Genomic DNA, 56,879 nt, shown 5'->3' with positions numbered 1-56,879 from the left:
ACGACCCGGCCGCGACTAGGTTGTTGTCGGTGAAGAACGTGCCCTTGAAGTTCTGCAACGCCGAGGTGATCGGCATCTTGTCGCCGTCCTGGATCAGCACCAACGCCCACAGGAAGTCGTTGTAGATCCAGGTGAACTCCAGCGTGGCCAGTGCGGCCAGCACCGGCCGGCACAGCGGCAACGTCAGCTGCCAGTACTGCCGGAACACCGACGCGCCGTCCACCCGCGCGGCCTCGGTCAGCTCGTACGGGATCGTCTTCATGTAGTTCGACAGCACGAACGTGCAGAAGCCCATCTGGAACGCGATGTGGATCAGCACGACGCCGAGCGCGGAGTCGATCAACGACCCGCTGCCGCTGATCCACTCCGGCACCTCGATCAGCCGGTACAGCCGCCACAGCGGCGTCACGATCACCTGCTGCGGCAGCAGGTTGCCCGCCGTGAAGACCATCAGCAGCAACAGGTTGAACTTGAAGCTGAACCGGGACACGCCGAACGCCACCATCGAGCTGAGCAGCAGCGTGACCACCAGCGCCGGGATGGTGATCAGGAACGTGTTCCAGTAGAAGTGCGGCAGGTCGCCGACGTCCCACGCCTTGATGAAGTTGTCGAACGTCAGCGACTTCGCGATGGAGAAGTAGCCGTTGACCGAGGTGTCGTCGTACGTGCGCAGTGACGCGTAGACCGCCCACAGCAACGGCGCCAGAGTCATCAGGCACGTGAGGATCAGGAACACGTGCAGCGCGACCCGTGCCGGGGTCACCGTCCGCTTCTTCACAGCCGGCACCGAAGGCCGTTCCAGCGTGGCCGTCACGTCCGGTTCTCCTTGCTGAACACCTGGTACAGGTACGGGATGATGACGCCGAGCGAGATCGTCAGCAGGATCACCGCGACCGCGGAACCACGGCCGATGCGCGAAGCCTCACCGATGATGTTGTCGGTCACCAGCACCGACAGCAGCTCGAGTCCGTTGCGCCCCTTGTTGATGACGTAGACGATGTCGAACGCGCGGAGCGCCTCGATCACCGTCACCACGGCCACCACGATGTTCACCGGCTTCATGACCGGGAAGGTGACGCGGAAGAACGTCTGCGCCGCCGAGGCGCCGTCCAGCGCGGCGGCTTCCTTCAGTGCCGGGTCCACCGACTTCAGCCCGGCCAGGTACAGCAGCATGATGTAGCCGGTGTGCCGCCACGCGGCCGCGATGAGCACCGCGTAGAGGTTGATGTCGGAGTCGCCGATCCAGTCGACCGGGTTGTCGCTGAGTCCCAGCAGCGAGTTCAGCAGACCGCCGTCCGGTGTGTAGATCAGCTGCCAGATGAACCCGACGAGCGCGAGCGACAGCACCATCGGCATGTACAGCGCGCTCTGGTAGACCCGGCTGAACCTGATCTCGCGGTCCAGCACCACGGCGAGCAGCAGACCCGCGGACGTCGGCACGATGAGCAGGAACAGCAACCAGATCAGGTTGTGCTGCACCGCCGGCCAGAACCGCGGGTACTCGGTGAAGATCTCGACGTAGTTGCTGACACCGATCCACTCGATGTCCTCGAACCCGCCGATGCCGTTCCACTTGCTGAACGACAACGCGACCGAGCCCAGCGTCGGGATCCACACGAACAGCAGGTGCACGATCGTGGGGATGCCGAGCATGAGCCCGAGCACCAGTTTGTCCGTGCCCGCGAGGGCGGTGGCACGCTTGCTCGTACGCCGACGAGGCGGCGGCCCGTCGGGGGCCACCGCCTGCGGCTTCTCCTGCAACGCGGTCACTTGAAGATGTTCTTCGCCTGATCAGCCATGCCCTTGAGCACGGAGTCGACGCTGTTGGGGTCCTTGATGAACGCGATGAGCCCGTTCGTCGCCGCCTCGCTCGCGAAGCCGGGGTCGGTGTCGCGGTCGAGGAACTGCGTGATGTGCTTGGCGTTCTTGATGGTGTCGGCCACCTTCTTCTGCAGCGCGCTGTAGCCCGACTGGTCCGCCTTCTGGTTGGTCGCGACCGCGGTCGGGTCGGCCTTCAGGTAGGCGAGCTGCGGCTCGGCAGAGGACAGGTACTCCAGCAGCTTCAGGCCACCGTCCGAATTGGACGGCTTCTTCGCCATCATGTAGCCGTCGATCGGCGCCTCGACCGTGTCGGTGCCGTGCGTCGGGTTGATCTCCGGGAACGGGAAGAAGTCCAGGTCGTCCTTCTCCGCGTCCGGGAACTGCTGGCCGACGAACGCGCCGAGCAGGTACATGCCGGACTTCTTCTGCTGCAACGACTGCGCGGCTTCCTGCCACTCGCGGCCGAGCGCGTTCTCCTGGTGGAACGGCAGCAGCCGCTTCCAGGTGTCGAACACGTCCTTGACCCGCTTGTCCTGCCAGTCTTCCTTGCCCGCCAGCAGGTCCACGTGGAACTGGTAGCCGTTGGTGCGGAAGTTCAACTGGTCGAACGTGCCCATGCCGGGCCAGCCCTGCTTCTGCGCGAAGGCGATCGGGATCAGGCCGTCGGCCTTCATCTTCGTCGCGAGCGCGACCAGTTCGTCGAGCGTCTTCGGGACCGCGTAGCCGCGTTCCTGCCACACGCTCTTGCGGTAGAACATGCCCCACGCGTACTGGGTGAACGGCACGAAGTACTGCTTGCCGTCCGTGCCCGTGGACGCCTGCTTGAGCGCGTCGGAGTAGTTGCCGCCGATCTTGCCCCACAGGCTGCTGAGGTCACCGGTGAGGCCCTGGTCGGCGAAGAACCGCATGCGGTAGCCGGCGAACCACGCGAGCACGTCGTCCGGCTTGCCCTGCAGGTAGTTGTTGATCTGCTCCTGGTACTGCTCGTGCTGCTTGGTGTTGATCGTGACGGTCAGGCCGCCCGAGTTGGCCTCGAAGGCCTTCACCGCGGCCGTGATCGCGTCCTTCGGCACCTGGTCTGACAGGTTGTTGCCGAAGGTGACGACCTTCGAGTCACCGCCGGAGCTCGAACCACCGCCGCACGCCGCGAGGCCACCGGTCGCGGCCACGCCGGCACCGGCCAGCATGATCCGCAACAGGGTCCGCCGGTCGAGTTGCGGTAACGGAGAGGAACCGGACGTGTACCGAACCATCATCGCTCCTACAGGTGACACTCGCTCGTGCGAACCGAACAAGACTCAAACAAAGTTGCGCACAATGTGGTCCCAGTCATACATCCTGTCAAGTCCCGTTACGGAGCTGTTAAACCCGTGCACAGCCGGTATCCCGGCTGATCCCGGTACCTGTCCCGGTCAACCGCCGAACAGACCCAAACGCGCAGTTGTGTTTGCTTGTGTTGACGTTGGGGGTTGTTGTCGGCCACGCTTGCCTCCGTGACGACTTGGCCCACGGGCATGCCAGGCCTCGGCTGGGGGGCGGATTACAACCCCGAGCAGTGGCCGGAACACGTCTGGGCCGAGGACGTCGAGCTGATGCGCAGGGCCGGGGTGAACTTGGTCAGCGTCGGGATCTTCAGCTGGGCGAAGATCGAGGTCAGCAAGGGTGAGTACCGGTTCGAGTGGCTCGACCGGGTGCTCGACCTGCTGCACGCCGGCGGCATCCGCGTCGATCTTGCGACCGCGACCGCCGCGCCGCCTCCGTGGCTCACCGCCCAGTACCCCGAGATGCTGCCCGTCCGCGCGGACGGTGTGCGGCTCTCGCACGGCTCACGGCAGGCCTACTGCCCGTCGTCGCCGATCTACCGCGACCGGGCGACCGCGCTGGCCGCCGAGATGGCCTCGCACTACCGCGACCATCCCGCGCTGGCCGCGTGGCACGTCGGCAACGAGTACGCCTGCCACGTGAAGCGCTGCTACTGCGACACGTGCGCGGCGTCGTTCCGCGAGTGGCTGGCGGCCCGCTACACGCTCGACCAGCTCAACGACGCGTGGTCCACCGCGTTCTGGAGCCAGGGCTACACGGACTTCGCCCAGATCCTGCCGCCGCGGGTCACGCCGACGTTCTCGAACCCGGCGCACCTGCTCGACTACGACCGGTTCTCCGACGAAGCGATCCTCGAGCTGTACAAGGCCGAGCGGGACGCTCTGCGGATGATCACGCCGGACGTGCCGATCACCACGAACTTCATGGTCAACTGGACCTTCGGCGCGCTGGACTACTGGAAGTGGGCGCGCGAGGTCGACTTCGTGTCCAACGACCACTACACCGAGGCCGAGTCTCCCGACCGGCACATCGAGCTCGCGATGTCCGCGGACGTGACGCGTGGCCTGGCCGGCGGCAAGCCGTGGCTGCTGATGGAGCACTCGACGTCCGCGGTGAACTGGCAGCGGCGCAACATCGCCAAGCTGCCGAACGAGATGCGGCGGCACTCGTTCCAGCACGTCGCGCGCGGCGCGGACGGCACCCTGTTCTTCCAGTGGCGGCAGTCGCGCGGTGGTGGCGAGCGCTACCACTCGGCGATGGTGCCGCACGCCGGCACCGACACGAAGGTGTACCGCGAGGTGTGCCAGGTCGGGGCCGAGTTCGCGAAGCTCGAGGACGTCGTCGGCTCCACTGTGGACGCTCCGGTCGCGATCCTGTTCGACTACCAGTCGTGGTGGGCGCTCAAGCAGAACGCGCACCCGACCGCGGACTTCGACTACCGCAAGCACGTCTTCGGCTACTACAAGGCGCTGTGGCAGGCCGGGGTGACGGTCGACTTCGTCGCGCCGGGCACCAACCTCTCGGCGTACTCGATGGTCGTCGTGCCGGCCTTCTACACGGTGTCCGATGCGCACGCCGCCGTGGTCGCGGATTACGTGGCCGGCGGCGGTCATGTCGTGGTCACGTACTTGTCCGGCGTTGCCGACGAGCACACGCGTGTGCGGCTCGGCGGTTACCCCGGCGCGTTCCGCGACGTGCTCGGCGTGTGGTCAGAGGAGTTCTTCCCGCTGCGCCAAGACGAAACGGTGTCGTTGACAGACGGGTCAACTGCCTCGCTGTGGACCGAGCACCTGCACGTGCGCAACGCTGACATCGTTGCCTCGTATGCCGATGGACCGTTGCCGGGTGTGCCTGCGGTGACACGCAACGCGTTCGGCAACGGTGTCGCCTGGTACGTGGCGTGCGATCTTGACGAGGGCGGTCTCGGCCGAACGGTGGAAAACGCGCTTTCCAGTGCGGGCGTTGAGGTGTCACGAGCTCAGATTGAGCTTGTCCGGCGCAAGGGCGACGTATCGTGGCTCTTCGCCGTCAACCACACAGACACCGACGCGGAGATCGAGGCGTCCGGTGTCGACGTGTTGTCCGGCACGCAGGTCTCCGGGCGCCTCACCGTGCGAGCCGGGGACGTCATCGTCCTCAGGGAAGAGGTGTGAGGTGCTCGCACGTCAACGGCAAGCGGTGATTCTCGAGGAGGTCCGGCGGACCGGCGCGGTGCGCGTGAGCGACCTGGTCGTCCGGCTCGGCGTCTCGGACATGACCGTCCGCCGTGACCTCGACGTGCTCGCCTCACGTGGACTGGTGGAGAAGGTCTACGGCGGAGCGACCACGGTGGTCGGTCGTTCCACCGACGAGCCGGGGTTCGAGGCCAAGTCGGTGCGTCAGCTGCCCGAGAAGGAAGCCATCGCGGCGCTGGCCGCCGGCCTGGTGCGGCCCGGCACGGCGATCGGGCTCTCGGCGGGCACGACGACGTGGACGCTGGCGCGCTTCCTGGACGACATCCCGGACCTGACCGTCGTCACGAACTCGATCCGCGTCGCGGACGTGCTGCAGCAGAGCGGGCGTACCGACCGCACGGTCGTGCTGACCGGTGGCGTGCGCACGCCGTCCGACGCGTTGGTGGGCCCCGTCGCGGTCCAGGCGTTGCGGTCGCTGCACCTCGACGTGGTGTTCCTCGGCGTGCACGGCATGGCCGAGCGCTCCGGCTTCACGACGCCGAACCTCAACGAGAGCGAGACGGACCGCGCGCTCGTCGACGCCGCCGGGCGGGTCGTCGTGGTCGCGGACCACACGAAGTGGGGCACCGTGGGCATTTCCACGATCGCCGACCTCGACGAGGCACACGTTCTGGTGACCGACGAGGGTCTGCCGGACGACGCACGCACATCCCTCGCCGAGCAGGTGGGCGAGTTGGTGTTGGCTCATGTACCAGGAAGCGGCGAGGAGTTCGCGTGAGGCGTACCGCGGGAAAACTGGCGGACGGCCGGGAGATCATCTACTTCGACGACAGCGCTGAGGCGCCACCGCGGGTCGCGGTGGACACTCGGGATCTGCCCGAGACGCAGCCGATGTCCGAAGTCCGGCTGGACCCGTTGACCCGCGAGTGGGTCGCCATGGCGGCTCATCGCCAGACACGCACCTACAAGCCACCGGCGGACCTCTGTCCGCTGTGCCCGTCGACGCCGGGCCGGCCGACGGAGATCCCCGAGTCCGAGTACGACGTCGTCGTGTTCGAGAACCGCTTCCCCTCGCTGGCGCAGAACGTTCCGGACGTGCCGTCCACTGTGGATGGTGAGGAGCTGTTCGTGCGCGCGCCGGGACGCGGGCGCTGCGAGGTCGTCTGCTTCACGTCGGACCACAACAAGTCTTTTGGCGAGCTTTCGGTCTCGCGCGTGCGCACCGTTGTCGACGCGTGGGCGGACCGCGTGGCGTACTTGTCAACGTTGCCAGGTGTGGAACAGGTCTTCCCGTTCGAGAACCGCGGCGAAGAGATCGGCGTGACCCTGTCGCACCCGCACGGGCAGATCTACGCGTACCCGTTCGTGACGCCACGCACCGAGCGGATGCTCGAGGCGGCGCTGGAGCACTACGCGGCGCACGGCCGGCCGTTGTTCGGCGACGTGCTGGAGGCAGAGCTACGCGCGGGCGCGCGTGTGGTGGAAGAGTCCGCGCACTGGGCAGCGTTCGTACCGGCTGCCGCGCGCTGGCCCGTCGAGGTCGTGCTGGCGCCACGCCGTCAGGTCGCGGACCTCGCCGGTCTGTCCTCTGTGGAGCGTGACGACTTCGCTTCGCTGTACCTGAAGGTGTTGCACCGCCTGGACGCGTTGTACGACCGGCCGTTGCCCTACATCGCAGCGTGGCACCAGGCACCGGTGAACGTCGGCCGTGAAGAGATGTGGCTGCACCTCCAGGTCTTCTCGGTGCTGCGGACCGCGGACAAGCTGAAGTACCTCGCGGGCTCCGAGTCCGGTGAGGCCGTGTGGATCAACGACGTCACTCCGGAGCAGATCGCGGAGAAGCTCCGAACCCTCACGTAGCTCCAAGGCTGGTCTAAGGGTTCTCTCAGGCCGGGCCGAGAGACTATGGCCATGACCGAGAGCAACCAGCCAGCGCAGCAGCCGGAACAGCCCCACTCCGTGCCGCCGACCGCCGGTCACAGCGACTCCGGCGCGCGGGAGCAGGGCCCGCAGCCGCCGGAACCCGGCCAGCCGGATCCTTTGCAGGGGGGATCCGGCCAGGCCGGGGCTCACGGGGCCCCCTCCGGCGAACCAGCCGGTCTAGGCAGCGTTCCTGCCTCCTTCACTTCGACCCAGCCGCAGGTGCCCTCACCTGACGCGGGTCAGGCGCAGCTCGGCGGGTCCGGACCCGGCCAGCAGCTACCACCTCCTACCGGGTCCGGCCAACTTCCCCCTGGCCATCCGCTGGGCCTGGGGAACACCACCGCGCAGTTCAGCACCGAACCTCCGTCCGGCCAGCCGCCGTCGACCGGCCAGTACTACCTCCCGCCCGGCTACCAGCCGCCGCCCGCACCGCCGCGCCCCAAGGGCCGCGGGAAGGTCGTGGCAGGCGTCGCCGCACTCGTGCTGGTGGTGGGCGGCCTCTCCGGTGGCCTCGGCGGCTACCTGGGCTACACGTTCGCGAACGACAGCTCCTCGGTGAGCTCACTCGACACGCCCCGGCCCGCCTCGCAGGCGAGCAACGCGGCGCCGGGCTCGGTCGAGGAGGTCGCGGCCAAGATGCTGCCCTCCGTCGTCCAGATCCAGGTCGTCACGCGGACCGGCGCCGGCGAGGGCTCGGGTTTCGTGATCTCCAGCAACGGCCAGATCGTGACGAACAACCACGTCATCGAGGGCGCGGCCGCCGGCGGCACCATCAAGGTCGTCTTCCAGGACGGCAAGACCGCGGACGCCAAGATCCTCGGCCGCGACCCGAGCTCGGACATCGCCGTCATCCAGGCGCAGGACGTCTCCGGCCTGCCGGTCGTCCAGCTGGGCAACTCAGGTGACATGAAGATCGGCCAGAGCGTGGTGGCCATCGGCTCGCCGTTCGAGCTCTCCGGCACCGTCACCTCCGGCATCGTCAGCTCGGTGAACCGGCCCGTGTCGGCCGGCGGCGACGCCCGCAACTCCCAGGCCACGGTGCTGAACGCCATCCAGACCGACGCCGCCATCAACCCCGGCAACTCCGGCGGCCCGCTGGTGAACATGCAGGGCCAGGTGGTCGGCATCAACTCCGCGATCTACAGCCCGAACTCCGCGAACGGCCAAGCAGGCTCGGTCGGCATCGGCTTCGCGATCCCGATCGACCAGGCCCGCCGCACGGTCGACGAGATCGTGAAGACCGGCAAGCCCAAGCAGACCGTGCTCGGCGTGAAGGTCGAATCGACCGAGCAGGGCGCCAAGATCTCCGAGATCACTCCCGGTGGTGCCGCGGAGAAAGCAGGTCTGAAGGCCGGCGACGTGATCACCAAGTTCGGTGACCGCCGCATCGACGAGTCGGACACGCTCGTCGCGGCCGTTCGCTCGAAGGCGCCCGGCGACAAGATCACGATCACGCTGTCCGACAACCGGACTGTGGAAGCCACCCTCGACGGTGTCGAGGTGGGATAGGTCGGGGGGAGACGCCTGGCTCCGGACGGCCGCCGCCCATCCGGAGCCAGGCGTGATGACCTCGATGAGGCCGTACCGCACACACCTGCCCCGTGTGCGGTACGGCCTTTTCTTACGGCCCCATGACGGCTGCGAGCCGAGTGCGCTCTGGTGGCTTAGCTTGTGAGTGTGGAGCGGGTGCTGGTCGTCGAGGACGACACGACGGTGCGGGACGTGGTGCGCCGGTATCTGGAGCACGCCGGGTACGAGGTCGAGCTCGCCGGTGACGGGGAGCAGGCGCTGAAGGCCGTCGCGGTCCGTGAGCCGGACATCGTGGTGCTCGACCTGATGCTGCCCGGCATCGACGGGCTCGAGGTGTGCCGGCGGATCCGGGAGCGCGGCAGCACGCCCGTGGTCATGCTGACGGCGCTCGGCGAGGAAGAGGACCGCATCGCCGGGTTGCAGATCGGGGCGGACGACTACGTCACGAAGCCCTTCAGCCCGCGTGAGCTGGCCTTGCGGGTCTCGTCGGTGCTGCGGCGGGCCAACCGGGCCTACGAACCGCGGATGGTGCAGGACGGCGATCTGGTGCTCGACGTCGCCGCGCACACCGCGACTCTGGCCGGCATGCCGTTGCAGCTGACCACCCGTGAGTTCGACCTGCTGGCGTTCTTCATCGGCAACGCCGGGCGGGCGTTCGGGCGGGCCGAGTTGCTGGAGCGGGTGTGGGGCTGGCAGTTCGGTGACCAGTCGACCGTGACCGTCCACGTGCGACGGTTGCGGGAGAAGATCGAGGAGGACCCCGCCAAACCACGTCGGCTGAACACCGTGTGGGGCGTGGGATACCGGTACGACCGATGTTCGATCGACTGAGCAAGGTGTCGCTCACCAGCGCGATGACCGTCATGGTGATCGTGCCGGTGGTGGCGACCATCGGTGGCGTGGTCGTGGTCAGCGGGTTCATGTTCACGCCGATGCTCAAGGCCGCCCTGACGGTGTGCGCGCTGGTCAGCGTGGTCACGGTGCCGTTCTCGATCATGCTGGGGCGGGCGATCGCGCGGCGCAGCATGTGGGAGCGCGAGGCCGAGGCGGCGCGGCGGCAGCTCGTGGCGTGGATCAGCCACGACCTGCGCACGCCGTTGGCCGGGATTCGGGCGATGACCGAGGCGCTGGAGGACGGGGTCGTCGCTGAGCCTGGCGAGGTGGCGGTCTACGCGAAGCAGATCAGCCACGAGGCCGAGCACCTGTCGAAGATGGTGGACGACCTCTTCGAGCTGTCCAAGATCACCGCGGGCGCGCTGAAGCTGACGTTGCACGACGTGCGGCTGGCGGACGTGGTCAGCGATGTGGTCGCCGCGTCCCGGCCCGTGGCTCAGCTCGAGGGTGTGCGGCTGCGCGCGGACGCTCGCGAGTGGCCGGTCGTGCGGGGTTCAGATCCGGAACTGATGCGTGTCGTGCGCAACCTTGTGTCCAACGCCATCCGACACACACCAGAGGGCGGCACGGTGGCCGTTCAGGTCGATGTGGACGGAGGCGAGGCGGTGGTGCGGGTGGACGACGAGTGCGGCGGGATAGCTGATGACGTGCTGCCGCAGGTGTTCGACGTGGGTTTCCGCGGCAGCGCGCACCGCAACCCGACCGGCGCCGGGCTCGGTCTCGCGATCGCTCGGGGGCTGGTCGACGCGCACCACGGGCGGATCGGTGTGCACAACCACGGTCCTGGCTGCCGCTTCGAAGTCCGACTCCCGCTACGGTGATCGGTATGGAACGCAGCGCGCAGCGCCTTGGCCGCGCTTTGGTCGTGATCGTGGACGACCGGGTGGCGCACGGCGAGCAGGACGACAACTCAGGACCTCTCGTCACCGAACTGCTCGAGGAAGCCGGCTTCATCGTCGACGGCACAGTCGCGGTCGAGGGTGAGGTGGTCGACATCCGGGCCGCGCTCAACACGGCCGTCATCGGTGGCGTCGACCTCGTGGTCACCGTCGGCGGCACCGGTGTGTCGCCGCGCGACGTGACACCCGACGCCACGCAGGGCGTGCTCGACCGCCCGATCCACGGCATCGCCGAGGCACTCCGCGCCTCCGGCCTCGCCGCGGGTGCGGTCGACGCGGGCATCTCGCGCGGGCTCGTCGGTGTCTCCGGCAGCACGCTCGTCGTGAACCTCGCGGGCTCGCGCTCGGCGGTCCGCGACGGCATGGCGACGCTGTCGGCGTTGGTGCCCTACGTCATCGAGCAGCTGAGCGGTCTTGACGAAGAGTGACAAGTCCCAGCCGGCCGACGACGACGCGGTTGCGCGTCGTCGCCGGTTGGCTGAGGTGTTCGGCGACGTCCTTCCGGAGACGACGTCGGACGAACGTGGTGGGGTCTCGGAGGATCGTGAGGCTTGGTACCGCGAGAACAGGCCGCCGCATCACGGCGGCTGAACTCCATTAGATCTTCGGGTTGCGCACCTCGGCCGACTGCGCCACCGTCTTGCCGTTCTGCTGTGCCGCGAGCAGGTCGCGAATCTCGATCAGCAGCTCGACATCGGTCGGCTCGGACGGGCCTGGCTCGATACCCCTCTCACGGCGCTCCTTGATCTTGTTCATCGGGAGCACGAAAACGAAGTAGACGACAGCTGCGACGATCGCGAAGTTGATGAACGCGGTGATCAGCGCACCGAAGTCCATCAGGGTCTTGTCGTTGGCATCGTTGAGCTGGACGGCGAGGCCCTTCACGTTGCTGCCGCCGAACAGCGCAACCAGCGGGTTGATGATGTTCGAGGTGAATGCGGTGACGATCGTTCCGAACGCGGCGCCGATGACCACGGCCACAGCCAGGTCGATGACGTTTCCGCGCATCAAAAAGTCCTTGAAACCCTTCAGCATCAGCGGAGAGTAACGGCTAAAGCATGATCCAGTGACGCCGCGGCCACGCGATTCGCGTTGCGTCTCGGCAACGTCAGCACAACGACTTGCCCACGCGTCTCCCGCACGGACGCGTTCTCCGCGAGCACCTCCGCCGACGGTGACACGACGTCGACCCGGCTGCCGACCCGCACCACGTCCGCCAGCCCCTGGTCAGCGACCCGCACCGCTACCGAGGCCAGATCTCCCGGCGCAGCCGCAAGATCGAAGTCCGTCAACGGGACACCCGCGCGTGCCGGCGAATCCAGGATTCGGCCCACCACGCTGTCGGCACCGGAAAAAGACCCGGCCACCGGTGCGGTCAGCGACACCACCCGCACGTCCGAAGCGCTGAGCGGTACCCCGGCCGGCAGATCGCGTGCGGCCGTGACGGCGGGATGTCCCACGTCGGGCCAGAAGGCCGTCGACACGCCTGTCAGGGCCAGCCCCAGAGCCAGAAACCTGCGCCAGACAGGAGAAGGCCGGCGACGTGCCAGCGAGCGGATCCGGTCGAAGAACGTGCTGGAAAGAGTCATGCCCCCGACGGTAGGACCGTCGAGGGCATGTCAAAGGGGCTCAGCCGCGAGTTGTGGACAACTCGCGATCTTCAGCTGGCGGCAGCCGCCGGCGCGCTGCTCGAAGGCTTCGAGTCAGAGGAGGACGACGTCGAAGTCGACGGGGTCGACGTGGACGAGGAGGACGTCGTCGAAGAAGCGGCCGCGGCGCTCTTCGAGGAAGTCGAACGGCTGTCCGTGCGGTAGAAACCGCTGCCCTTGAAGACGACACCAACGGCGCCGAAGAGCTTGCGCAGCTTGCCCGCGCACTCGGGGCACTCGGTGAGGGAGGAGTCGCTGAACGACTGCACGGCCTCGAACCGGTGCTCACAAGCGGTGCAGGCGTACTGGTACGTAGGCACTGGGTTCGCTCCTAGATCTGGCACTCGGTCTTTGTGAGTGCCAACACGATTTTCGCTCAGGACCTTCCCGGAGCGCAAACACCCCAGGTCAAAGTCACAGCCACCGCAGACCCACCGAGGGGGTCAAGACGCCGTTCATCCGCACGTCGTGAGGCTCGGAAGGCAGTTCCGCGAGCACCTCCGAGTCCCGCACGACCGCCACCAAAGGCGCCTTGACCAGCGACAACGACCGGTCGTAGTGCCCTCCGCCCTTCCCGAGCCGCACGCCGGACATCGACACGGCCAGCGCGGGCACCAGCACGAGCGAGGCTTGACCGATGGCCGAGATCCCGAGCCGCGGACCGCCGGGTTCGAGCAGCCGGTGCATCCCGCCGACCAGTCCGTCGCGCCCGGTGTACTCGGCCCAGTCCAGCGGCTCCGCCCCCGTCACCACCGGTAGCAGCACCCGGCAGCGCAACCCGTCCAGCCAGGCCACGTCACCGGGCTCGGAACGCACGGGCAGGAACGCACACACCGTCTGATCAGGGAGAACGTCCAGGGCGGCCACGTGAGCCGCCAGCGCCGCGGCCTCGGTGGCCCGGACATCGGCAGGCAGCGCGCGCCGTGCGGCCAGCACCTGTGAACGCAGAGTGGCCTTCCGGTCACGAAGATCGGACGTCATGGTGGGTATCCCTCGGTATGTCGTTAGCATCGCTGCTCATGAGCAGCGCCTTCCACACCGCTATCGTGCCCGCGGCCGGTCTGGGCACCCGTTTCCTCCCCACGACCAAGTCCGTGCCGAAGGAGTTGCTGCCGCTCGTCGACACCCCGGCCATCGAGTACGTGGCCAGGGAAGCGGCGGAGGCGGGCGCGACGAAGCTGGTCATCGTGACCTCGCCGACGAAGGCGTCGGTCGCCGACTACTTCGACGCGAACCTCGAGCTCGAGGAGTCGCTGGCCGCGCGCGGCAAGGCCGACCTGGTCGAGAAGATCCAGCGCGCGCCGAAGCTGATCAAGGCCGAGACCGCGATCCAAAAAGAAGCTTTGGGACTCGGTCACGCCGTCGGCTGCGCGGAGGGCAACCTGACCGGTGACGACGAGGCCGTCGCGGTGCTGCTGCCCGACGACATCATCCTGCCCACCGACGCGCTCAAGAAGATGGCGAAGGTCCGCGAGGAGAAGGGCGGCAGCGTCCTGCTGGCGTTCGACATCCCGCGCGAGCAGATCTCCGCGTACGGCGTGTTCGACGTCCGCGACACCGGCAACGACGACGTCAAGCAGGTCGTCGGCATGGTCGAGAAGCCCAAGCCGGAGGACGCGCCGTCGACCTTCGCCGCCGCCGGCCGCTACCTGCTCGACCGGGCCATCTTCGACGCGCTCAAGCGCATCACGCCTGGTGCGGGCGGTGAACTGCAGCTGACCGACGCCATCGCGCTGCTCATCGCCGAGGGGCACCCCGTGCACGTCGTCGTGCACCGCGGCGGACGACACGACCTCGGCAATCCCGCCGGATTCCTGCGGGCTGCGGTTGACTTCGCACTCAAGACCCCGGAGTACGGACCCGATCTGCGCGAGTGGTTGCGGGAACGCCTCGACAACTCCTGAGCGCGAGGACCAATCACATGAGGTCAGTGGACGAGCAACTCGCTCGGGTGATCGCAGCCGCGGTGCGGCCGGCACCCGTGCGGGTGGCGATCTCCGAGTCGCAGGGGCTGCTCTGCGCCGAGGAGGTCGTCGCGGAACGCGCGTTGCCCGGCTTCGACCAGGCCGCGGTCGACGGCTACGCGGTGCGCAGCGTCGACGTGTCCGGCGCGAACGCCGGGCCGGTGCAGATGCCGGTCGTCGGCGAGATCCCGGCCGGCTCCCGGCAGCCCCGCAGACTGCAGCCGGGCCAGGCGGTGCGCGTCGCGACCGGTGCGCCACTGCCCACGCTGGCCGACGCGGTCGTGCCGCTCGGCTACACCGACGGCCACCACGCCAAGGTGACGATCAACCGCAGCGTGCCGTCCGCGGGCTTCGTCCGCCGCACCGGCGAGGACGTGCAGACCGGTGACGTCGCCGTCCGCCGCGGCGCGTCCATCGGCGCAGCTCAGGTAGGTCTGCTGGCCGCTGTCGGCCGCAACAAGGTGCTCGTGCACCCACGTCCGCGCGTGTCCGTGATCTCGCTCGGCGAGGAACTCGTCGACGTCGACCGCACGCCCGGCCAGGGCCAGGTCTACGACGTGAACTCGTACGCGCTGGCCGCCGCCGCACGTGACGCGGGCGCCGAGGTCAGCCGGGTGGGCATCATGTCCGCCGACCCCCGCCGGCTGCGCGAGGTCGTCGAGGGACGCCTGCTGCTCTCCGAGATCGTCGTCGTCGCCGGTGGCGTCGGCGGCGCGATCGGCGAGGAGGTCAAGGCGGCGATCGCCGACCTCGGCGACATGGACGTCACGCGCATCGCCATGCACCCCGGCTCCGCACAGGGTTTCGGGCGGCTCGGCCCGGACGCCGTGCCGACGTTCCTGCTGCCCGCGAACCCGATGAGCGCGCTCGTGGTGTTCGAGGTCCTGGTCAGGCCGCTGATCAGGGCCGCACTGGGCAAGAAGAACCCGTACCGCCGCGCGGTGTCGGCCCGCCTGCTCTCGCCGCTGTCGTCGACGAAGGGCCGCCGGGGCTTCCTGCGCGGCCAGCTGCTGCGCGACGCGGACAACGGCGAGTACCTGGTGCAGCCGCTCGGCACCGGCGGTTCGCACCTGCTCGCCTCCCTGGCCGAGGCGAACTGCCTGATCATGGTCGACGAGGACGTCACCGAGATCTCGGTCGGCGAAGAGGTGCTGGTCAGCTTCCTCGCGCAGAGGGGTTGATGAGCAGCTTCGCCGACCTGGGCAGACATCCCGGCTGGCCGGCCCGGCTCGGGCCGCTTGAGGTGCGCGCCGGGACCGTCACGCTGCGCGGCCCCCGGCTCTTCGACGGCGCCAAGTGGTCCCGGCTGCGCATCCGCGACCGCGAGTACCTGGAGAAGTGGGAGCCCACCGCGCAGGAAGGCTGGAACGAGCGCAACGCGACGCTGTCCTGGCCAGCCCAGTGGTCGTCGCTGCGGGGGATGGCGAGGCGCGGCAACACGCTGCCGTTCATGATCATGGTGAACGGCGAGGTCGCCGGTCAGATCACCGTCGGCAACATCGTGCGCGGCTCCCTGCTCTCGGCCTGGATCGGCTACTGGGTCGCCGCCGATCGGGCGGGCGGCGGCGTCGCAACGGCTGCCGTCGCGTTGCTCACCGATCACGCCTTCCGCGGCGCTGGTCTGCACCGTCTCGAAGCCACGGTCCGGCCGGAGAACACCGCCTCGCTCCGCGTGCTGACGAAATCCGGGTATCGCGAGGAAGGCCTCTTCAAGCGTTATCTGGATGTTGCCGGACAGTGGCGCGACCACCTCTGCTTCGCGCTCACCTCCGAAGAGGTCCCGGATGGCCTAGTGCGCCGTTTGGTCGCACGCGGAGAGGCCCGTCTTCCCTGACGTTTGCGTCCATTTGTTCTAATCGCTTCACCCAAAAGTGGGTGATACACCACACTTTGGTACGCACCGAGTTCGGCGAGCCTCCGACACTGGTGTGACTGTTGTGACTAGCGTGGTGAAAGCACCACGCGTGGGCCGGGGGAGGTGAACGGGGAATGCCGAGTTCGCTGATCATCGTTGCGCTGGTCGTGGCGTGGCTGGTGGTCCTCGTCCCCATGATGGCCCGCAAGCGCCAGGAGAGTGCGCGCGCCGTGGGGGAGGAGTACGACGCCATGCCCGACGCCGAGTACGACGACATCCAGGACCTCGACGACGACTACTTCGACGAGGAGGAGTACGTCGATCGTCCGTTCCGGCGTGGCCGTGGCGGCTACGACCCGGAGACCGCCGCGCTGGTGGCGCAGGCGAAGTACGCGTTCCGCCGCAGAGTCGTCGCGTTCCTGCTGGTCGCCGCCGTGGCGTCGGGCGTCGTGGCGGGCGTCTTCTGGACGCCGCTCTGGTACGGACACGCCGCACTCGACCTGTTCATCGTGGGCTACCTGACCTATCTGCGCCGCCAGGTGCGGATCGAAGAGGAGATCCGCGGCCGCCGGCTCGCCCGCCTGCAGCAGGTGCGCCGTCGTCGTGCCACGGCTCCGCAGCCGCAGCAGGCAGGTCCTGCCGCGGCCGACGCGTCGCCGGCCGCTGTCGAGGTCGCCGAGACCACCGAGGTCGAGGTCGTCGAGCAGAGGTCGGTGCTGCCGCCGTTGCCGCGCTACGAGCACTTCGTGCGGCCGGGCACCATCCCGGTCGACTCCGACGACGAGGATCCGGTGTTCGTCGAGTTAGACGGACTGGAGTCGCTGCGGTACCGAGGTGCTGTTGGGGCGTAGGAGGGGGTGGTGAAAACACCCCCTCCGGTCCTGCTATAGTTCTTCACGTAACACGCAAGGGGCTGTAGCACAGTTGGTAGCGCGTCTCGTTCGCATCGAGAAGGTCAGGGGTTCGATTCCCCTCAGCTCCACTTAACAAGAAGGCCGTCCACTTTGGAGTGGGCGGCCTTCTTCGTTGTCTGCGTAGGAAGGCCGGTCAGCCTATGCGTAACCCATCGCACGCCGTCGGCGATTCGGGACGTGTGGGCGTTGCGCAGGAATCTTCTGGCTATCCGGTTTTGTCCACGCGCGCGATCAGGTGGGCAGCGATTGTCCTGACAGTGGTCGGTGTCGGCATGGCGACGTGGTTGCTCTTGGCGTTCGGCGGCGGTACCGATGCGGACAAGGCCCGGCTCGAGGCCATCAAGACTGCGGGCACAATCGTGGTCGGTACTGGGGGAGCCGCGGCATTGTGGCTGGCCGCCCGCCGACTGCAGACGTCGGAGATGGCCGTCCGCCAGAAGCAGGACGATCAAAAGCTCCAGCTGGAGGTAGCCGCCCAGAACGAGCACGATGCCGCTGAACGACGCATGACCGAGTTGTACACAAAGGCGGTGGAGCAACTTGGTTCGGACAACGCTCCGGTTCGGCTGGGTGGGATGTACGCGTTGGAACGACTGGCTCAGAGCGTGCCCAAACAGCAGCAGACCATCGTCAACGTGCTCTGTGCATACCTGCGGATGCCGTACCTGCCTCCTCAGGAAGATGATGATCAGCCTGACGGCGAACGTCGTCATCAGGAACGCCAGGTCCGCCTCACCGCTCAACGGATTCTCGCTGACCATCTCGGTCCTGGCGACGCCCCCGAACGTCTCGCCGACACCTACTGGGAGCGCATCGACCTCGATCTGACCGGAGCCACGTTGCTGGATCTCGATTTCGGGCGCTGCAGGATCCGGACCGCTCGATTCGACGGGGCCGAGTTCTGCGGGCGCACGAGTTTCAGGGAGGCGAAGTTCGACGGGAACGTCTCGTTCGACGACGCCAGGTTCAACGGGGACGCGAGCCTCGGCGGGGCCAAGTTCGGCGCGGAGGCCTTGTTCCGCGGGGCTGAGTTCGCCGAGAACGCGTGGTTCAACGGGGCGGGGTTCGGCGGGACCGTCGGGTTCAACAAAACGAAGTTCCACGACAACGCCTGGTTCCGCGAGGCCAAGTTCGACGAGGCTGCCTCGTTCGACTGGGCTGAGTTCAGTGCGGAGGCTTGGTTCAACGGGGCGGTGTTCGTCAAGTCCAGCGGGTTCAACAAGACCAAGTTCGGACCGAACACCTGGTTTCGTGAGAGCAAGTTCGGCGGCGATGCCGTGTTCGACAGGGCTGAGTTCGGCAGTACCGCCATGTTCGGCGGGGCTGAGTTCAGCGGTTATGCCGGGTTCAACGAGGCTAGGTTCGCCGGAGCCTCCTGGTTCGACAGAGTGTGCTTCAGCGAGGGCGTTTGGTACCGCGAGGCCGGTTTTGACGGAGCCGCCATGTTCGACGGAGCGGAGTTCAGCAGGACGGCCTGGTTCGACAGAACGTGCTTCGGTGGGGGCGCGTGGTTTCGCGAGACGGAGTTCGGCCGGGCGGCCGTGTTCGAGACGGCACGAGTCAGGCTGGACGTGGACCTGTCGGAGGAGTCGGTCTGGCCGGCAGGTGTGCGTCAGGCGGAGCCGGGCACGGACGAGGAGGCGCGGCTACCGGGCCGAGATGGCAGGTGGGGCTGCCTTCGGAGTTGACGCCTGACGAGCGGACGCTCGCCACAGTCCGATGTGGAGGTCCGGTGGAGAGCGTGGAGATCCTCTGAAACGCGTTCGGTGGCCGCTCGCCTCGGCGGATATCTTGTGCCGGTGAACATCCTTGGGGGATTCAAAGCAGTACTTGTCATGGCCACGGCACTAGCTGCCGTCGGTTGCACTTCGGGGGCGCAGTCCTCGTCGCCGACGCAGGACGCGAAGCACTTCGACGTCACGGGTTTCGGCAAGCTGAAGCTCGGTATGTCCAAGCAGGAAGCACTCGCCACCGGTGAGCTCGCCGCCACCGGCGCCGGCAAGTCGGGCATCTGTGAGGACTACCGCTACCAGGGCTCACCGGCGCCTGATCCGCAGGAACTCGCCGCGGAAGCGGAGATCGAGCAGAAGTACGAGGCCGCGAAGAAGGCCGCCGACGCGGCCGAGGCAGCGGTCGGGCCTGCGCCGGGAGCGAACGCGGGCGCCGCGGACTACGCCACCCACGCCGAAAAGCTCGCGGCCTCCGCCGAGGCGAGCAACAAGGTGGTGCAGCTGTCCGTGGAGTCCACGCAGCGCATCGCCAAGCGCGCTGAGGCACGTGAGGCGAACGGCGGGGTGATGTTCGCCGGCGACAAGATCCGCATGATCTTGCCGCCGCCGGGTGCCACGACGGCCAAGAACATCGGCAAGGACGCCACGGTCGAGCAGCTCAAGGCGGCGTACCCGAACGTTGCGCAGAAGGACGACGAGACCTTCGAGGTGCCGGTGCCGGATCAGCAGGGCCAGGTGCTCAGCTTCCACTTCACCGGCGGCAAGCTCACGACGTTCCTGCTGTTCAACGGGGAAGCCAAGTGCAGCTGACCTGAGCAGTCGTCGCGCGTGCAGGGCCGTCCACCCGTAATGTGGGCGGCCCTTTCGCATATATACCGGAAGTAAGTCCCCCCACACTCGAAAGGCCGTGCCCGATGAGCGACGCGCCGCAGGACAAGGTCACCGTTCTCTCCCCTGAAGTCCTCGCGCAAATGAAGTCGTTTCCGTTGCACGGCGACGAGAGGCTGCAGAACAAGCTGCTGTGGAAGTCCCCGAACGGTGACACGATCGTCGGCCTGATCCAGATGGCACCGGGTGCTCGCGACGTCGGCCACAACCACCCGTCGGCGACGCAGCACACGTGGGTCATCAACGGCACTGTCAGCATCGGCGGCGTTGAGGCGGGGCCGGGTTCGTACGCGTTCGTGCCGCCGGGCGTCGACCACGAGACGATCGCGGGCGACGAGCCGTGCACGATGTTCTACGTCTACCAGCCGTACGCGCCGGAGCACGATCACGACCACCACTGATCTCTGTTGCGCCGCCGACAGGGTTCGCACGACAACCCGTTCGGTGTAGTCGCTGGAAATCTGGGAGAAACACCAGTTCAGCAGCCCTGACGTGGGAGCGGTTCCGCGTGGCCTGGCCGGGTGTTGTCGCCGTGTGAAAAACAGCGCACGTCAGGACCTGTCCGGCGTCGCCATCATTCGATGTCATGCGGTTTTTGCGTAAGTCAGTGGCATTGGTGGCGATCGGAGCGTTGCTCGGCGGTGGGGTCGCGCAGGCGGACTCCGGCTGGTTCGAAGTGCAGAGCCTGGACGGGCGTGGGAACAACCACGCCCATCCGGAGTGGGGGATCGTCGGTGAGGCGTACTCCCGGATCGCTCCCACCAGGTACGCGGACGGGGCCGGTCAGCCGGCGGCGGGCCCCAACGCGCGGTACATCAGCAACCGGATCTTCGCGGACGGCAGGCAGAACTTCCTGTCCGACCGCCACGTGAGCCAGTGGGCCCAGGTCTGGGCGCAGTTCGTGGACCACACGTTCGGGCTGCGTGAGGACACCACGGTGGACTCCTCGATCCCGTGGGACAACGCGGCGCCGATGGAGACCGTGCGCAACGACCTCGGCTCGATCCCCATGCGGCGCAGCGGTGTCGTGGACGGCGTGACGCCGCGCGAGCAGAAGAACATCGTCAGCTCGTACCTCGACGGCTGGGCAGTGTACGGCGGCACGCCCGAACGGCTCGCATGGTTGCGGGACGGCGCGAAGTTGTTGCTGCCCAACAACCTGCTGCCTCGCCGTGACGCACGAGGCAATGGAGAAGCCGCGCCACCGATGACCGGGCCGTTCGGGCCGATCACGACCGGCAACGGCGTGGTCGCGGGTGACATGCGGGCCAACGAGAACGGCACGATCACCGCGGTGCAGACGCTGTTCGCCCGTGAGCACAACAGGATCGTCGACAGGCTGCCCGCGCACCTGTCCGACGAGGAGAAGTTCCAGATCGCGCGCAAGGTCGTGATCGCCGAACAGCAATGGATCACCTACAACGAGTTCCTGCCCGCGATGGGCGTGAAGCTCGCGCCGTACCGCGGCTACCGCCCGGACGTGCGGACCAGCCTCGCCAACGAGTTCGCGACCGTCGGCTACCGCTCGCACAGCATGGTGCGCGGTGACCTCAAGGTCGTCACCGAGGCGTCCCGCTACACGCCCGCGCAGCTGGAAACGTTGCGCACCAGGGGAATGACCGTCACGGTCACGGGCACGCAGGCCGAGATCCTGGTCCCGCCGCGGCTGCTGCCGTTCAACCCGGACCTGGTCGACGAGGTGCAGATCGGCCCGCTGCTGCAGAGCTTCGGCCTGCAGGACGAGAATCGCAACGACGAGCTGATCGACGAGGACACGTTGCGCAGCATCATCTTCCTGATCCCCGGCTGCCAGCCGCGGTGCCTGACGGCGGTGATCGACGTGTCCGCGCTCGACGTGGAACGCGGCCGCGACCACGGCATCGCCGCGTACAACGACCTGCGCCGCGCCTACGGACTCGCGCCGAAAACCTCGTTCCGCGCGATCTCCGGCGAGGCCACCGAGTCGTTCCCCGCCGACCCCGAGCTCACGCCCGGCGACGAGATCAACGACCCGGACAGCCTCGACTTCGTGCAACCCGGTGTGCGCCGCACGACCACGGCAGCGCGCCTGAAGGCCATCTACGGCGACGTCGCCGGCCTGGACGCGATCGTCGGCATGATGGCCGAGCCGCGCCTGCCCGGCAGCGAGTTCGGCGAGCTCCAGCACGCGATCTGGAAGAGGCAGTTCGAGGCACTGCGCGACGGCGACCGCTTCTTCCACGGCAACGACCCGGCCCTGCGGATCATCAAGGCCCGCTACGGCATCGACCACCGCCGCACTCTCGGCGACGTCATCGCGGCGAACACCGACATCAGCCGCGGCGACCTGGCGTACAACGTGTTCCGCACTCACCCATCTGTGGGGTGAAGTTCGGTGAGGAACGCGGCGCCCACAAATAACTTTCTCGCATGAGATCAGTGGTCGCCGCGTTATTACTCGTGGCCGTCACCTCCGGTGGAGCAGCGGCGTCGACCGCAGCCCCGACCGCGAGGTGCGCGGCCGCCCGCCCCGTCGTCTCCACCACGGAGACTGCTGTCGAAGCACGCGTTCTCACCGGCTGCACGGCCGGTGAGCTCGTCGTCTTCCGCGCCGCTTTCGTGGCCCGCGCCCACGGCACCGCCTGCACCGCGGTGACCGCCGAGCTGGAGCCCGACCCGTCGGACGTGCCGCAGTGGGTCAGGGCCCGCCTGGAGCTGGTCTGCGCGCCGGCCGAGAAGGGCCTGCTCGGCTCCCAGATCACCGTCGAGATGTACAACGCCAAGGACATCCGCGTCGCCACCTACGGGTTCGGTGACTCCTTCACGGAACCGAACCCGGCCGCGCGTCACCTGTGGACCGTCGAGTTCGTCGCCGGGCTTGGTGATCTGCCGGTGCCTGTCGACCCGGCTTCCCGGGCGTCTAGCGACGTGGCGGGGGAGGGCGGTTCGCGGGCGCAGGCCGACCACGTGGTCTACGACGGCTGAGGCTGGCCCTTCTGCGCTTTCTGCACCTTCCGCGCGATCCGGAAGATCCGGCGGATCTCCGACCGCTTGGTCGGGTGCTGGAAGCAGACGGCCTCAACCGCGTCTCTGCGGTGCCACCACGACAGGTCGGGGGCGACCAGCCTGGTCAGCCGGATGAGTTCGGCGGCCTTCGCCTCGTCCCACCTGGCGTGCGTGGCGAGGTCGCCCAGGTGGTCCAGCAGGTACTCGCCGAACTCCGGATCGGCCAGCACGTGCTTGAGCAGGTCCCTGACCTGCTTCGGGAACTCCTGCGCGAACTCGATGAAGTAGTCGCGGCTGTTCTCGTAGAACCCGATCACCCACAGCCCCAGCGAGAGCGTGATCGGCTGCAGGCCGGTGCGGCGGTACTTCGCGCCGGTCCACGACACGACCGTGTCGATGGCGATGCCGCGGATCTTCTTGTCCGCGATCATCGACAGCACGCCGAAGACCACGGCGTTCTGCGGGGTGTAGAACTCGGACTTGCCGATCTCGGTGAGCTTCTCCAGTGACGCGGCGAGATTCCGGCGGCCGAACTCGGACGAGTAGACCCGCGCGACCGTCCACTTCTCGTACGCGTTGCCGTACTTCGTCCACCTCTCGAGGGTCTTCTCGACGAGCGGCCGCACGATGTCGTCGTCCATCAGCACTTCCAGGGCCCGTGCGGCCAGTGCTCGCCGGCCGTACTGCCGCTGGGAGGCGAGGTTCTCGACGATCGCCAGCGGTTCGTGCGCCGGAACGGTCTGCACGACCTCGCAGACGGCCTGGACGCTCTCCTCCTTGAACCGGTCGAGCGTCGCGTCCTCGCACATCCAGTCGCGCAGAAGCTCCTGCGCGGCGGGGTACTGCCGCCACACGTGCTTGAACACGCCGCGCGCCCAGTCGTGCCGCTCGAACCGGACGGTCTCCTCGAAGAGATCCTTGTGCTTGGGGTGATCACGCTTCTCGACCTTCGCCCGGATGTCCTGCAGCAGCTCGTCGAGAGGCTTGTCGAGCCTGCAGCGCGGGCGCAGTTTCCCGTCCTCGGGCAGACGCGCTTTCCTGATGTCCTGGTCCAACGCCCACGCACGCTGCAACACGTGCTCGAGCGGCTGGTTCTCCAGAACCGCGACCGCGAACGAGTACGCGTGCCCACGCACGTCCAGCTTCTCGAAGCTGCGTGCGACGGCTTCGGTGACCTCCTCCTTCAGCAGGATGATCGCTGCTTCGACCTCGATGTCGCCGTTCCTGATCTGCACGGCGAGGTTGGCCGCGAGCACGGCCTTGTCCGGCGACGCGTCGGCGAGCGCGTCCGCGAAGTCGGTCTTGATCGTGTGCAGCACCGCCTCGCCAGCCTCACCGCGCCGGCGCAGTGCCGCCTGCGCCACCTCGACCGCGGAGGGAGCGGACAGCAGAACCGCGTGCTTCAACGCGGTGTCCGGGGTCTGGGAGAGGTGGTCGAGCAGGATGACCAGGCGGCATCGGGCATCCCTGATGACGTTGAGGCACTGCGTGAAGTCCCGGTCGGTGAACGGCCGGTCGCGGCTGTCCCGGACGTCCAGCACGATGCCGGTGCCGTTCTCGAGCTCGGCCTCGCGGATGCTGCCGAGCGTGCGGGAGCGGTTCATGTCGGCGATCTTCGTGATGCCGGGCTCGTGGGCCAGCATCCGGCGAGCGGCGAACGTGCGGCCGGTTCCCGCACCGCACAGCACGACCACGCTCTCTCGCTGGAGGGTGGCCACCGCCGTCACGAAGCCCCCAGGAGGAACGAACTCGCGCTTCACATCCTCGATGTCCTGAGCTGCCGCGTAGCGAACGATCAGGTCGGCTTGCGCGGAGGTGACCGCGGCGTAGTAATTGATGTTGCCGTTGACGTCGCCGGTCTGCACGCCGTTCATGTCGCCGTGGGCGACATTCGGCATGTACCTGGCCTCGTCCGGTGAGAGCGGCGACTGCTTCTGCTTCTGCTCAGGGGCTTCTGCCGGTGTGTTTTCCTTGTCCTCACTCATGATCGCCGCCCCCCGTAGTAGTTCAGACCGCCGTGCACATTGCCTGCCTGAACGCCGTTCATGTCTCCGTGCACCACGTTCTGGATCCGCGCTTCAGGTTCCGGAGCGCTGTGAGCGGTGGTGAACGCGGCCAGGCTGCGGGCGTCGAACCCCGGCACGCGGACCCACGCCTCGTGCCGGTACTCCTTGTTGGACACCGCAAGAGATGCGAAGTCGCTGCGCCGCGCGACCTGCGTGTGGTCACCGCTGAACGCGGTGTCCAGCGCCTCGGCCGAGACGATCAACGCGGTGTTCGCGGTGTCCTCGCCGCCTTCCTCCTGGCAGCGCTTCAGCAGGTCCTTGAACTCCGGCGCGTCCAGCAGCCGGGTGTGGGTGATGCGAGCCCGGTGGAAGCCGTCGTCGCCGACCGGGCCGACGTGAACGGCCACGCGCAGCCGTACTTCCGGCTTGCGCCAACGGTTGTGGTCGATCGTGAGCTGGTCGAGGCGGACCGCCGCGTCCAGGGCCGCGCCGAGGTGGCCGCTCGGCAGCACCATCAGCGCGCCGTCGCCCGGCGACTCGACGGAGAGCACGTCGTCCGGCTCGATCCCGCTCTGCGCCAGCGCGGCGCCGACCAGTTCGGAGATCGTGGCGGGGACGGCGTTCATCAGGTAGCCGGGTAGCTGGGCCGAGCCGATGACGTCGACGCCGAGCAACGCGCGGTGCTGCGGAACAGGATTCACTCGCTGCCTCCGAGTCTGATTCGACGAGACAGCGAGTGTGGTGGTTCAGGCGGGCGCGCTCACCCGGAAAACAGGGGCAAGAAGTGGTCAGTTCATGCCATCCGTGCTGGCAATGAAATGGCCAAGGCGGTCAGGGGCGGGCAGCCGGTAGCAGAGCCGGCTGGTGTGCAGCAGGCCTAGGTCTCGCAGCACGTGCAGGAACGGCTCGATGGTCTTCACCGACATCGCGACGGCGTGAGCCAGGTCCTGCTGGCTCACGCCGCGCAACTCGAGGCCGGAGCCGGCCTCTGTGCCGAACTCGCGCGTCCACGACAACAGGCACATCGCCACCCGCGCGGCGCCGGTGCGCATCTGCCGCAGCTGGTTCTCGTCGGCGTTGCGTTGCCGTTTTCGCCATGTCTCGTCGACCAGCCGCCGGACGTCCGGGTTGCCGTCCAGGAGCGCCAGGAAGCGACTGCCCGCCACGTGCCACGCCGTGCCTGCGACGAGAGCGATCACATGTGCGCTGCGCGGGGCACCGCTGGTCACGCCGATCTCACCGAGCAGGTCGCCGGAGCCGCACAGGCCGGTGATCGGCTCGCGGGCCTCTCCGGTCGGCAGCACCACCTTGACCAGGCCCGATTCGAGCAGCAACACCTCCTCGCTCGGCGTGCCGGCAGTGATCAGATGTTCGCCTCGGTGGAACTGGCGTGGCCTCCTGCCGGCCCGCAACGTGGCGCGCCCTCGGTCGGCCGACGAGTCGTCCATGGTCGTCCCGTCAGAGCGGAAGCACGATCACCGTGCCGTGCAGCGTGTCCGGCACGAGCAGCCGCTTACCCCGCTCGTCCAGGTAGAAGTCGGCGGTACTGCGCGACCCGACCCCCGAGAGCAGCGTGCGCGGGTTCTCGCCGTCACGGTCGATGCTCCACACGGCACCGTTGTCGAAGCTGCTGATGTAGATCGTGCCGTCGGCGGCCTGCTCGACGCCGTCCGCGCCGCGGAAGCCGGAGGCGAGCACGGTCTGCCGGCCGTCCTCGATCCGCACGATGTTGCCGTAGAACATGTCGGCGATCAGCAGACCGGAACGCCCGAGTCCCACGCCGTTGATGATCAGCGACTTGCGGGACGGGGTGTTGACGGCGCGGATCTGGCCGGTCAGCGACACGCGGTAGACGCGGGCCTCGGCCGGGATCTGCAGCGCCTCGGGGCTGTCGGTGGGCCAGAGCACGCCCTGCGGGTCGCGCGCCTTGGTGCGGGCGCCCATCTCCGTGACGTACACGGCGCCGCCGCCCGGTTCCGCCGTCACGTCGTTGAAGAATTCCGCCTTGAACGGGAACTGCGCGGCCGTCGCCAGCAGCTGGACGGTGCCGGAGCGGTCGATGGTGAAGATCTTGTCGGTGTCGGTCACCACCAGGTGGCGGCCGGTGAAGGTGAGGCCGCGCGGGTTGTCGAGGCCGGTGGCGAACGTGCGCACCGCGCCGGTCGCCGGGTCGAGGGTGCGGATTTCGCCGTCGAGTTTGCCCAGGTCAGGGGTGCCCTGGATGCTCACGAAGAATTTGCCGTCGAAGCCGCGCGTGACACTTTCCGGGCGCGGACCGACATCGATAACGGTTGGTGCAGCGGACGCGATGCCGCTCAACAGGGTCGAACAGGCGAGCGTTGTAGTGGCTAACAGAGCCGCGATTCTCATGGGCTCAGAGCCTGGCAGAGCTGATCATGCTTCGACCAGGGGCGATGCGTGCTGAGACGGAGGTGCAAACGCAGTGATCAAGGAAAGGGTTGCTGTGGCGTCAACCGCAGACCAATCACGCACCGTAGGCTGATAGGGCGCCTAGGCTGGGGGTGATCTCGGAAGGGGTGGTGTAGGTCGTGGGGCTCGCGGAGTCCTTGCTCACGTGGCTGCACGGCTTCGTGGGCGCGAGTGTCTGCCCCGGTGACTGGGTGTGGACCACCACGGCGCTCGGCGCGGTGCTCGGGTTGTTCCCCACGGTCGCGGCTCTGCTGGCGATCGCGGTGCGACGAATCGTCGGCAACTCCTATGGCGCGGTGACGGGTGCCATCTTCGCCGTGCTCGGCGTCGCCAGCTGCCTGGTGCTGCCGTGGCTGATCATGCGCGGCACCGTGGAGGGCCTGCGCGACCGGTCGATCCCCGGTGCCGACTCGCTCGACGGCGCGACCTGCTTCGGTCAGCTGCAGCAGGGCGACTACCTCGTGGACAACACCCCGTCGATCCTCGGCGTGATCAGGGCGCCCGGCGACCAACCCGTGTTCCTGGTCGCCGCGGGCATCACCGTGGCGCTGGCGCTGCTGTGCCTGCTCTTCGTGATGCTGCAGGCCGGGTCGGCGTTCCGGCTCGGGCCGAACTGGCCGCGGCGGATGTTCTGGCCGCCGTTCCTGGTGCTGCTCGCATCCACGTCGGCACTGCCCGTGACGCTGGTCGGTCACGTACTCCTCGGGTTTCTGCCGATTGCGATAATCGGGTCAATCGTCGTACGGATTTTCGGGTTGACTACCGCCATGCTGAACCGCCCCGGCCGCGATCGGTCCCAGGACCGGAATTCGCAGAACCCGCCACCGCAGCCGGTGGCGCGCACCCCGCAGCAGCCTCAAGTACCGCAGAAGAAGAACCCGACCAAGCCGATCACGGCCGCCCAGCAGCAGCCGCCGCCGTACCAGCCGGCGCAGGTGCCGAAGTACCAGCCCGCGCCGATGAACCGGCCGATGCGGCCCGTTACCCAGCCCCAGCAGCAGCCCCAGAACCATCCCCAGCACCAGCCGCCGCAGAAGCAGTACCCGCCGACCCGCGTCGCCGAGGTGCTGCCGCAGCCCAAGCCTCAAACGCAGCCGTCGCAGCCCTCCGCGCTCGCGGACACGCCCGGCCCGCTGCCGTTCGGTCCCGGCGCGGCGAGTGCCGAGGCGCCCGCACCGGTGCAGAAGTCGGGCAAGGTCTGGAACCCCGGCAACGGCCGGTTCCGCCGCGTCCGCCAGCTCGGCTCCGGTGGCTTCGGCACGGTCTGGCTGGCCGTCGACGAGCAGCTCGACCGCACCGTCGCCGTGAAACTCGCGCACGCCCCGGACAACGAGGCCGAGCAGCGCATGCTCCGCGAGGCCCGCGCGCTGGCCGCGGTCCGGCACCCCAACTGCGTGCGGGTGTTCGACATCGTCCAGGACCCGGACGGCCTGGCCCTGGTCATGGAGTACATCGAGGGCGCGTCGCTGTCCGAGACGGTCCTGAAGAACGGCCTGATCGACGACAAGCTCGCCGCCCGCCTGTGGCTGAACATGGCCGACGCGCTGTCCGCCGCGCACGACCGCGGCGTGCTGCACCGCGACGTGAAGCCGTCCAACGTGGTCGTCGACGACCAGGGCATCGCGCACCTGATCGACTTCGGCATCGCCCGCTCCAAGGGCGACAGCACGCTCACCGCCACCGGCATGATGGTCGGCACCCCGGACTTCCTCGCCCCGGAAACGGCTCGCGGCGAGGCGGCCTCCCCGGCCTCGGACTCGTGGCAGCTGGCCGCGACGGTCTCCTACGCGCTGACCGGCCACCCGCCGCGCGGCTCGCGGGAGAACCCGATCTCGTCGCTGATGGCGGCCGCCCAGGGCGAACCGATCACCAAGCTGCCGCAGAACAGCGCGCACGCCAGGCTCCTGCTCGCGGCGATGGACCCGGAACCGGGCCGCCGTCCGACGCTGGCGCAGGTGCGCGGGCAGCTGTCCGGGTTCCTCGACCAGGCTGGGATGAGCAAGGAAGGCCCGGTCACGAAGTTCATCAGCAAGCCGACGCCGCCGCCCACGAAGCACATGCCGATGTAGGCGATCCGGGTGAACGTCCCACGCGTGGCTAACGGTTGTTCAGGGTTCAACGACGACAGCGGTGATTCCTGAACGCAAAGCCGCCACGCGAGGGACGATGACCGCTGAAGAGAGTTGGCATGCCGCGCGCCTGATTCCGACTTCGGGAATCAACGGCGCTGAAGAACAAGAACGACGGGCGACATCGGCATTGCTGGCTGTCATGTCAGCGGTGCGTGAGTTCGGGCGGGCGCTGACCCAACCATTGGGATCGCCTGCCGCCGCGCTGCAGACGTTCATCGAGGTGCCGTTCGAACTCGACGGACGCAAGCTCATTCCGGACGGGTTGATCAGGGCGACCCGCGGCCAGAAATCGTGGACCGCACTGGTCGAGGTGAAGACGGGATCCAACGAACTCCAGTCCGAACAACTGGAGAACTACCTCGACGTCGCGCGGGAGTTCGGCTACGACGCGGTCATAACGATCTCGAACGAGATCTCACCGCTGCCAGGCCAGCACCCGACCACGATCGACCGCAAGAAGCTCAAGAAGGTCGCGCTGCACCACTGGTCGTGGAGCGAGGTGCTCTGCGAAGTCGTGATGCAGAAGGAACACCGGGGCGTGGCCGATCCCGAACAGGCTTGGATTCTCGGCGAACTGATCAGGTATCTCGAGCACCCGAGGTCCGGAGCCATGGCGTTCGAGGACATGGGCCAGGCGTGGGTTCCATTGCGGGAGGCGGTGCAAGCGCGCACGCTGCGGGCCACCGACAAGATCGCGCCCGACGTGGTGCTCCGGTTCGAGGCTCTGCTCCGGTTTGCCGGCCTGCAACTCGGCCGCCGTCTCGGAACGGAAGTCACCCCAGCTCTGTCGCGCAAGGAACTCGCCGAACCGCAGCTCCGTCTTGCCAAGCAGCTCAATCAGCTGGTGGGCGATGGCAAATTGGCCGGGGGGATTCGCATTCCGGACACGGTCGGGACGCTGCACGTCACGGCCGATCTTCGCGCGGGCACCGTGATCTGTGGCGTGGATTTGGAAGCGCCGAAGGAAGGGCGCCCGGCAACGCGGATCAACTGGTTGTTGCGACAGTTGAAGAACGCGCCTGACTCGGTTCGCCTGGAGGCCTTCGTCGCGCATGGCAGGGGCGCAGGCGCATCGGAGTTGTTGGGCGCGGTTCGGGCGAACCCGGCTCTGCTGATCGCCGATCCGCAGAAGGAGATTCGCGGATTCCGCGTCGAGATCTCGGCTCCGATGGGTGCGAAACGAGGTACGGGACGTAGTTCGTTCATCGACTCGGTGCTGAACGCGGTCTCGTCCTTCTACGAGGAGATCGTCCAGAACCTGAAGCCGTGGGCCGCCACGCCGCCGAAGATCAGGGCGGAGACCGCGTTCGTGCCGCCCGCCGACGTGCCAGTGGCGCTTGTGTCCACGGCGCCGTCGTCGCAGGACGGCCCGGAACTCGAGACCCCGGCGGTGGTGCCGGAACGGGAGTTGTCCGACGCGGCGTCGCTGATTCCGGACGAGCTTCCGGTCGACGCCTAGGCGATCCGGGTGAACGTCCACCCCGTGCGTAACGGTCGTCAAGGGTTCAACGACCTAAGCCGTGGTTCACCCGGAAGGCTTCGGCATCTCACACGATGCCCCGCGAGGAGTGGTGAGGCGGTTTCCGCCGATCGCCTCACCACTCACCTTCGCGCAGCGGGCCGCAATCGCCTGCGCAGCAGCACGAACAGCCCCGCAGCGCCCACGACGACGAGCCCGACGACCCACACCGGCACCGGCTCGCCCGCGGGCTCCGGATCCGCTGCGGGCGCCACGGCGGCAGCGGGTGCGGGCGACATCGAGGTCACCACCCCGGGCTTCTCGATCGGCGGCACGATGTCCTGCCACGGCCAGACCCCGGCGTCCCCCGACAGGAACCTGTTCGAGTCGACGGGCTTGATCAGGAACGTGCCCGGCACCGTCAGCGTGCCGAGCGGGTGGTCCTGGAAGACGCCCTGGACGCCGAACACCTCGTAGGTGCCCTCCGGCAGGGTGAACGACACGGCGTAGTGCCCTGGCTCGCCCAGCAGGTGGCCGCCGAACGTCGTTTCGCCTGTGCCAGACCGGAACTTCAGTCCGGTCTTTCCGAAGTTCTCCCCCACGTACGGATGGGTGCCGTGTTGCAGCACCCAGATCCCGACGGTGTAGGTCGCCTTCGGCTCGATCGACGGCGGCGGGTCCAGGTAGGTGACCGCCCAGTTGCCCGCGTGTGCAGTAGGCGCGCTGATCAGCAGAAACGCGCATATCAAGGCGAGAATCCTCATGGCACGGTTACACCGGGAACCAAGGTGCGGTTCCCGGTGTAGGAAGGGCATCACGGACGAAGCGGTGGCACGGGCGATCGCAGGTGACCAGGCGGCCTACGGCGAGCTGGTCGCCCGGTACACCGCGCTCGCGCACCGGACGGCCTACCTGCTCGGGGCGGGTGCGGACGCCGGCGACGTGGTGCAGGAGGCGTTCGTGAAGGCGTACCGCAAGCTCGACACCTTCAGACAAGACGCCGATTTCAAGCCGTGGCTGCTGAAGATCGTCGCCAACGAGACCAAGAACCTGCACCGCAGCAGACGCCGCCGCAACCTGATGGAACTCAAGATCGCCACCCTCACCGAGACCGTCGACCACAACGATCCCGGCACCCTGGTCGACGACTCCCGCGCGAAACTCCTGCAGGCACTCGCAAACCTGCCAGAGCACGACCGGCAGGTCGTCACCTGCCGGTACCTGCTGGACCTGAGTGAGGCCGAGACCGCGCAGACCCTCAACCTCGCCAAGGGAACCGTGAAGTCACGGCTGTCCCGCGCGCTGGCCAAGCTGCGCCCGATGCTGGAGGAGGTGGCCCATGACAGATGACGACCTGGAAGCCGCCCTCCACGACCTCAGGCAGAAGATCTACGTGCCGGCACCGCCCGACCTGACCGCGAGCGTGCTGACGCGGATCAACGCCCCGCGCAAGCGAAACCGGTGGCTCACCGCCGTGATCGCGGCCCTCACGGCGTTCGCGATCGCCTTCGCGGTGTCCCCGGCCGTCCGAGCGGGTGTCCAGCACCTCCTGGAGTTCGCCGGCGTCGAGTTCCGCACCGAGGCGCCGTCGTCGATCGCGCCTCCGTTGCCCAGTCAGGAAGTCTCGCTCGACGAGGCGAGGAAGCAGATGCCGTTCGAGATCCACCTGCCGGCGCAACTCGGCACGCCCGACAAGATCACCGTCCACGAAGGACGGTTCGTCACGCTGTACTACGGCGAGCTCAGGCTCGACCAGTTCGACGGCACCATCCAGTCGACGCTCGGGAAGCTGCTCTACAGCGACGGTGTCGAGCAGATCGGTGACAAGGTCTGGATCCCGCACCCGCACCGGATCTTCTACATCGACCGGAACGGCGAGTGGCGCGACAAGGGTCCGCACGGCGCCGGGAAAACCCTGATCTGGCAACGAGATCAGGTCACCATGAGGCTCGAGGGCGACCTGACCAAGGAGCGTGCGCTGCAGATCAGCGAGAGCTGAGCGCCTTCTCGAGCATCGGCGTCAGGGTGCGGCTGTACTCGCTGTTGACGTGGTCGCCGTCGTAGTAGACCGCCACGTTCCCGATCACGCCGTAGCAAAGCTTCTCGTCGCAGAAGTAGTCGGTGAGATCGATCAACGACACGCGCTGGTTCTTCGTCGACCGGACGACCTCGACCAACGGGTCCACCGGCTGGGCCTTCGCGCGCGGAATGGCGCACGTCTGCGGGTTCGCGCGGTTCAGGATCACGCAGCTGGTCGACCGGACATCCCTGTTGTACGGCGGATCCGCGAACACGAACACCTTCGTGCCGGCATCGGTCCACCGGGACCACCACGGTTCGAGACCGTCGCGGTACTGGTCGGTCTGGCTGCGGCCGGTGCCGTCGTCCAGGAACTCCTGGCGCGCGAAGAACGACATCAGCACCATCGACGGCCGGTCGGCGGCGATCACGTTGTTCATCCGCGACGTCCAGTCCTGGCAGCGCAGGATGTCGCGCGGTCCCGCCGCGCTGCGGTACCCGGTGAACTTGACGTCCGCGAACGGGCAGCCGCCCAGGATGCCGATCTTGAGCAGCCACTTCTCCTTGCGCGCCATCTCGAACACCGGCGTCTGCCACTGCTCGGCGTGTGAGTCGCCGAGCAGCCACACGGTCTGCGTCGGCTCGTCGTCACCGCTGAAGTCGCAGAGCTTCGTCGTGGCCTTGCCGTCGATCTTGTAGAAGTCGGTCTCCTCGCACCCCTCCGCGAGTCGCCAGTACTCGTTGGCAGGACCCATCTCCGAGACGCGGGCAGGACCGAAGGGGTCGGGGCAGCCGTTGGAGCCGATCATGGCTCCGGCGCCGTGGCAGGCACTGCTCAGCCCCGCCTGCACGTTCCGCTCCGCCAGCGCGACCTGCTTGTGGTAGTTGAACTGCAGCCCGCCTGCGAGCAGCTCGACGACCAGCAGGCCGGCGATCATGGCCGCGAACGTCAGCTTCGTGTTGCGGACCAGCGGCCCGAACGTCCGAGCGCGGTCCTCGACCAACGCCTTCGTCAGCCACGACAGCGCGAACGCGAGCGCCAGCAACCACAGCAGCCAGGGCGTGGTGAGCTCGCCCTTCTCCAACGCGTCGCCCAGCGCGAACGGTGCGAGCAGCAGGATCGGCCAGTGCCACAGGTACAGCGAATAGCTGATGTTCCCCACGAACTGCACGGGCGGCGACGCGGTGACCAGGCTGTGCCACTGCCGGCCGGAACGCATGCCCGCGACGATCACCAGCGCGGTGCCGACCGTGGGCGTCAGGGCGAGGGAGCTGGGAAACGGCGTGGTGTGGTCGTAGACGAACGCCGGGACGATGATCATCACCAGCCCCAGGGCCGCCGCCACCTCAGCGGCGACCCGTGGCAGCACCAGCTTCGTGGCGCCCAGTGCCACGAGCGCGCCCAGCGCGAACTCCCACACCCGGACCAGGGTGTTGAAATACGCCGCGCTGGGCGAGAGGTTCGTGTAGACGACGCTGAACACCAGCGACAGCACGCCGAGCGCCGCGACGCCGGGCACCAGCCAGCGCCGGTTGCCGCCCAGCGCGACCAGGCCGACCAGAAGCAGCGGCCAGAACAGGTAGAACTGCTCCTCGACCGACAGCGACCAGTAGTGCTGGACGACGCTCGCGGCCTCGCTCTGCGCCGAGTAGTTCACCGACTTCGCGGCGAGCAGCCAGTTCTCCCAGTAGAACGCGGAGGCGAAGCTCTCCCACGCGGTGGCCGTCCACCGCGGGTAAGGCAGTAGCACCCCCGCCATCACGACGGTCACGCCGAGCACGAGGAACGCCGCGGGCAACAGCCGCCGGATGCGCCGCGCGTAGAAGGTGCCGAGCCGCACCTTGCCGGTGCGGGCGATCTCGCGGGCCAGGTGCGACGTGATCAGGTATCCGGAGATGACGAAGAAGACGTCGACACCGATGTAGCCGCCGGTCATCGCGTTCGGCCAGAAGTGGTTCACCACCACGGCGATCACCGCGATCGCCCGCAGCGCCTGGACGTCCGTGCGGAACCCGGGGGATCTGGGCGTCCGGTTCTTCGCGCCGAACAATCGTTTGGCCTGGTCGACGCGCGACTGGACGGTAGTGCTCATGCCTCGGTTGATCCCCCCGTCAGGACAGGGGGATCGTAACTCAGCGGGGCCGCCGAAAGGCCCAATGCGACGAGCCTGTGAGGCTCACCTCCAACCCCGCTTCTCGTACGCGAAGGACAGCCAAGGTTTCACATGCGTTGCCGACATCCCGAACGTGATGACGCGCCCGGCCACCTTCAAGGGGTGTTGGTGATGGTCGACATCAATCCCAGGTACTGGGTCCACGGGCACATGGCCTTCTTCATGGAGGACCACCCGCTGGATTCCGTCGACCGGCTGGCAGAGATCGTCGACGAGCCTCTGGTCGCGCCGCCCGCGCAGGATTGGGCGGCGGTCGAAGCGCGACTCGGTAGCACGCTGCCCGCCGACTACAAGCGGCTCGTAGAACGGTTCGGTGCAGGGCAGTTCGGTTCGATCCGGGTCTGTGCGCCCGATGCGTCCGTGCCCGAGTACGACTTGTTCGCGCTCGTCGAGCGGATCCAGGTGCAGGCGGAGGAGTTCCGGCCGAAGCCGACGAGCGATGCGGACGCGCGGCCGGTCGTGGTCTCCGATCCGAGCTGGCTCGCCTGGTACCAGCCGTGCCGATCAGCCAGCACGTTCGTTGCCGACTACCTCCACTCACCAACGAGAGAGCTGGACGGCATCGAGTTGGAGTCGGCGGATGCCGGGGTTGGGGTGCGCTTCGTGCCCGCGACCAGCACATGAGTTTCCTGGCGCACCGAGAGATGGGGTCATCTCCAACTGGGCAGCCACAGCTGCTGCTGCCACATCTCCGGCGTGATCGGGTTCCCGTTCAAGATCGGCCAAAGCCACACGAAGTTGGCGACGACGATGCCGACGTACAGCGCCACGACCAGCAACCCGGTCCCACGGCGTTCCGCACCGGCAGAGCTGCGACCGAGGATCTCGCCCAGCGCCAGCACGATCATCAGCACCAGGAACGGCGCCATCGGCGTGACGTAGAAGAAGTACATCTGCCGGTCGAGGTTGAGGAACCACGGCAGCAGGCCCGCCGCGTACGCGACCAGCACGCCGGCGTAGCGCCAGTCCATCCGGCCGATCGTGCGGAAGATCGCCCAGCCGATCACCGGGAACGCGACCCACCACAGCGCGGGGGTGCCGATCAGCATGATCGCGCCGAGGCACGACGCGGCACCGCAGCCCGTGACGGTGTTGTCGTAGTAGTAGAGCATCGGGCGCAGGCCCATCGGCCAGGTCCACGGCTTCGACTCCCACGGGTGCCGGTTCGTGTCCGAGGTGACCAGCTCGACGTGGAACTTGTAGACGTTCTTCGCGTTGTACCAAAGCGCCTGCAGGACGTCCGGGATGTACGCGACGTCCTTGACCTTGCCGCCGACCACGTGCCGGTCGATGCCGGTCTCGCTGGCCATCCACGGGAACCAGGTCACGACGTACACCAGCACCGGGATCGCGACCAGGCCGCCCAGCGACGGCAGGATGTCCTTGGCGATCGCGCCCAGCCACGGCTCCTCGACGCCGGCCGCGCGGCGGGCCAGCGCGCTCCAGATCACGGTCAGCAGCCCGAACGCGCCGATGTACCAGATGCCCGACCACTTGATGCCGCACGCCAGACCGAGGCACACGCCCGCACCGAAGCGCCACCAGCGGAAGCCCAGCCACGGGCCGAACGCCGAATTCGTCACGAACCCTTCGCGCACTGCCACCGCTAGCCGTTCGCGGACCTGTTCGCGGTCGACGACGAGACAGCCGAACGCGCCGACGACGAACAACGCCAGGAAGATGTCGAGCATGCCCATCCGCGACTGGACGTGCGAGACGCCGTCCGCGATGAGCAGCAGGCCGGCCAGTGCGCCCAGCAGGTCCGAGCGGGTCAGGCGGCGGGCGATTCTGATGATCAGCAGGATCGTGATCGCGCCCGCGAGCGCCGAGGCGAACCGCCAGCCGATGCCGTCGTAGCCGAAGAGGCCCTGGCCGATCGCCATGAGCTGTTTGGCGAGCGGCGGGTGCACGATCAGCTCGTAGCCCGGGTTGTCCTCGTAGCCGCCGTTGCGCAGCACCTGTGCCGACTGCGGCACGTAGTGCTTCTCGTCGAAGATCGGCGTGCCCTTGTCCGTCGGATACCCGAGGTTCCAGAACCGGACGAACGCGCCGATCAGCGTCACGACGATCGTGACGAGCCACCCGCGCATGCGGTCTCCGGACGCGGGCGGGTCGAGCGCCGCCGCACGATCCGTGCGCGGTTCCTCGACGACGACGGGCGCCACTCCTGGCTGCACGAGGACTGTCACGCCGCCGATCGTAGGGTGCACGGTGTGAGTCCCGTATCCGGTTCAGGCCGCTTGGTCCTGGCCGCCACCCCGCTCGGCGACATTCGTGACGCTTCCGCACGCCTGATCGAGGCGCTCCAGACCGCCGACGTGATCGCCGCCGAGGACACCCGCCGGTTGCACAGCCTCGCGGCCGCGCTGCAGGTCAAGCCGTCCGGGCGGGTGATCAGCTTCTACGACCAGGTGGAGACCGCCCGGCTGCCGGGGCTGCTCGAAGCGCTGCAGAACGGCCAGACCGTGCTGCTCGTGACCGACGCCGGCATGCCGAGCGTGTCCGATCCCGGCTACCGGCTCGTCGCCGCGTGCGTCGAGGAGGACATCACGGTCACCTGCCTGCCGGGACCGTCCGCCGTGACGACCGCGCTCGCCGTGTCCGGCCTGCCCAGCGACAGGTTCGCGTTCGACGGCTTCCCGCCGCGCAAGTCCGGTGAGCGCAAGCGCTGGTTCGCGCCGCTGGCCACGGAACAGCGGACGGTCGTCTTCTTCGAGGCACCGCACCGGCTCGCCGCGACGCTTGCGGACGCCGTCGAGGTGCTCGGGCCCGAGCGCCGCGCTGCCGTGTGCCGTGAGCTGACCAAGAAGTACGAAGAGGTCGTGCGCGGGTCGTTGGCCGAGCTCGCGGAGTGGGCGGTGGAAGGCGCGCGGGGCGAGATCACCGTCGTGCTCGGGCCCGCTCCCGCCGAGGACAAGCCCGACCTCGACACGCTCGTGGCCGAGGTCAAACAGCGCGTCGCCGACGGGGAACGGCTGAAGTCGGCCGCCACCGAGGTCGCGGAGGCGGCCGGCATCAGCAAGAAGACGCTCTACGACGCGGCCATCAAATCAAGCTGACTCGCGGTTGAACGTGCGCACGCCGTAGGAGACGCCGACCAGCACCAGCGCCGTCACCGAGACCAGGCCGAGCACCACCGAACCCGTGGTGAAGATCGACCGCTCGGCGTCGACGACGTGCGCCAGCGGGTTGATCCGCGACAGCCAATAGAGCCACTGCGGGCCGTTCGACATCGGCAGCAGCACACCGGACAGCAGCATCAACGGCACGATCGTGGACGACAGCACGGACGCGAAGACGTACTCCAGCTTCACCTTCAACGCGATCGCGTACGACACCGACCCGATGGCGATGCCCAGCAACGCCACCAGCGCGAGTCCCAGCACGATCTCGCCCACCGACGCGCGGAACCCGAACAGCATCGCGGCCAGCACGATCAGCAGGGCCTGCACGACGAGCAGGACCATGTCCTTGCCGACCCTGCCGACGAGCAGCGCGACCCGGCTGACCGGGGTGACCCGCAGCCGTTCCATCACGCCCGCCCGCAGCTCCGGTAGCAGCGAGAAGCCCGCGTAGGCGGTGCCGAACAACGCCAGCTGCACCAGCAGGCCCGGCACGAACCACTGCCAGCCGGTGTCGCCCAGCAACGGCCCGAAGAGGCCCAGGTAGAGCAACGGCTGGGCGAGCCCGAACACGACCGCCACGGGATTGCGCACCACGGGCAGCATCGAGCGGCAGAAGACGAGCCAGATGTCACGCAGCATTGGCGTCCTCCCTGAGTGAGCGCCCGGTCATGGTCAGAAAGACGTCGTCCAGCGTCGGCCGGTGGACCTGCACCGAGTGCAGCTCGACGCCGATGTTGTCGAGGTCGCGCAGCAGTCCCGGCAGCGCGCGGTCACCGTTCGGGATGCGGAAGCTGACCTTCTCGCCGTCGACCACCGCGTTCTCGAACTTGGCGGCGACCACCGAGGCCTGCGGCGTGCCGAGCACGACCAGGTCGCCGGAGACGCGGTTCTTCAGCTCGTCCGGCGAGCCCTCGCCCACGATGGCGCCGTAGTCGATCACCAGCAGCCGGTCGCTCAGCACGTCGGCCTCGTCCAGGTAGTGCGTGGTCAGGAAGACCGTGACGCCGTCCGCCTTGAGCTGCTTGATGTGGTCCCACAGGTTGCGGCGGCTCTGCGGGTCGAGCGCGGTCGACGGCTCGTCCAGGAACAGCAGCCGCGGGTCGTGCAGCATCCCCATCGCGATGTCGAGCCGGCGCTGCTGGCCGCCGGACAACGTGATGATCACCCGCTTCTCCAGGCCCTGGAGATCGAACCGGTCGAGCAGTTCGGCGACCTTCTTGCGGGCGTCGTGCCTGGAGAGGCCGTAGAACCGGGCCTGGAACTCCAGCTCGTCGCCGACCCGCTGGTCGGCGCCACCGCCGTTGCGCTGCCCGACGTACCCGATGTTCTTGCGGACACCGGCCGGATCGGTCAGCAGGTCGTGCCCCGCGACGAGCGCCTCGCCCGCGGTCGGCTGCAGAAGTGTCGTGAGCATGCGCAACGTCGTGGACTTGCCCGCGCCGTTCGGCCCGAGAAACCCGACGAGCTCGCCCTCGGCGACGTCGATGTCGACCCCGCGCACCGCGTCCACGGGGCCGAACTTCGTCGTGAACCGGCGCGCGAGGCCGCGTGCCTTGATCATGACCTAACCCCCTCTAGTCAACTTTGACTAGAGGCTAGCGCGAGCTACTCAAGTTTGACTAGTGAGATCTCACTCCGGGAGTTCGTACTGGCCGGACTCCAGGCGGTCGATCAGGTCCTGAGTCCACCGGACCTGGCCTTCGAGGTGGACGAGCCAGAGTCGAAACAGCTCGCTGACGTGCGCGGGCTTGCCCATCTCCGGAAACGAGGTCACGCCGTACCGGGTCGGCGCAACCTGTCCCTCGAGCCCGGCCAGCCGGTGCTTCAGCAGCACGACCGCCTGCTTGCGGGGGATGAGGTTGAGCAGCGCCACGCTCGCCGAGAGCTGGTCGTTGCTCGCGCCGGCGTTGGCCAGCGCCTGACCGAGCAGGTCCTGGAGCTCGTGCTCACCGGCCGCGGTGATCTTGTACGTCGTGCGCGCGGGTCCCTCGTCCGACTCCTCGGTGCCGACAGCCTCGATCAGCTCGTCCTTGGCCAGCGTCTTCAGCGCGTGGTAGATCGAGCCTGGCTGCACGTTCGCCCACTGGTCCGCCGACCACGACTGCAGCTCGCGCCGCACCTGGTAGCCGTGTGCCTCGCCGACGAGCTTCACCACGCCGAGGACGAGCATCCGGGTCGCCGACAACGGTCCTCCTAGTTCAGCAGTTCCTTGCCCAGCCGTGACGCCGAGTGCAGCACGACGTTGCCGTGCCGACCACTGGCGATCAGGCCGGCCTCGCGCAACACCTTGGTGTGCTGACTGATGTTGCCCGGGCTCACCCTCAGTCTGCGCGCCAGCTCCCCGGTCGCGAGCTCCGTGTCCGCCAGCACGTGCAGCAGCTCGGAACGGGTGTGGCCGATCAACGCGGCCAGCCGGTCGTGCGAGGAGTGCCGCAACGTCAGCGCCAGGTCGTGCTCGACCGGGTAGACCAGCATCGGGGTCGGCTTGCCGTCGTCGATGAACGTGACGGGCTTCGCCCAGCAGAAGTAGCTCGGGGTGAGCAGCAGGCCGCGGCCGCCGAGGTGGATCTCCCGGTCGCTCGGGTACGGGGTGCTGAGCACCGGGCGTTCCCACGTGGCGAACGGCCGCAGACCCTCGAGGACCTGCTCGCAGCCGCCGTCGAGGAACGCGCGGGCCCTTCGGCCGCGGTCGGCGTCGATGTGCGCGTGCACGACCGGCCAGTGCGGCCGCAGCACCGTGTCGAAGTAGCGGCGCATGCCTTCGCCGAGCGAGCGCACCAGCTCCGGCCGGCCGTCCGCGAGGTCGCGGGTCCAGCCGGGCAACGTCCGGTGGCGCCCGATGTGGGCGATCTCCTCGTGCAGCTGCTCGCGCGGCGTCGCGCACACCGCGGCGATGCCCGCCTCCAGGCCGCCCGCCGCCTCGATCGGCGTGAGGAAGTCGGGGAACGGGCCGGGCCGGGTCAGCTCGGCCAGCATGCGCACGCCGTCACACGCGGGGCCCTCGCGTCCGCTCTGTGCGTACGAAAGCTCCCCGCGTGCACTTGCGCGCCAGGCTGCGAGGTCGGGCGAGGGGGCTGGTTCGCGCAGGCGGTAGGAGCTCATGACGAGCTCCCACAGCGGGTCTGGTCCGGGTGCGAGCCGGACCCCGATCAGGTCTTCACCGGTGAAATGAATGCGCAGTGTCCCCACGGTTCCCCCTCTGCCTGGCGGAGCATGGCACGCGAACCGGACATCTCGCGGCGTTTTAGTTGTGGCTGAAAGTCGTCGCGGCGGCGGTGCCCCGAACCCGAGGCTGAGCAGGTCAGAACAGCTCAGCAAGAGGGGGAAATCATGAATCGACGCATGACCGTGCTGGCCGGAGCGGCCGCGGCCGTGGGCTCCATGCTGATCTTCGTCGGCCCGGCCCAGGCGGGCACGTGCGGCGACGTCGTCAACGCGAACGTGCCCGGCGGCCAGGCCAGCTGGTCGCACACCTGCTACTCGGACGGCACCATGCGCATCTCCGGCTGGGTGAAGGACACCAGGTCGGACGGCAAGTGCGCGGCGGTCAAGGCCGAGTACCAGAGCGGCACGCAGCAGAGCGGCCGGGCGTGTCCCGAGGGCAACCGCAAGGACTTCAGCTTCTACGGTGCCGGGCAGAACGTGCCGGTGTACCTCTTCACGTCCTGATGAGCTGAGGGGGCGGTGTCCGGTCGGTGGAAACCTCCTGGCACCGCCTCCGTAGGCTATGCGCATGAGTGCCTCCGTACTGACCGCGGTGGCCTGGCCTTACGCCAATGGCCCCCGGCACATCGGTCATGTCTCCGGTTTCGGTGTCCCGTCCGACGTCTTCTCCCGCTACATGCGAATGTCCGGACACCGGGTGCTCATGGTCAGCGGCACGGACGAGCACGGCACGCCCATCCAGGTGCAGGCCGAGAAGGAAGGGCTCACGGCTCGTGAGCTCGCCGACAAGTACAACCGTGTGATCGCCTCTGACCTCCAGGGCCTCGGCCTGTCCTACGACCTCTTCACCCGCACCACCACCGGCAACCACTACCAGGTGGTGCAGGACCTGTTCTCCGCGCTGTGGAAGAACGGCTACGTCGTCCCGAAGACGGAGATGGGCGCGATCAGCCCGTCCACCGGCCGGACGCTGCCCGACCGCTACATCGAGGGCACCTGCCCGCATTGCGGCTACGACGGCGCGCGTGGTGACCAGTGCGACAACTGCGGCAACCAGCTCGACCCGTCGGAACTGATCAACCCGCGCTCGAAGATCAACGGCGAGACGCCGAAGTTCGTCGAGACCGAGCACCTGTTCCTCGACCTGCCCGCGTTCATCGAGTCGCTGGGCAGCTGGATGGGCACGCGCTCGGACTGGCGGCCGAACGTGCTCAAGTTCTCGCAGAACCTGATCAAGGACCTGCGGCCGCGCGCGATCACCCGCGACCTCGACTGGGGTGTGCCCATCCCGCTCGACGGCTGGAGCGACCAGCCGATGAAGCGGTTCTACGTGTGGTTCGACGCGGTCATCGGGTACCTGAGCGCGTCGGTCGAGTGGGCGCGCCGCTCCGGCAACCCGGACGCCTGGAAGGAGTTCTGGACGGGCGACGCCCAGAGCTACTACTTCATGGGCAAGGACAACATCGTCTTCCACTCGCTGATCTGGCCGTCGCTGCTGCTGGGCCAGAACGGTGCGGGCGACAAGGGCGGCGAGGCCGGCCGGTTCGGCACGCTGAACCTGCCGACCGAGGTCGTGTCGTCGGAGTACCTGACGATGAGCGGCTCGAAGTTCTCGACGTCGCGCGGCACCGTGATCTACGTCGGCGACTTCCTGAAGGAGTTCGGGCCGGACGCGCTGCGGTACTTCATCTCCGTGGCCGGTCCCGAGAACCAGGACACCGACTTCACCTGGGAGGAGTTCGTCCGCAGGACGAACTTCGAGCTGGCGAACGAGTGGGGCAACCTGGTCAACCGCTCGGTCTCGATGGCACACAAGAACGTCGGCGCCATCCCGAAGGCCACGGCACTGACCGACGCCGACCACGAGCTGCTCCGGCAGTCCAAGGCGGCGTTCGACACGGTCGGCGCGCACCTGCTCCGCTCGCGGTTCAAGCAGGCCTCCAGCGAGGCGATGCGGGTCATCTCCGCGGCGAACAAGTACCTGTCCGACCAGGAGCCGTGGAAGCTCAAGGACGACCCGGACCGTCGCGACTCGGTGCTGCACACCGCGCTGCAGGTCGTGCAGGACGCGAACACGCTGATGACGCCGTTCCTGCCGCACTCGGCGCAGAAGGTGCACGAGGCGTTGGGCGGCACGGGCGTGTGGGCGGCTCAGCCGGAGCTGACCGAGGTCGAGGACCTGGACGTGCCTGACCGCCCGTACCCGGTGCTGACCGGTGACTACGCGGGTGAGCAGGCCAAGTGGGAGTCGACGCCGATCGAGGTCGGCCGGCCCCTGCAGAAGCCGTCGCCGCTGTTCGCCAAGCTCGACCCCGAGCTGGGCGAGACGGGCCCGGAGTGGGCTCCGATCGTCAAGTGAGTCCCAAGCAGGAACGACCGCCGGTGCCGGAAGCCCTTCCGGTGCCGGTGGTCGACGCTCACACCCACCTGGACGCGTGTGGCGCGGCCAACGCTGAAGACGTGGCCGTGCTGCTCGATCGGGCGAACGCGGCGGGCGTGTCCCACGTGATCACCGTCGCCGACGATCTCGCCGCCGCGCAGTGGGCCGCCGAGGCGTCCACTTGGGACTCGCGGGTCTACGCGGCGGTGGCCGTGCACCCGACCCGGACGTCCACGTTCGGGGATCACGAGAAGGCGGAACTGGAGCGGCTCGCCGTGCTTCCGCGCGTCGTGGCGATCGGCGAGACCGGTCTCGACTACTACTGGGACTACTCGCCGCCGGCCGCCCAGCACGAGGCTTTCCGTTGGCACATCGACCTTTCCAAGCGCGTCGGGAAGCCGTTGATGATCCACGACCGCGACGCGCACGAGGACATCATCAAGGTGCTCGAGGCCGAGGGCGCGCCGTCCACTGTGGTCTTCCACTGCTTCTCAGGTGACGCGGACTTCGCCCGGCGGTGCGTCGACGCGGGGTACGTGCTGTCGTTCGCGGGGCCGGTGACGTTCAAGAACGCGCGGGCGCTGCGCGAGGCGGCCCAACTGGTGCCCCAAGATCAGCTGCTCGTGGAGACGGACGCGCCTTTCCTGACCCCGCACCCGTTCCGCGGTAGGCCGAATGAACCCTATTGCGTGAATTACACAGTCAGGGATCTCGCCACTCTCCGTGGCGAAGATCTTTCTGAACTCTGTGCCGCAGTCACCCGTACTGCTCAACGAGTGTTCGGACTTGGTGACTGAAATGTGGTCTAAGACGAACGGAGCAAGGCGTTGCTACCCCCATGGGGTGACTGAGGTCACAACATCCGTGGGGGTGTTTGCGCAACGTCCGCGACCCCGTTACTGTCCCGTGACCGTGCCACCTGAGCCGACGTTGTCGGTTCGGAGCACGCCCGCAGTCGGGGCGGGACCCAAGCCAGCGCGAAGAAGCGAGACCACGTAGGAGGAGTTGCCGGGAACCTTCGAGCTTCACATCTCGAATGATCACGTCAACGCCAACTGTGCGGTGGCCTCGTGCTTCCGCAATGGAGGTATCGACCCTGTGACCGGAAGCGACAGAACTGCCGCTCCTTACGACTTCAACGACGACACCGACTGGTTCACGCCGGTCGGGGGCACCGCAGTCGGTGTAGCCGACCCCCACCCGAGCTTTCCCGCCGGTGCGCTGAGCATCTCGCCCGCGGACGTGCTCGAGGTGCTCGGCCCGGACGCCGATGAGCTCCTCGCCACCGCGAACGTCGACGTCGACGAGCTGATCCGGCTCATCAACGCCGAGACGACGATCATGCCGCTGCTCCTCTTCCTCCCGTCGGAGGAAGAGGAGCAGCGCGACCCGCAGGTCCTCGTCGAGGCCGTCTCGTCCTGGAAGCGCCGCTTCGTCAAGGGCGCGATCGCCGCGGTGCTGGTGTCCATCTCGGGCGGCGGCGTCACGGCGATGGCCATGGACAAGTCCGTGGCGGTCGACATCGACGGCGCCACCTCGACCGTCCACTCCTACGAGGGCACGGTCGGCGAGGTCCTGGCGGAGGAAGGCATCGTCGTCGGTGAGCACGACGCCCTGTCGCCCTCGCTGAACGCCCCGATCTCCGACGGCGGCAAGATCACCCTCGACCGCGGCCGCCTGCTCAAGATGAGCGTCGACGGCCAGGCCCGCGAGGACTGGGTCCGCTCCGTCACGGTCGACGAGGCCGCGAAGCAGCTCGGCGTCCCGACCGAAGGCGCGTGGATGTCCGCGCCCGCCGGCCAGGACGTCCCGCTCAAGGGCATGAACCTCGAGGTCAAGACCCGCAAGAACATCAAGCTGTTCGACGGCGCCAACGCCCCGCGTGAGCTGCAGACCACCGCGGTCACCGTCGACGAGCTGCTGAAGAACGAGAACATCCAGCTCGGCGCGGAAGACGCGGTCGCCAACGGCACCGAGGTCAAGCTCGCCACCGGTGCCGAGGTCTACATCTCCCGCACCGGCGTCACGGTCATCAACGTGAACGAGCCGGTCGCGCCCCCGGTCGAGAAGACCAACGACCCGAACATGAACGCGGGTCAGCAGACGGTGACCGACCCCGGCGTGCCGGGCGAGCAGGTCTCGACGTACCGCGTGACCGTGAAGAACGGCAAGGAGATCAGCCGCGAGAAGATCGGCGGCAAGGTCACCAAGGAGCCGAAGCCCAAGAAGATCACCGTGGGCACGAAGCCGCTGCCCGACGGCGAGGTCTGGGACCGTCTCGCCAAGTGCGAGGCCGGCGGCAACTGGGCCATCAACACCGGCAACGGCTACTACGGCGGCCTGCAGTTCTCGGCCAGCACCTGGGCCTCGAACGGTGGCACCCAGTACGCGGCGCTGCCGCACCAGGCGACCCGTGAGCAGCAGATCGCCACGGCGACCAGGCTGCGCGACCGCGCTGGCGGCACCTACGCCGCGTGGCCGGGCTGCCGCGCGAAGCTCGGCCTGCCGTAACCCCTCACCTTTTCAGTCACGCGGGGGCCCTACGTTTCCTCAGAGGAAACGCGGGGCCCCCGCGTGACGTTTCGCGGCGTGGCGGAGGCGAGCTCCGGCGTCTGCGAGAATGCGCGGGTGAGCCTGCTGGGTCCTGCCGAAGTCCGTCGTCTGGCCGAAGAGCTGGGCATCCGCCCCACCAAGAAGCTCGGCCAGAACTTCGTGCACGACCCGAACACGGTCCGCAAGATCGTCGCGGCCGCCGAGCTGGACGAGGACGACGTCGTGCTGGAGGTCGGCCCCGGCCTGGGCTCCCTCACGCTCGGGCTGCTGCCCAGCGCCAAGCAGGTCGTGGCCGTCGAGATCGATCCGCCGCTGGCCCAGCGGCTCCCGCAGACCGCGCGCGAGATGGACCCCGAGAACGCGGACAAGCTCCACGTGGTCCTCAAGGACGCGATGAAGGTCTCGAAGGACGACCTGCCCGTCCAGCCGACGGCGATCGTGGCCAACCTGCCGTACAACGTCGCGGTCCCGGTCGTCCTCCATCTCATGAGTGAGTTGCCGACCCTGCGAAAAGGACTAGTCATGGTCCAGGCCGAGGTCGCGGACCGGATGGCGGCCAAGCCCGGCAGCAAGATCTACGGGGTGCCGAGCGTGAAGCTCGCCTGGTACGCCGACGCGAAGAAGGCAGGCCCGATCGGCCGGAACGTGTTCTGGCCGGCGCCCAACGTCGACTCCGGCCTGGTGTGGTTCCGGCGCCACGAAAGCCCGCTGTCCACAGTGGATCGCAAGAGGCTTTTCGAGATCATCGACGCCGCGTTCGCGCAGCGCCGCAAGACGCTGAGGGCGGCGCTGAAGGGCTGGGCGGGAGGCGTCCAGCAGGTGGACGAACTGCTCCAGAAGGCGGACGTCGATCCCCAGCAAAGGGCCGAGCGGCTTGGCGTGATCGACTTCATTCGGATTGCTGAGGCTTAGGCCGGGGATCCATCGGCCAACAGTGTGATCTGTCGAACGAATCGGAATCTGGCTTGCGCAACCGAACGTCCGTCCGGTTGACTACAACTGCCATCCGGAGCGACTGAGAGACCTGGCTCTACGACGTCGCAGCAACCACCCGCTGGATGCGGGCAGGTGCTAACGCCAGGACCGATGGAGGATCACCATGGGTACCACGCGAATGCTGACGCGCCGTCGAGTCGTCGACCAGTGCCGTCGCACCGCTTCTGCATGTCGTCGCCACCTCGTCTAAGGCGCCTTCTAAAAGTCCTTTGACGCGCACTCGGCGTACGAGTGGCGCACACCTGAGCAGAACTTCGACCGCGCGTGCCCGCCGAAATCGGGGCACTGTGCCGTCGAGCGCAGCCGTGGAGCAGACGTGATCACTGTCGAAAACCTCACCAAGTCCTTCCAGGGCGTCAACGCCCTCAACGGCGTCACCCTCGATGTCGACGCGGGCACCGTGCTCGGCGTGGTCGGCCCGAGCGGGGCCGGCAAGTCGACGCTCGCCCGTTGCGTCGCGCTGCTGGAGCGCCCCGATTCGGGTGCGATCCGCGTCGACGGCACGGACATCACCTCGCTGGACGGGTCCGCGCTGCGGGCCGCCCGCCGGCAGATCGGCGTTGTGCCGCAAGGGGATTCGCTGCTGCGGCAGCGGACCGCGGCCGGCAACATCGCGCTGCCGCTGGAGTCCGCCGGCGTGCCGGGACCTCAGCGCCGCAGCCGTGTGGGCGAGCTGCTGGACCTCGTCGGCCTGACCGACAAGGCCGGTTCCTACCCCGACCAGCTGTCCGGCGGGCAGCGCCAGCGCATCGCCGTGGCGCGTGCCCTCGCCGCGAGCCCGAGCGTGCTGCTGGCCGACGAGCCCACGTCCGCGCTCGACCCGGAGACCACCGGTTCCGTGCTGACGGTTCTCGACCGTGCGCGCGCCGAGCTGGGCGTGACCGTTCTCATCGTCACGCACGACATGGGCGTGGTCCGCAAGATCTGCGATGACGTCGCCGTGCTGGAGCAGGGCCGCGTCGTCGAGCACGGCAAGGTGCTCGAGCTGGTCGGTGACGCCGCCAGCCGCACGAGCAGTGCGCTGCTGCCCGCCGTCGACCTGAACCCGATCAACGAGAGCAACTACGACCGCGTCGCGGACGTCGTGCTCGTCGGGTTCGCCGCGGTCGGCGCGCTGCTGCCCGAGGCCTCGCACCGGTTCGGCGTCGAGCTGAACATCGTCGGCGGCGGCCTCACGCGACTGGGCGAGACCCCGGTCGCGCGGTTCCGCCTCGGCCTGAACGGCGAGCGCTCCGACTCCGCTCTCGAGTGGATCGGCGAGGCAGGCGGCGCGGTGCAGAGGTCCCTGAAGGGACCGCAGGGAGTAGCTGCGTGAGGTCTGCTACACCCTGGTCCGACGTCGTCACGTACCTCGTCGAGGCCACCGGGGAAACGCTGTACATGGTCGGCGTTTCCACCCTCATCGCCACAGCTTTCGGCATTCCGGTCGGTGTTTGGTTGCAGCTCACCGCACGAGGTGGGTTGCGACCGAACACGGTCGTGCACCGCCTCTTGAGCTTCGTCACCGACCTGGGTCGCTCGATGCCGTTCATCGTGCTGCTCGTCGCGCTCACGTCGGTCACCCGGCTGATCGTCGGTGGCTCCATCGGCAGCACGGCGGTCATCGTGCCGCTGGCCGTGGGCGCCATCCCGTTCGTGGGGCGGCTCGTGCAGAACATCCTGTCCGAGGTGCACGTGACCGTGGTCGAAGCCGCGATCACCACCGGTGCCTCGACGTTGCGGATCGTCCGCAGCGTGCTGATCCGCGAGTCGTTGCCCGCGCTGATCAACGCCATCGGCGTCACCGTGATCGCGCTCATCGGCTACTCCGCGATGGCCGGCGTGATCGGTGGCGGCGGGCTCGGCGACCTCGCGATCCGCGAGGGCTACCAGCGCTTCAACGACCGGATCCTGTGGAGCACCGTGGCGTGGCTCGCCGTGCTCACCACCGTGATCCAGTTCGGGTTCACCCGTGCCGCCCGTGCGTCCGACCGGCGCCGGCACGCCTCAGTCTGATCTCTCTCCGCCGCTCGAAACTCTCAAAAGGAACGTCATGCGTATTAAGGCTGCCCTGATCGCGGTCGCTTTGACCTCTTTGACTGCTCTGTCCGCTTGCTCGTCGGGCGGAGCGTCCGCTTCGGACACGCTGAAGGTCGGCGTCTCGCCGGTCCCGCACGCGCAGATCCTCAAGTACGTGGCGGACAACCTCGCCGCGCAGAAGGGCCTGAAGATCGAGGTCGTCGAGTTCACCGACTACGTGCAGCCGAACACGGCGCTGGTCGACGGCTCGCTCGACGCCAACTACTTCCAGACCGTGCCGTACCTGGCGACGTTCACGAAGGAGACCGGCGCCGAGGTCGAGTGGGTCGAGCCGGTCCACGTCGAGCCGCTGGGCCTCTACTCGAAGAAGCACAAGAAGGTCGACGACCTGCCGTCCGGAGCCAAGATCGCGCTGGCCAACGACGCCACGAACGAGGCCCGCGGCCTGAAGCTGCTGGAGGCCAACGGTCTGATCAAGCTCAAGGCCGTCGACGCGCCGACCGTGCGCGACGTCGCGGAGAACCCCAAGAACCTGCAGTTCGTGCCGCTGGAGGCCGCTCAGCTGCCGCGCTCGCTGGAGGACACCGACGCGTCGGTGATCAACGGCAACTACGCGATCGACGCGGGCCTCAAGCCCGCCACCGACTCGCTGGCGCTGGAGAAGGCCGAGCACAACCCGAACGCGAACGGGTTGGTCACGCGCACCGAGCTCAAGGACGACAAGCGCATCCGCGACCTCGCGGAGCTGCTCGGATCGCAGCAGGTCAAGGACTACATCAAGCAGACCTTCAACGGTTCTGTCATCCCGGTCTGAGACCCGCAGTGGCCGGGGGAGGCGTCCGCGACGGCAGAACGCCCGTAGGCTGACATCGTGCTCGCAGTCGTTCCACCCCCGGTCACGGTCCGCGTCCCGGCCAAGGTCAACCTGCACCTGGCCGTCGGTGACGTGCGCCCGGACGGCTACCACGACCTGGTGACCATCTTCCAGGCGCTTTCGCTCGCCGACGAGGTCACGGTCGCGGTGGCCGACGAGCCAGGCGTCGAGGTGCATGGCGAGGGCGCCGATCAGGTGCCCACCGGAGCCTCCAACCTCGCGTGGCGCGCGGTGCGCCTGCTGGCCACGCACGTGGGCAAGGACCCGGACGACCCGAAGGTCCGCGTCGTCATCCGCAAGGCCATCCCGGTCGCGGGAGGCATGGCGGGCGGCAGCGCGGACGCGGCGGCGACGCTCGTGGGCCTGTCGTCGTTGTGGCGGCTGGAGATCAGCCGCGACGAGCTGGCCGAACTGGCCGGGAAGCTCGGCGCGGACGTGCCGTTCGCGCTGTACGGCGGCACCGCGCTCGGCACCGGTCGTGGCGAGCGCATCGTGCCCGTGCTGGCCCGGCACCAGTTCCACTGGGTGCTGGCGTTCGACCGTCGTGGACTGTCCACCCCGGACGTGTTCGACGAGCTGGACCGCCTGCGCGTGGAGGGTGATCCACCGCGGGTCGGCCCGGTCGAGGCCGTGCTGGAGGGGCTCTCCTCAGGAGATCCACGTCAGCTCGCCCTGCTGCTGGGCAACGACCTGCAGGCCGCCGCGGTGTCGTTGCGGCCGAACCTGCGCCGCACGTTGCGCGCGGGCGTGGACGCGGGTGCGCTGGCCGGCATCGTGTCCGGTTCCGGGCCCACGACGGCGTTCCTGTGCGAGGACAGCGACACGGCGGTGCGAGTAGCCGCCGAGCTGGCCGGCGCCGGGGTGTGCCGGACGGTCCGGGTCGCGCACGGGCCGGTGCACGGTGCCCGCGTGATCACGACCGAGGAGCCGAAGCCCACGCCTCCCGAAGTCCACGCTTAAGATCCCTCACGCCACGCGCGCCCCGGTGCGAAGCTCCCGTTCCAAACGGGGGCGATCTCGAATTCTCGGGGCACGCGTGGTCTTTCGAGGGGGAAGACTTGGGCAGACGGCTGCAACGCGAGCTGTTCCGGATGGTCGTGGCGGACCTCGTCGGCGATGAGCCGAACTTCCACGCCAAGCGCCTCGCCCACTACGTCGGCCTTGTTCGCCGCTGCACCGTCGCGTACCCGGAGTGGACCGCCGCGCTGGTGCGCTGGGCCCGTGGTGCGGGCCTGGACTACACCGCGCACGCGGGCGCCGCAGAGTTCCTCTCGGCCCGGCTTGCCGCGGGGCAGCACGGGATGTCGCGCCAGCTGATCGACTCCGTGCTCGTGGACCCGTTGGATCCCACCTGGCTGCTCTCCTACTGGAACTACTTCCACGGGCGGGCGCTGCCGAAGCCGTTGAAGCGCGGCATCAGCGACGCGGTGCGTCGGCTCTACACCGAGGAATCGGTAGGGCAGTGCGACCTGACCTGGATGGCTCTCCGGCTCGGCGACGTGCTGAACCGCGTGCACCCCAAGCCGGTCGACGAGCGGCAGTCGGAGCTGTTCCGCCACATCCTCGACCGCAGGTACGACCGCGATGCCGTGGACGCCACACCCGTCACCCGGTGGAAACCGGCAGCTCCGCCGGCCCCTCGGCTGGCCGGGCACACTCTGCTGGTCGCTGATCCGCTCGCGGACGAGACCGTCGAGCTGGTAGCTCGGCATTGTGAACGAGCCGAGATCGTGCGGTGGCGGCGCGACGACCTGCGGCAGGTCGTCCGCAAGCGTTTCCGCCTCCGTCACGACCGGGTCGTCGTGATCACCGAGAACCAGCAGCTGGACCGGCCGTTGAGCTGGTCCGTGCCGTGGTGGGTGCCGCTGCACGTCTGGGACCTGAGCGACCAGGACACGCAATGGGCGTCGGCGTCGCGGCATCGCTATCGCCACTACGGCGTCACGGACAACGCGTTGTGGGCCTTGTCGCTGTTCGAGGCTGGTGAGCAGGGCCTTTGGCCGTGGTAGGTAGCCTTCACCGGGCAGTTTCTTACTAGTCGTGAGGTTTTGATGGCCAACCTGGTCAACCTGGAGTCCGTGTCGAAGTCGTTCGGCGTCCGGCCGTTGCTCGACGGCGTGTCACTCGGCGTCAACGAAGGCGACCGGATCGGTGTCGTCGGCCTGAACGGTGGCGGGAAGACGACGCTGCTCGAGGTGCTGGCCGGGGTGGAGCCCGCGGACGACGGACGGGTGTCGCGCTCGCGTGACCTGCGGATGGCGGTCGTGACGCAGCGGACCGAGCTGCCGCACGGTTCGACGGTGCGCAACGCCGTGATCGACCCGCTCGGCTTCGACGCGGAACACGAGTGGGCGGCGGACGCCCGCGTTCGATCCATTTTGGACGGACTCGGGATCACCGCGCTGGGCCTGGACTCCGTGGTCTCCACGATGTCCGGCGGCGAGCGGCGCCGGGTCGTGCTGGCCGCCGCGCTGATCCAGGACCTCGAGCTCATCGTGCTGGACGAGCCGACGAACCACCTCGACGTCGAGGGCGTGCGGTGGCTCGCCGAGCACCTGCTGGCCCGCAAGTGCGCGCTCGTGGTCGTGACACACGACCGGTGGTTCCTCGACACGGTCTGCAACCGCACGTGGGAAGTGGTGCAGGGCAAGGTAGAGCAGTACGAGGGCGGCTACGCCGACTGGATCTACGCCCGTGCCGAGCGGACCCGGCTGGCCGACGTGCTGGAGGAGAAGCGGCAGAACCTGGCGCGCAAGGAGCTCGCGTGGCTGCGCCGCGGCGCGCCCGCGCGGACCTCGAAACCGCGCTACCGGATCGAGGCGGCCGAAGCGCTGATCGCCGACGTGCCGCCGTTGCGCGACAACGTCGAGCTGCTCGCGTTCGCCAAGAAGCGCCTGGGCCGCACGGTGATCGAGATCGAGGACGCCACACTGTCCATTCCGGACCGGTATCTGGTGCGCAACCTGACGTGGCGCATCGGTCCCGGTGAGCGGATCGGTCTCGTCGGCGTCAACGGGTCGGGCAAGACGACGTTGCTCAAGCTGCTGGCGGGGGAGCGCGAAACCGAGACGGGCAAGCGGATCCAGGGCCAGACGGTCAAGATCGCGCACCTCTCGCAGGAGCTGCTCGACCTGAACGGGTCGATGCGCGTGCTGGAGGCGATCGAGGAGGTCGCGCGCCGCGTGGTGCTCGGCAAGTACGAGATGTCGGCTTCACAGCTGGGCGAGCGCTTCGGGTTCTCGTCGCAGAAGCAGTGGACGCCGGTCTCCGACCTGTCCGGTGGCGAGCGGCGGCGGTTGCAGCTGTGCCGGTTGCTGATGGCCGAGCCGAACGTGCTGCTGCTCGACGAGCCGACGAACGACCTGGACATCGACACGTTGCAGCAGCTGGAAGATCTGCTCGACTCGTGGGCCGGCACGCTCGTCGTGATCTCGCACGACCGGTACCTCGTCGAGCGCGTGTGCGACAAGGTCGTGGCGTTGTTCGGTGACGGCGGCCTGACCGAGCTGCCCGGTGGCATCGAGGAGTACCTGAGGCGCCGGGATTCGATGCGCGACAGGGAAAGCGCGGCTGCCTCCGTGGCGCAGAAGGCGCCGTCCAACGCCGCCGACCAGCGTGCCGCCCGCAAGGAGCTGGCGCGGCTGGAACGGCGGCTGGAAGTGCTGCACAAGAAGGAAGCCGACCTGCACGCCGCGCTCGCCGAGGCCTCGACCGATCCCGACAGGCTGCTCAAGCTCGACGCCGAACTCCGTGCCGTGCTGGCCGAGGAGACGGACGTCGAGGCCGCGTGGATGGCCGCGGCCGAGGTCGTCGAGGGCTGATGACGTCTGCAAGTACCGGTGGTACTTGCAGACGACTCAACAACGGGGGCTACTTGCCCTGGCGGCGCAGTTCCTTCGCGAGCTGGGGCAGCAGTTCGTCGATGAACGACGTGTCGTAGCCCTGGCCGGACAGCAGTGCGTAGCTGAACCGTGCTTTCAGGACCTCTTCCGAGGTCGCTCCCAGCATGCCGTCGAGCGCGACGCCGATCTCCTCCAGCATCCGGTCGACCTGCGCGGTGCGGTAGCCGCGCTGGCCGGACGCCGCCTGCGGGATGCGCAGCTGCCGCAGGTCCTTCCACGACTTGACCTGCGGCATGCTGCGCACCGGTCCGGAGAGCTGCTGCTCGACCCGGCCGAGGAACGAGTCCACTTCGGTCTCGTCGTAACCACGCCTGCCGATCAGCGGGCGGGAGAACCGGACGTCGCGGATGTCCTTGCCGGTCAGGTTGTCCTGGCCGAGCAGGGTCGCCTCGATCCGGTCCAGGAATGCGTCCACCTGGGACTCCTGGTAGCCGCGGCGGCCGCGGGGCGGGCGGTGGAACGCGATCCTGCGGATGTCCGCGGCGGTGAGCTTCGGCGCGTCGACCGTCTGCTGCGGCAGCGGCTGGGCCGGCGGCAGTTGCTGCGGTCGTGGCCCAGGCGGACGCTGCAGCTGTTGTTGCTGCGGCGGTCGTTGTTGTTGCTGTTTCTGCTTCGGCAGCTGCGTGGTCGGCGGCGCGGCCGGCTGTGCCTTGGGCGGCGGTGGTGCTGTTTCGAGCATGAGCACGACGAGGTCGAGGAACGTGTCGACGTCCTCTTCGTCGTAGCCGAACGTGCCGGGCGCCGTCTCCCCGAACACGGCGTCCTGGACCTCCTGAGAGGTCAGGTTGTCCCTGCCGCGCAGGGTCCCCTCGATGCGGTCGAGGAACGCGTCGATCTGGCCCTCGTGATACCCGCGGGTCCCCGGTCTCGGCTTGTGGAAGCGCACCGCCGCGACGTCGTCCGGCGACAGCCGTACGGCTGGTCTGAGCGCCTGCGACGTGGCGTGCGCACCCTGGGCGGGCGCGGCGGCCTGCTGACGTTGCGGAGTGGACCGCAGCGTGTCGGCCACCAGTTCCATGAACACGTTGACCTCGTTCACGTCGTAGCCGGGATCGCGAGTCGCCGTGCTGAACTTGACGTTCAGCACGTCTTCACGCGTGAGGATGTCTTTGCTGCGCATGGTGCTCTCGACCCGGTCGAGAAATGCGTCCACCTCAGCCGCGTCGTACCCGCGCGCGCCCCTCGGAGGACGGTGGAACGCGACCAGGGCCACGTCCTGCGCGGACAGCAGAGGTGCCGGATGCGCGGGTAGACGATGCTGCGCTCCGGGGCCGCCCCGATCCACCAATGACCTCCTCCTGCGTACCTGTACTGGGGAGTATCGCGTTTCGCGTGGCATAACGTTTCGTCCTGTTGGACCAAAGGGCGCCACTACGATCGCGAACATGAGTCAGTTCGTGGATGTGATGCTGGCGACGGCCGCAAACGGTCAGGACAAGGGCATGACGACGGGAGAACCCGCCGCACCCGTCCGCCGGACCTGGGCCGAGGTGCACGAACGCGCCCGGCGGATGGCCGGTGCGCTCGACGTGGCGCCAGGCACCGCGATCGCGGTGCTCGCCGCCGAACCAGCCGTGATCGCTCCAGCCGTGCAGGCTGCGTGGCTGTGTGGTGGCAGCGTCACGATGTTGCATCAACCCACACCACGCACCGACCTGGCCGAGTGGGCCGAGGACACGCTGCGGGTGCTCGCCATGATCGACTCCCGGCTGGTCCTGCTCGGCAGCCCGTTCGACGCTCTGGCTGACGTGCTCGAGCAGCACGGAGTTCCCTACCTGTTGCTCGCCGAACTCGACGCTGAGCCGATCGCTGCTCCTGTTCCCACCCCCGAGGATGCCACGGCACTGCTCCAATTGACGAGTGGATCAACCGCGGATCCAAAAGCCGTGCGAATCACCCATCGAAACCTGATGGCGAACGCCGAGGGCATGCGCATCGCCGCAGCCCTCGATCCCACGTCGGATGTCATGGTCTCGTGGTTGCCGCTCTTCCACGACATGGGGATGGTGGGCTTTCTCACCGTGCCGATGCTGTTCGGCCTGGAGCTGGTGAAGGTCACCCCGGTCGACTTCCTGTCCCGCCCGACGCTGTGGGCAGACCTGATCACCCGCCACCGAGGCACGATCACCGCAGCCCCCAACTTCGCCTACGCCATCGTCGCCCGCCGGCTGGCTTCCTCGTCCGATTCGTTCGACCTGTCCACGATGCGCCTGGCCCTGAACGGCGCCGAGCCGATCGACCCGGCCGCGGTGAAGGCGTTCGTGGACGCCGGAGCCCGCTTCGGGTTGCGGCCGGAGTCGATCCTGGCCGCCTACGGCATGGCCGAGACCACTCTGGGTGTCGCTTTCGCACCGCTGTTCACCGGCCTGTCGGTGGACGTCGTGGACGCCGACGCCGTGGAGGCTTCGCACCGCGCCGAGCCTGCCGCAGAGGGACGGGCGTTCCCGCTGCTCGGGCCACCGCTGCCGGGGCTGGAACTGCGGGTGGTCTCCGACTCCGGCTCCGGCGAGGTGCTGGGTGTGCGGGACGTCGGCGAGCTCCAGATCCGCGGCGACGCGGTCACGCCGGGCTACCTGACCGTGAACGGGCCTCTGGCCACACAGGACGCTTCCGGGTGGCTGTCCACGGGTGACATCGGGTACGTGGTGGAAGACGGCCAGGTGGTCGTCTGCGGGCGGCGCAAGGACGTCATCATCATGGGCGGCCGGAACATCTACCCGACCGATGTGGAGCGTGCCGCCTGCTCGGTGGACGGGGTGCGGGCCGGTAACGCCGTGGCTGTGCGGCTGGATGCCGGGACTCAGCGGGAGCGGTTTGCCGTTGTTGTCGAGTCGAAGCTGGCTGGGGATGCTGACGCTGAGAAGGACCTGGTCAAGCAGGTTACGGCTCGGGTTGTCGACGCTGTTGGGTTGCGGCCGTTCGCTGTGGTGGTGCAGCCGCCTGGGACGTTGCCCAAGACGCCTTCTGGGAAGTTGAGGCGGTCGGCGGCGGCTGCTTTGGTCTAGTTGTACCTGGCCAACACGTTGGTGACGGTGTGTCGGCTTGATCATGGGTGAGGCCTCCGGGTGCGGTGGTGATTGCGAAGTCAGTCACCAC

The 56,879-nt window shown here is 68.1% G+C and carries 53 protein-coding genes, 1 tRNA gene and 1 riboswitch (1 of these 55 running past the window's edge); of the genes, 35 read left to right on the top strand and 19 right to left on the bottom strand.

Annotated elements, in window-relative coordinates:
* The 3 genes in view from ACIA8G_RS42830 to ACIA8G_RS42820 are tightly spaced (each overlapping or abutting the next) and all read right to left on the bottom strand, a layout consistent with a single transcriptional unit that may run on beyond the window.
* On the bottom strand, positions 1-814 hold the 5' portion of the coding sequence (locus ACIA8G_RS42830; RefSeq protein WP_396424572.1) for a carbohydrate ABC transporter permease. 89 nt of this gene lie to the left of the window's left edge; only the first 814 of its 903 coding nucleotides appear in the window; the start codon lies at positions 812-814; its stop codon lies beyond the left edge, outside the window.
* Entirely contained in the window at positions 811-1,770 is a 960-nt protein-coding gene (locus tag ACIA8G_RS42825; protein ID WP_396424571.1) for a carbohydrate ABC transporter permease, read from the bottom strand. Before ACIA8G_RS42825 ends, ACIA8G_RS42830 begins: the two co-directional genes overlap by 4 nt.
* Positions 1,767-3,077: an ABC transporter substrate-binding protein gene (locus tag ACIA8G_RS42820; RefSeq protein WP_396424570.1), complete on the bottom strand. Its 1,311-nt coding sequence runs from the start codon at positions 3,075-3,077 to the stop codon at positions 1,767-1,769. Before ACIA8G_RS42820 ends, ACIA8G_RS42825 begins: the two co-directional genes overlap by 4 nt.
* Positions 3,078-3,314: 237 nt before the next feature.
* Here ACIA8G_RS42820 and ACIA8G_RS42815 point away from each other — a divergent pair, with 237 nt between their 5' ends.
* The 7 genes from ACIA8G_RS42815 (at position 3,315) to ACIA8G_RS42785 (ending at position 10,992) form a co-directional block, all read left to right on the top strand.
* On the top strand, positions 3,315-5,297 hold the full coding sequence (locus tag ACIA8G_RS42815; RefSeq protein ID WP_396424569.1) for a beta-galactosidase: 1,983 nt from the start codon (positions 3,315-3,317) through the stop codon (positions 5,295-5,297).
* A 1-nt stretch (position 5,298) separates the two neighbouring features.
* Complete coding sequence (locus ACIA8G_RS42810; RefSeq protein WP_396424568.1) at positions 5,299-6,096, top strand: DeoR/GlpR family DNA-binding transcription regulator; 798 nt, start codon at positions 5,299-5,301, stop codon at positions 6,094-6,096.
* Positions 6,093-7,178 (top strand): galactose-1-phosphate uridylyltransferase, encoded by a 1,086-nt coding sequence (gene galT / locus ACIA8G_RS42805; RefSeq protein WP_396424567.1) that lies wholly within the window; start codon positions 6,093-6,095, stop codon positions 7,176-7,178. The genes ACIA8G_RS42810 and galT overlap by 4 nt, the downstream gene beginning before the upstream one ends.
* Before the next feature lie 51 nt (positions 7,179-7,229).
* Positions 7,230-8,750: a trypsin-like peptidase domain-containing protein gene (locus ACIA8G_RS42800; protein ID WP_396424566.1), complete on the top strand. Its 1,521-nt coding sequence runs from the start codon at positions 7,230-7,232 to the stop codon at positions 8,748-8,750.
* A 168-nt stretch (positions 8,751-8,918) separates the two neighbouring features.
* Entirely contained in the window at positions 8,919-9,602 is a 684-nt protein-coding gene (locus tag ACIA8G_RS42795) for a response regulator transcription factor (protein WP_396424565.1), read from the top strand.
* Positions 9,587-10,486: an ATP-binding protein gene (locus ACIA8G_RS42790; protein WP_396424564.1), complete on the top strand. Its 900-nt coding sequence runs from the start codon at positions 9,587-9,589 to the stop codon at positions 10,484-10,486. The genes ACIA8G_RS42795 and ACIA8G_RS42790 overlap by 16 nt, the downstream gene beginning before the upstream one ends.
* Positions 10,487-10,491: 5 nt before the next feature.
* On the top strand, positions 10,492-10,992 hold the full coding sequence (locus ACIA8G_RS42785; protein ID WP_045311897.1) for a molybdenum cofactor biosynthesis protein B: 501 nt from the start codon (positions 10,492-10,494) through the stop codon (positions 10,990-10,992).
* 169 nt (positions 10,993-11,161) lie between these two features.
* Here the strand turns inward: ACIA8G_RS42785 and mscL are convergent, their stop codons facing one another.
* The 4 genes from mscL to ACIA8G_RS42765 all read right to left on the bottom strand — a co-directional run bounded on the left by mscL (position 11,162) and on the right by ACIA8G_RS42765 (position 13,194).
* Positions 11,162-11,599, bottom strand: a complete 438-nt coding sequence (mscL, locus tag ACIA8G_RS42780; protein WP_396424563.1) for a large conductance mechanosensitive channel protein MscL — start codon at positions 11,597-11,599, stop codon at positions 11,162-11,164.
* Positions 11,599-12,153, bottom strand: a complete 555-nt coding sequence (locus tag ACIA8G_RS42775; protein ID WP_396424562.1) for an SAF domain-containing protein — start codon at positions 12,151-12,153, stop codon at positions 11,599-11,601. Before ACIA8G_RS42775 ends, mscL begins: the two co-directional genes overlap by 1 nt.
* Positions 12,154-12,224: 71 nt before the next feature.
* Positions 12,225-12,533, bottom strand: coding sequence for an FmdB family zinc ribbon protein (locus ACIA8G_RS42770; RefSeq protein ID WP_396424561.1), 309 nt, complete (start codon positions 12,531-12,533; stop codon positions 12,225-12,227).
* Between the two features lie 94 nt (positions 12,534-12,627).
* Positions 12,628-13,194, bottom strand: a complete 567-nt coding sequence (locus ACIA8G_RS42765) for a 5-formyltetrahydrofolate cyclo-ligase (protein ID WP_396424560.1) — start codon at positions 13,192-13,194, stop codon at positions 12,628-12,630.
* 38 nt (positions 13,195-13,232) lie between these two features.
* Here ACIA8G_RS42765 and ACIA8G_RS42760 point away from each other — a divergent pair, with 38 nt between their 5' ends.
* From ACIA8G_RS42760 to ACIA8G_RS42715, 10 genes are all read left to right on the top strand, one after another.
* A complete protein-coding gene (locus ACIA8G_RS42760) occupies positions 13,233-14,117 on the top strand; it encodes a UTP--glucose-1-phosphate uridylyltransferase (protein WP_396424559.1) in 885 nt (294 codons plus the stop codon).
* 17 nt (positions 14,118-14,134) lie between these two features.
* On the top strand, positions 14,135-15,358 hold the full coding sequence (gene glp, locus ACIA8G_RS42755; RefSeq protein ID WP_396424558.1) for a gephyrin-like molybdotransferase Glp: 1,224 nt from the start codon (positions 14,135-14,137) through the stop codon (positions 15,356-15,358).
* Positions 15,358-16,011 carry a GNAT family N-acetyltransferase gene (locus ACIA8G_RS42750; RefSeq protein ID WP_396424557.1) on the top strand — a complete coding sequence of 218 codons (654 nt, stop codon included), beginning with the start codon at positions 15,358-15,360 and terminating at the stop codon, positions 16,009-16,011. Before glp ends, ACIA8G_RS42750 begins: the two co-directional genes overlap by 1 nt.
* A gap of 155 nt (positions 16,012-16,166) precedes the next feature.
* Entirely contained in the window at positions 16,167-16,883 is a 717-nt protein-coding gene (gene glpR / locus ACIA8G_RS42745) for a gephyrin-like molybdotransferase receptor GlpR (RefSeq protein WP_396424556.1), read from the top strand.
* 58 nt (positions 16,884-16,941) lie between these two features.
* A tRNA-Ala gene (locus ACIA8G_RS42740) sits at positions 16,942-17,014 on the top strand.
* A 27-nt stretch (positions 17,015-17,041) separates the two neighbouring features.
* The gene (locus ACIA8G_RS42735) at positions 17,042-18,634 is read left to right on the top strand and encodes a pentapeptide repeat-containing protein (RefSeq protein ID WP_396424555.1); all 1,593 of its coding nucleotides are present in this window, start codon (positions 17,042-17,044) and stop codon (positions 18,632-18,634) included.
* Positions 18,635-18,781: 147 nt separating this feature from the next.
* The gene (locus ACIA8G_RS42730) at positions 18,782-19,486 is read left to right on the top strand and encodes a hypothetical protein (RefSeq protein WP_396424554.1); all 705 of its coding nucleotides are present in this window, start codon (positions 18,782-18,784) and stop codon (positions 19,484-19,486) included.
* Between the two features lie 104 nt (positions 19,487-19,590).
* A complete protein-coding gene (locus ACIA8G_RS42725; RefSeq protein ID WP_396424553.1) occupies positions 19,591-19,965 on the top strand; it encodes a cupin domain-containing protein in 375 nt (124 codons plus the stop codon).
* Between the two features lie 185 nt (positions 19,966-20,150).
* Complete coding sequence (locus ACIA8G_RS42720; RefSeq protein WP_396424552.1) at positions 20,151-21,932, top strand: peroxidase family protein; 1,782 nt, start codon at positions 20,151-20,153, stop codon at positions 21,930-21,932.
* A gap of 41 nt (positions 21,933-21,973) precedes the next feature.
* Complete coding sequence (locus ACIA8G_RS42715; protein WP_396424550.1) at positions 21,974-22,528, top strand: hypothetical protein; 555 nt, start codon at positions 21,974-21,976, stop codon at positions 22,526-22,528.
* Here ACIA8G_RS42715 and ACIA8G_RS42710 read toward each other — a convergent pair.
* From ACIA8G_RS42710 to ACIA8G_RS42695, 4 genes are all read right to left on the bottom strand, one after another.
* Entirely contained in the window at positions 22,516-24,534 is a 2,019-nt protein-coding gene (locus ACIA8G_RS42710) for a hypothetical protein (RefSeq protein ID WP_396424549.1), read from the bottom strand. The two genes, ACIA8G_RS42715 and ACIA8G_RS42710, sit on opposite strands and share 13 nt — an antisense overlap.
* Positions 24,531-25,256 carry a hypothetical protein gene (locus ACIA8G_RS42705; RefSeq protein WP_396424547.1) on the bottom strand — a complete coding sequence of 242 codons (726 nt, stop codon included), beginning with the start codon at positions 25,254-25,256 and terminating at the stop codon, positions 24,531-24,533. Before ACIA8G_RS42705 ends, ACIA8G_RS42710 begins: the two co-directional genes overlap by 4 nt.
* An 87-nt stretch (positions 25,257-25,343) precedes the next feature.
* Positions 25,344-26,003 (bottom strand): Crp/Fnr family transcriptional regulator, encoded by a 660-nt coding sequence (locus tag ACIA8G_RS42700; RefSeq protein ID WP_396424546.1) that lies wholly within the window; start codon positions 26,001-26,003, stop codon positions 25,344-25,346.
* Between the two features lie 10 nt (positions 26,004-26,013).
* Complete coding sequence (locus tag ACIA8G_RS42695) at positions 26,014-26,784, bottom strand: SMP-30/gluconolactonase/LRE family protein (RefSeq protein WP_396424544.1); 771 nt, start codon at positions 26,782-26,784, stop codon at positions 26,014-26,016.
* A gap of 320 nt (positions 26,785-27,104) precedes the next feature.
* Between ACIA8G_RS42695 and ACIA8G_RS42690 the strand changes: the two genes are divergently transcribed.
* Positions 27,105-29,054 (top strand): serine/threonine-protein kinase, encoded by a 1,950-nt coding sequence (locus ACIA8G_RS42690; protein WP_396424543.1) that lies wholly within the window; start codon positions 27,105-27,107, stop codon positions 29,052-29,054.
* A gap of 202 nt (positions 29,055-29,256) precedes the next feature.
* Entirely contained in the window at positions 29,257-30,576 is a 1,320-nt protein-coding gene (locus ACIA8G_RS42685) for a hypothetical protein (RefSeq protein WP_396424542.1), read from the top strand.
* Positions 30,577-30,719: 143 nt separating this feature from the next.
* Here ACIA8G_RS42685 and ACIA8G_RS42680 read toward each other — a convergent pair whose 3' ends face one another.
* Positions 30,720-31,340 (bottom strand): hypothetical protein, encoded by a 621-nt coding sequence (locus ACIA8G_RS42680; RefSeq protein WP_396424541.1) that lies wholly within the window; start codon positions 31,338-31,340, stop codon positions 30,720-30,722.
* Between the two features lie 64 nt (positions 31,341-31,404).
* Between ACIA8G_RS42680 and ACIA8G_RS42675 the strand changes: the two genes are divergently transcribed.
* Positions 31,405-31,926 (top strand): RNA polymerase sigma factor, encoded by a 522-nt coding sequence (locus ACIA8G_RS42675; protein ID WP_396424540.1) that lies wholly within the window; start codon positions 31,405-31,407, stop codon positions 31,924-31,926.
* Positions 31,916-32,575 carry a hypothetical protein gene (locus tag ACIA8G_RS42670; protein ID WP_396424539.1) on the top strand — a complete coding sequence of 220 codons (660 nt, stop codon included), beginning with the start codon at positions 31,916-31,918 and terminating at the stop codon, positions 32,573-32,575. Before ACIA8G_RS42675 ends, ACIA8G_RS42670 begins: the two co-directional genes overlap by 11 nt.
* On the opposite strand, the gene ACIA8G_RS42665 is transcribed toward ACIA8G_RS42670, so the two are convergent.
* The gene (locus ACIA8G_RS42665; protein ID WP_396424538.1) at positions 32,562-34,688 is read right to left on the bottom strand and encodes an acyltransferase family protein; all 2,127 of its coding nucleotides are present in this window, start codon (positions 34,686-34,688) and stop codon (positions 32,562-32,564) included. The genes ACIA8G_RS42670 and ACIA8G_RS42665 overlap by 14 nt on opposite strands.
* A gap of 192 nt (positions 34,689-34,880) precedes the next feature.
* Here ACIA8G_RS42665 and ACIA8G_RS42660 point away from each other — a divergent pair, with 192 nt between their 5' ends.
* A complete protein-coding gene (locus ACIA8G_RS42660) occupies positions 34,881-35,393 on the top strand; it encodes an SMI1/KNR4 family protein (protein ID WP_396424537.1) in 513 nt (170 codons plus the stop codon).
* 26 nt (positions 35,394-35,419) lie between these two features.
* On the opposite strand, the gene ACIA8G_RS42655 is transcribed toward ACIA8G_RS42660, so the two are convergent.
* The gene (locus tag ACIA8G_RS42655; RefSeq protein WP_396424536.1) at positions 35,420-36,958 is read right to left on the bottom strand and encodes a dolichyl-phosphate-mannose--protein mannosyltransferase; all 1,539 of its coding nucleotides are present in this window, start codon (positions 36,956-36,958) and stop codon (positions 35,420-35,422) included.
* Positions 36,959-36,982: 24 nt separating this feature from the next.
* Here ACIA8G_RS42655 and rsmI point away from each other — a divergent pair, with 24 nt between their 5' ends.
* Positions 36,983-37,828 (top strand): 16S rRNA (cytidine(1402)-2'-O)-methyltransferase, encoded by an 846-nt coding sequence (gene rsmI / locus ACIA8G_RS42650; protein WP_396424535.1) that lies wholly within the window; start codon positions 36,983-36,985, stop codon positions 37,826-37,828.
* Here the strand turns inward: rsmI and ACIA8G_RS42645 are convergent.
* The 4 genes from ACIA8G_RS42645 to ACIA8G_RS42630 form a co-directional block, all read right to left on the bottom strand.
* Positions 37,820-38,533 carry an ABC transporter permease gene (locus ACIA8G_RS42645; RefSeq protein WP_396424534.1) on the bottom strand — a complete coding sequence of 238 codons (714 nt, stop codon included), beginning with the start codon at positions 38,531-38,533 and terminating at the stop codon, positions 37,820-37,822. The two genes, rsmI and ACIA8G_RS42645, sit on opposite strands and share 9 nt — an antisense overlap.
* A complete protein-coding gene (locus ACIA8G_RS42640) occupies positions 38,523-39,455 on the bottom strand; it encodes an ATP-binding cassette domain-containing protein (protein WP_396424533.1) in 933 nt (310 codons plus the stop codon). The genes ACIA8G_RS42645 and ACIA8G_RS42640 overlap by 11 nt, the downstream gene beginning before the upstream one ends.
* A gap of 69 nt (positions 39,456-39,524) precedes the next feature.
* Positions 39,525-40,079, bottom strand: a complete 555-nt coding sequence (locus ACIA8G_RS42635; RefSeq protein WP_396424532.1) for a PadR family transcriptional regulator — start codon at positions 40,077-40,079, stop codon at positions 39,525-39,527.
* A gap of 8 nt (positions 40,080-40,087) precedes the next feature.
* A complete protein-coding gene (locus ACIA8G_RS42630) occupies positions 40,088-41,083 on the bottom strand; it encodes an ArsR/SmtB family transcription factor (protein WP_396424531.1) in 996 nt (331 codons plus the stop codon).
* Between the two features lie 141 nt (positions 41,084-41,224).
* Between ACIA8G_RS42630 and ACIA8G_RS42625 the strand changes: the two genes are divergently transcribed.
* From ACIA8G_RS42625 to ACIA8G_RS42575, 11 genes are all read left to right on the top strand, one after another.
* Positions 41,225-41,563, top strand: coding sequence for a hypothetical protein (locus ACIA8G_RS42625; protein WP_396424530.1), 339 nt, complete (start codon positions 41,225-41,227; stop codon positions 41,561-41,563).
* 64 nt (positions 41,564-41,627) lie between these two features.
* Complete coding sequence (gene metG, locus ACIA8G_RS42620) at positions 41,628-43,418, top strand: methionine--tRNA ligase (RefSeq protein WP_396424529.1); 1,791 nt, start codon at positions 41,628-41,630, stop codon at positions 43,416-43,418.
* Positions 43,415-44,236, top strand: a complete 822-nt coding sequence (locus ACIA8G_RS42615; RefSeq protein WP_396424528.1) for a TatD family hydrolase — start codon at positions 43,415-43,417, stop codon at positions 44,234-44,236. The genes metG and ACIA8G_RS42615 overlap by 4 nt, the downstream gene beginning before the upstream one ends.
* Before the next feature lie 301 nt (positions 44,237-44,537).
* Complete coding sequence (locus ACIA8G_RS42610; RefSeq protein ID WP_396424527.1) at positions 44,538-45,950, top strand: transglycosylase family protein; 1,413 nt, start codon at positions 44,538-44,540, stop codon at positions 45,948-45,950.
* 78 nt (positions 45,951-46,028) lie between these two features.
* Positions 46,029-46,904, top strand: coding sequence for a 16S rRNA (adenine(1518)-N(6)/adenine(1519)-N(6))-dimethyltransferase RsmA (gene rsmA, locus ACIA8G_RS42605; RefSeq protein ID WP_396424526.1), 876 nt, complete (start codon positions 46,029-46,031; stop codon positions 46,902-46,904).
* Positions 46,905-46,991: 87 nt separating this feature from the next.
* A riboswitch (SAM riboswitch) is annotated at positions 46,992-47,085 on the top strand.
* A 219-nt stretch (positions 47,086-47,304) separates the two neighbouring features.
* Positions 47,305-48,303 carry a methionine ABC transporter ATP-binding protein gene (locus tag ACIA8G_RS42600; RefSeq protein WP_396424525.1) on the top strand — a complete coding sequence of 333 codons (999 nt, stop codon included), beginning with the start codon at positions 47,305-47,307 and terminating at the stop codon, positions 48,301-48,303.
* A complete protein-coding gene (locus tag ACIA8G_RS42595; RefSeq protein ID WP_396424524.1) occupies positions 48,300-48,983 on the top strand; it encodes a methionine ABC transporter permease in 684 nt (227 codons plus the stop codon). The genes ACIA8G_RS42600 and ACIA8G_RS42595 overlap by 4 nt, the downstream gene beginning before the upstream one ends.
* A gap of 37 nt (positions 48,984-49,020) precedes the next feature.
* Positions 49,021-49,821 carry a MetQ/NlpA family ABC transporter substrate-binding protein gene (locus ACIA8G_RS42590; protein WP_396424523.1) on the top strand — a complete coding sequence of 267 codons (801 nt, stop codon included), beginning with the start codon at positions 49,021-49,023 and terminating at the stop codon, positions 49,819-49,821.
* 57 nt (positions 49,822-49,878) lie between these two features.
* A complete protein-coding gene (locus tag ACIA8G_RS42585; protein WP_396424522.1) occupies positions 49,879-50,841 on the top strand; it encodes a 4-(cytidine 5'-diphospho)-2-C-methyl-D-erythritol kinase in 963 nt (320 codons plus the stop codon).
* A gap of 98 nt (positions 50,842-50,939) precedes the next feature.
* Entirely contained in the window at positions 50,940-51,890 is a 951-nt protein-coding gene (locus tag ACIA8G_RS42580; protein ID WP_396424521.1) for a hypothetical protein, read from the top strand.
* A gap of 42 nt (positions 51,891-51,932) precedes the next feature.
* Positions 51,933-53,702, top strand: coding sequence for an ATP-binding cassette domain-containing protein (locus tag ACIA8G_RS42575; RefSeq protein ID WP_396424520.1), 1,770 nt, complete (start codon positions 51,933-51,935; stop codon positions 53,700-53,702).
* Positions 53,703-53,751: 49 nt separating this feature from the next.
* On the opposite strand, the gene ACIA8G_RS42570 is transcribed toward ACIA8G_RS42575, so the two are convergent.
* Positions 53,752-55,068: a DivIVA domain-containing protein gene (locus ACIA8G_RS42570; RefSeq protein WP_396424519.1), complete on the bottom strand. Its 1,317-nt coding sequence runs from the start codon at positions 55,066-55,068 to the stop codon at positions 53,752-53,754.
* A 100-nt stretch (positions 55,069-55,168) separates the two neighbouring features.
* Between ACIA8G_RS42570 and ACIA8G_RS42565 the strand changes: the two genes are divergently transcribed.
* Positions 55,169-56,788, top strand: a complete 1,620-nt coding sequence (locus ACIA8G_RS42565) for a fatty acyl-AMP ligase (RefSeq protein WP_396424518.1) — start codon at positions 55,169-55,171, stop codon at positions 56,786-56,788.
* Positions 56,789-56,879 lie beyond the last annotated feature (91 nt).

Origin of the sequence: Lentzea sp. NPDC051213 (assembly GCF_044455585.1) — a bacterium.
In the GTDB taxonomy this organism is placed as follows: Bacteria; Actinomycetota; Actinomycetes; order Mycobacteriales; family Pseudonocardiaceae; genus Lentzea.
This window is presented reverse-complemented; position numbering and strand designations above follow the sequence as displayed.

What these genes read in the sequence shown, in the direction of transcription:
- ACIA8G_RS42820 (WP_396424570.1), bottom strand. Translation starts at nt 3,077, where the DNA reads ATGATGGTTCGGTACACGTCCGGTTCCTCTCCGTTACCGCAACTCGAC.
- ACIA8G_RS42800 (WP_396424566.1), top strand. Translation starts at nt 7,230, where the DNA reads ATGACCGAGAGCAACCAGCCAGCGCAGCAGCCGGAACAGCCCCACTCC.
- ACIA8G_RS42790 (WP_396424564.1), top strand. Translation starts at nt 9,587, where the DNA reads ATGTTCGATCGACTGAGCAAGGTGTCGCTCACCAGCGCGATGACCGTC.
- ACIA8G_RS42785 (WP_045311897.1), top strand. Translation starts at nt 10,492, where the DNA reads ATGGAACGCAGCGCGCAGCGCCTTGGCCGCGCTTTGGTCGTGATCGTG.
- mscL (WP_396424563.1), bottom strand. Translation starts at nt 11,599, where the DNA reads ATGCTGAAGGGTTTCAAGGACTTTTTGATGCGCGGAAACGTCATCGAC.
- ACIA8G_RS42775 (WP_396424562.1), bottom strand. Translation starts at nt 12,153, where the DNA reads ATGACTCTTTCCAGCACGTTCTTCGACCGGATCCGCTCGCTGGCACGT.
- ACIA8G_RS42765 (WP_396424560.1), bottom strand. Translation starts at nt 13,194, where the DNA reads ATGACGTCCGATCTTCGTGACCGGAAGGCCACTCTGCGTTCACAGGTG.
- ACIA8G_RS42760 (WP_396424559.1), top strand. Translation starts at nt 13,233, where the DNA reads ATGAGCAGCGCCTTCCACACCGCTATCGTGCCCGCGGCCGGTCTGGGC.
- glp (WP_396424558.1), top strand. Translation starts at nt 14,135, where the DNA reads ATGAGGTCAGTGGACGAGCAACTCGCTCGGGTGATCGCAGCCGCGGTG.
- ACIA8G_RS42750 (WP_396424557.1), top strand. Translation starts at nt 15,358, where the DNA reads ATGAGCAGCTTCGCCGACCTGGGCAGACATCCCGGCTGGCCGGCCCGG.
- glpR (WP_396424556.1), top strand. Translation starts at nt 16,167, where the DNA reads ATGCCGAGTTCGCTGATCATCGTTGCGCTGGTCGTGGCGTGGCTGGTG.
- ACIA8G_RS42730 (WP_396424554.1), top strand. Translation starts at nt 18,782, where the DNA reads ATGGCCACGGCACTAGCTGCCGTCGGTTGCACTTCGGGGGCGCAGTCC.
- ACIA8G_RS42725 (WP_396424553.1), top strand. Translation starts at nt 19,591, where the DNA reads ATGAGCGACGCGCCGCAGGACAAGGTCACCGTTCTCTCCCCTGAAGTC.
- ACIA8G_RS42720 (WP_396424552.1), top strand. Translation starts at nt 20,151, where the DNA reads ATGCGGTTTTTGCGTAAGTCAGTGGCATTGGTGGCGATCGGAGCGTTG.
- ACIA8G_RS42715 (WP_396424550.1), top strand. Translation starts at nt 21,974, where the DNA reads ATGAGATCAGTGGTCGCCGCGTTATTACTCGTGGCCGTCACCTCCGGT.
- ACIA8G_RS42710 (WP_396424549.1), bottom strand. Translation starts at nt 24,534, where the DNA reads ATGAGTGAGGACAAGGAAAACACACCGGCAGAAGCCCCTGAGCAGAAG.
- ACIA8G_RS42700 (WP_396424546.1), bottom strand. Translation starts at nt 26,003, where the DNA reads ATGGACGACTCGTCGGCCGACCGAGGGCGCGCCACGTTGCGGGCCGGC.
- ACIA8G_RS42685 (WP_396424542.1), top strand. Translation starts at nt 29,257, where the DNA reads ATGTCAGCGGTGCGTGAGTTCGGGCGGGCGCTGACCCAACCATTGGGA.
- ACIA8G_RS42680 (WP_396424541.1), bottom strand. Translation starts at nt 31,340, where the DNA reads ATGAGGATTCTCGCCTTGATATGCGCGTTTCTGCTGATCAGCGCGCCT.
- ACIA8G_RS42670 (WP_396424539.1), top strand. Translation starts at nt 31,916, where the DNA reads ATGACAGATGACGACCTGGAAGCCGCCCTCCACGACCTCAGGCAGAAG.
- ACIA8G_RS42665 (WP_396424538.1), bottom strand. Translation starts at nt 34,688, where the DNA reads ATGAGCACTACCGTCCAGTCGCGCGTCGACCAGGCCAAACGATTGTTC.
- ACIA8G_RS42660 (WP_396424537.1), top strand. Translation starts at nt 34,881, where the DNA reads ATGGTCGACATCAATCCCAGGTACTGGGTCCACGGGCACATGGCCTTC.
- ACIA8G_RS42645 (WP_396424534.1), bottom strand. Translation starts at nt 38,533, where the DNA reads ATGCTGCGTGACATCTGGCTCGTCTTCTGCCGCTCGATGCTGCCCGTG.
- ACIA8G_RS42640 (WP_396424533.1), bottom strand. Translation starts at nt 39,455, where the DNA reads ATGATCAAGGCACGCGGCCTCGCGCGCCGGTTCACGACGAAGTTCGGC.
- ACIA8G_RS42625 (WP_396424530.1), top strand. Translation starts at nt 41,225, where the DNA reads ATGAATCGACGCATGACCGTGCTGGCCGGAGCGGCCGCGGCCGTGGGC.
- metG (WP_396424529.1), top strand. Translation starts at nt 41,628, where the DNA reads ATGAGTGCCTCCGTACTGACCGCGGTGGCCTGGCCTTACGCCAATGGC.
- ACIA8G_RS42590 (WP_396424523.1), top strand. Translation starts at nt 49,021, where the DNA reads ATGCGTATTAAGGCTGCCCTGATCGCGGTCGCTTTGACCTCTTTGACT.
- ACIA8G_RS42575 (WP_396424520.1), top strand. Translation starts at nt 51,933, where the DNA reads ATGGCCAACCTGGTCAACCTGGAGTCCGTGTCGAAGTCGTTCGGCGTC.
- ACIA8G_RS42565 (WP_396424518.1), top strand. Translation starts at nt 55,169, where the DNA reads ATGAGTCAGTTCGTGGATGTGATGCTGGCGACGGCCGCAAACGGTCAG.